The following is a 54,915-nucleotide window of genomic DNA, read 5'->3' as shown; positions in this document are numbered from 1 at the left end:
GATTCTGTCCCTCAGCAAGACAGATCATCGCAGGTCAGGAGCACCTTTCGTCATTCAGACCCCGGTGTCAGAGCCGGTCCGGTGAAAGGCCTGGGGTAGAGCGCCGCCGAGCCCAGCCCGCCGAGGCCGACGACGATCGCGCGGTAGGTCATGTCAGGAGTGTCAGCGGCGCATTCCGTCCACGTCCATCGAAACGTCGAACCTATGATCTTGTACGGTGGGTACATGATCGATCGGCGGTTGCGCGTCCTCGCGGCCATCGCCCGGCACGGCACCGTCACCGCCGCGGCCGAGGTGTGCCGGCTCACCCCGTCGGCGGTCTCGCACCAGATGCAGGCCCTCGCCCGCGAGCTCGACGTCGCGCTGCTCGAGCCCGTCGGGCGCGGGGTGCGCCTCACGCCGGCCGCGCGCACCCTGCTCGAGCACGGCGAGACCCTCGCCGCGCAGTGGGAGCAGGCGAGGGCCGACCTCGCCGCCCACCGCGCCGGCGCCGTGGGCGGGACGCTGCGCTTCGCCGCGTTCTCGTCCGCCGCGGCCGTGGTCGTGCCCAAGGCGCTGGAACACCTGCGGGGCGAGCACCCCCAGATGCGCCTGTACCTGCGCGAGAGCGAGCCCGCCCGCTCGTTCGACCTGCTTGCGGCCGACGACGCCGACCTCGCGGTGGTCGTCGCCACCCCCAGCATCCCGCCGGTGTCCGACCCCGCCTTCGACCAGCACTCGCTGTTCGACGAGCCGCTCGACATCCTCGTCGGCCCCGACCACCCGCTGGTCGGACGCCGCGGCGTCGCCCTGCGCGACCTCGCCGCCGACCCGTGGATCTGCGGCAACGTCGGCCGCGCCTACCACCAGCTCGTCACGCTCGCCTGCACCACCGCGGGCTTCGCGCCGGACATCGCCCACCACGCCGACGAGTGGGACACGGGCGCCGCGCTGGTCGCCCGGGGCTACGGGGTCGCCCTCGTCCCGCGGCTGGCGGATCTGCCCGCCCACCACGACACCCGGCGCCTCCCGATCACGACGCCGCCGGTGCCCACCCGACGGGTCGTCGCCGCCGTCCGCGCCGGCTCGCAGCACCAGCCGGCGATCGCGGCCGGCCTCGACGCGCTGCGCCACGTGGCCGGGACGGCGCTGCCGGCACTCGGCCGGTGAGGTTCGGGCCGGTGAGGTTCGGGCCGGTGAGGTTCGGGCCGGTGAGGTTCGGGCCGGTGAGGTCCCTCCCGGTGAGGTTCCGGACAGTGCGGGCGGTGGGGTGCGCGCAACCGGGTAGGCCCGGCACGTGAGTTCCACCGACGCCTCGGGTGACGCCGCCGCCGCCGACACCTCCCGCGAGGACGCGCCGTCGGGCCGGCACCAGCGCCGGGCCCAGCGGGAGGCGTCCCGCGCCGAGGCGAAGGCCGACGAGGCGGGCCGGGAGGCCGAACGGACCGACGACACGGCCGAGGAGATCGGCAACCGGGCCGAACAGGCCGGGTCGAAGGTCTACAGCGAGCTCGCGGGCCTCGGGACGAGCGGCGAGGGCGAGGCCCCGATCCGCGCCGTCGAGCTGCTCGGCCGGGTCGGGCTGGCCGGCTACGGGCTGGTCCACGTGCTGATCGGGATCATCGCCGGGCACGTCGCGCTGGCCGGCGGGGGTCAGCCCGACCAGCAGGGCGCGCTTCGGGCGCTGGCCGCCGGCACCCCCGGGTTCGTGGGGATCATCGTGGTGGTCGTCGGCCTGGTGGCGTTCGCGGTGTGGCAGGGCGTGGCCGCGGCCACCGGGTTCCGCTGGACCTCGGGGGGCACGCGCTTCCGCAAACGCGTCGGCGCGGGAGCCAAGACCGTCGCCGTGCTGGCCGTCGCCCTCGTCGGGGTCCGGCTGCTCGTGACCGGGTCGTCGGGGTCCTCCAGCTCGGCCGGCTCGGAGAGCCTGACCGCGGGGCTGCTCACGCTGCCCGCGGGCCGGATCCTCGTGGCGGTGCTCGGGGCCGTGGTCGTCGGGATCGCCGTGGCGATGGGCTACACGGGCATCGCGCGGACCTTCTCCGACGATCTCGACTACGACCGCCTGCCCGACCGCCTGCGTCGGCCCGTCGAGGTGCTCGGCGTCGCCGGGCACGTCGCGCGGGCGATCGCCTTCGCCATCGTCGGCGTGCTGTTCGTGGTCGCGGCGTGGCGGGCCGACCCGCGCACGGCGGGTGGGCTCGACCAGGCGCTCACGCTCCTGGCGGGGCAGCCGTTCGGCCCGTTCCTCCTGCTCGTGGTCGGCGTCGGGATCGCGGCGTTCGGTGTCTACTCGTTCGCGGAGTCCTGGACCCGCCGCATCTGAGACGGTATCGGAGACGGCATCTCAGACTGCTCCTGAGACCGCATCGGAGACCGGCCCAGCAGGGCGTCCACCGGCATCAGCAGGGTCCGGGTGATCCGGCCGGACAGGCGCAGCCAGAACCGCAGCGGGCGCGGCACCACGAGGAAGTCCCCGCGACCCGCGGCCCGCAGCACCCGGCGGACCGCGCCGTCGTCCACGGCCGGGTCCTCGTGGCCCTCGGTGGTGACGTGCAGGACCGCGACGCCGTCGCCCTGGTCGTCGCGCTCGACCTCGCCGACGCGCTCGACGAGCCGCCGGATGCCGTGGTTGTCGGTGAGGACCTCGGCGGCGAAGCGCTCGACGCCCTCCTCGGCGGCCCGGCGCGCCAGGTGGTGGGCCAGCTCGGTGCCCAGCCCGCGCTGCTGCCAGTCGTCGGCCACGGTGATCGCCAGCTCGGCGACCACGGGGTCGTCGGCGTCGCGGACCCAGCGGGCCTCGCCGAGCACCGTGCGGTCCCCACCGTCCCCGCCGTCCCCGCCGTCCCCGCCGTCCTCCGGGACGGCGACGAGCGCCTCGTGGTCGCGGTGGTCGACGTCGACCAGCCGGCGCAGCGCCGCCGGCGGGATCGAGGGCTTGCCGGACAGGAAGCGCTGGAAGCGGGAGCTGTCGCCCAGCTCGTCGAACATGCGGCCGAGCCCGGCCTCGTCGTCGGGCTGCAGGCTGCGCACGATCACGGCGTCGCCGGAGCGCAGGCGGACCCGGCGGTGCACCGCCGGCGCGTCGTCGCGTTCTCGGGCCATGCCCCCAGGAAACGGGCAGGGCGCTCGGGGGCCAAGGGGCCGTCGACGAGCCACGGGTTCGTGGTCGGCGGGCGGTCGACAACGGGTACGGCTGCGGGATGACCACCGAGACCCCCGTCGCCGGCGTCCCCGCCGACACCGGCCACCCCCGCGTCGCCGTCGTCACCGGTGCCGACTCCGGCATCGGCCGCGCCACGGCGGTCGCGCTCGCCCGCGACGGCCACGACGTCGGCATCACCCACCGCGACGACGAGAGCGGGGCGCGGGCCACCGCCGCCGAGGTCGAGCGCCTCGGGCGGCGCGCCGCGATCCGGCAGATGGACCTGCGGGAGCTGCCCGCAGCGACCGTCGCCGTCGACGAGCTCGCCGACGAGCTGGGCGGGCTCGGGGTCCTGGTCAACAACGCGGGGACCGGCACCCGCACCCGGGTGGTCGACATGGACTACGACACCTGGCGCGACGTCATCACCATCGACCTGGATGGGGCATTCCTGTGCAGCCGGCTCGCCGCACGGCGGATGGGCGAGGCGAGGCGCGGCGGGCGCATCGTCAACATCACCAGCGTCCACGAGCACGTCCCGCGCGTCGGCGCGGCGCCCTACTGCGCGGCGAAGGCCGGGATCGGGCTGCTCACCAAGGTGCTCGCGCTGGAACTGGGCGAGGACGGGATCACGGTGAACGCGGTGGCGCCCGGCGAGATCGCGACGCCGCTGACCGGGCAGCCCGACCAGGACCCGCGCGAGTCGCCGCGCCCGGGCGCGCCGCTCGGCCGGCCGGGGCACGCCGACGAGGTCGCGGCCGCGGTGGCGTTCCTGGCGAGCCCGGGCGCGGCGTACATCACCGGCACGTCGCAGGTCGTCGACGGCGGCGTGACCCTGATGGGCGCCCAGGCCGGCCTGTCGTTCCCCGACGACTCGTGGCGCCGCCCGTGAGGATGGGACGGTGGGCCGGAGCACCAGCGGAGAGGGATGACGTGGCCGAGGAGCTGCTCCCGATGCTCGCGACCGCGGGGAGCCCGCCGACCGGGCCGGGCTGGGCGGTCGAGTTCAAGTGGGACGGGGTGCGCGCGCTGATCGCGACCGGCCCGGACGGGGTGCGGATCACCAGCCGTAACGGCAACGACGTCACCGCCGGCTACCCGGAGTTCGCGGGGCTCGGCGACGGCCGCGACCTGCTGCTCGACGGCGAGATCGTGGCGATGGACGACCAGGGCCGTCCGAGCTTCGGGCGGCTCCAGCAGCGCATGCACGTCCGGGCGCCGAACGCGCACCTGCTCGCCGCGGTGCCCGTCTCGCTCTACCTGTTCGACCTGCTCCGCTCCGACGGCGAGGACACGCGCGACCGGCCGTGGGACGAGCGCCGCGCGCGGCTCGAGGCGCTGGGCGCCGACACGTGGCCCCGCGTGGCGGTGTCGCCGTCGTTCACCGACGTGGCCCCGGCCAAGGTGCTCGAGGTCGCGAAGGCCCACGGCATCGAGGGGATCGTCGCCAAGCGCCGCAGCGCCCGCTACGAGGCCGGCCGGCGGTCCTCGGCGTGGGTGAAGACCGCGGTGCTGTCCACCCAGGAGGTCGTCCTGGGCGGCTGGACGCCCGGCCGCGGGCGGCGGGGTTCGACGGTCGGCTCCCTGCTGCTCGGCGCGCGGGACGCCGAGGGGCGGCTGCGCTACCTCGGGCACGTGGGCACCGGCTTCACCGAGGCCATGCTGCGCGCGCTGCAGGAGCGGCTGGCACCGCTGCAGCGCAAGGACAGCCCGTTCGACGAGACCGTCCCGCGCGAGCACGCCCGCGACGCCCGCTGGGTCGAACCGCGGCTCGTCGGCGAGGTCGAGTACCGCAACGTGACCCCCGACGGTCGTCTGCGGCACGCGTCGTGGCGGGGTCTGCGCCCGGACCGCGACCCCGAGGAGATCCGCATCGACCTGCCGCTGGCGGCGCCCACGGCGACGCCGTCGACCGGGACCTCGGCGCCCGACCGGCTCGCGACCTACCAGCGCATGCGCGACTTCACGGCGACCCCCGAGCCCGCGGGCGGTGACCCGAGCCCCGGCGAGCCGATCTTCGTGGTGCAGCGGCACCGCGCGCGGCGCCTGCACTACGACTTCCGCCTGGAGATCGACGGGGCCCTGGCCAGCTGGGCCGTGCCCCGCGGCCCGACGCTGGACCCGTCGGCGCGGCACATGGCGGTCCACACCGAGGACCACCCCATGGACTACGCCTGGTTCGAGGGCGTGATCCCCAAGGGCCAGTACGGCGGTGGCGACGTCGTGGTCTGGGACCGCGGGACCTGGACGCCCGCCAAGACCGGCGACCCCGCGGCCGCCGTCGCCGCCGGTGAGCTGCACTTCGACCTGCACGGCGAGAAGCTCGCGGGGCGCTTCGCCCTGGTCCGCCGACGGTCGCGCGACGCCTCGAAGGAGGAGTGGATGCTCGTGCACAAGCACGACGACCACGCCGTCGAGGGCTGGGACCCCGAGGAGCACCCGCGGTCGGTGCTCTCCGGGCGCACCAACGACGAGGTCGCCGCGGCCCCGGCGGCGATGTGGCAGAGCGGCGCCCCCGCCGCGACCGCCGAGGTGCCGCTGGCCGCCGCCGACACCCGCGCCCAGGCGGGGGCCACCGAGGACGAGCTGGCCGCCCTCGACGCCCTCGGCGCCAAGGGCACGTGGACCGTCGGCGGGCGTGAGCTCGCGCTGACCAACCTGGACAAGGTCCTGTTCCCCGGCGACGGGGGAGCGCCCGTGACCAAGCGCGAGCTCGTCCGCTACCACGCGTGCGTCGCCCCCTTCCTGCTGCCGTACCTCGCGGGGCGGCCGGTCAACCTGCACCGCTACCCCGACGGCACGGCCCGCGCCGGGTTCTGGCAGAAGGAGGTGCCCGACCACGCACCGACGTGGCTGCGGCGCTGGCACAACCCCGAGGCGGAGCCCGACGAGACCCAGAACTACTTCGTGCTCGACAGCACCGCGGCGCTGGTGTGGATGGCCAACTACGGGGCGATCGAGCTGCACCCCTGGACCTCGCGGCTGCCCGACGTGCACCAGCCGACCTGGGCTCTCATCGACATCGACCCCGGGCCGGCCGTGGGGTTCGCCGACGTGCTGACCCTCGCCCGGCTCTACCGCGCGGCGCTGGCGCACCTGGACGTCGACGCGGCCCCCAAGGTGACCGGCAAGCGCGGGGTGCAGATCTGGGTGCCGATCGCCGACGGCTACACCTTCGACGACACCCGCGCCTGGGTGGAGAAGCTCTCCCGCGCCGTCGGACAGATCCGACCGGAGCTCGTGTCCTGGGAGTGGCACACCGACCGCCGCCGCGGGCTGGCCCGGCTCGACTACACGCAGAACGCCATCAACAAGACCCTGGTCGCGCCGTTCAGCCCCCGGCCCGCCCCCGGCGCGCCGGTCTCGATGACCCTGGCCTGGGACGAGCTCGACGACCCCGACCTGCGCCCGGACCGCTGGACGATCCGCACCGCGCTCGACCGGCTGCCCGACGTCGGGGACCCGCTGCGCCCCCTCGTCGGCCGCGCCCAGATCCTGCCGGCTCTCTGACCCACGCCGCACACTGACGCGATGGCGCGGTCGAGCTCGGGGGAGTCGGTCCTCGAGCGCGCGGTGCGCATCCTCGAGGCGTTCACCCCGGAGGCCCCCGCGCTGCAGGTCTCCGAGGTCGCGCGGCGTGCGGGGCTCCCGCTGGCCACGGCGTCGCGGATGGTCGCGGAGCTCGTCGAGCACGGCCTGCTGGCTCGCGACGCCGACCGCCGCGTGCGGGTGGGGACGCGGCTCTGGGAGCTGGGCTCGCGGGCGTCGCCGACGCTGTCGCTGCGCGAGACCGCGATGCCGGTGATGGAGCAGCTGCAGCACGCGATCGGCCACCACACCCAGCTCGGGGTGCTCGACGGCGACGAGGTGCTGTTCGTCGAGCGCCTCAGCGCCGAGCAGGCGGTCATCAACTACACCCGCATCGCGGCGCGTCTGCCGCTGCACGCGTCGTCATCGGGGCTGGTGCTGCTGGCGTACGGATCGGCGGTGCTGCAGGAGCGGGTGCTGGCGGCGCCGCGGCACCGCTACACCTCCGCGACCGTGGTCGAGGCCGGGGCGCTGCGGGCGCTGCTCGCCGACGTGCGCAAGCAGGGCTTCGCCTTCTGCCCGGGTCACATCCACCCCGACGCCACCGGGATGGCGGTGCCGGTCCGCGATGCGGCACGTCAGGTCGTCGCCGCCGTCTCGGTGATCGTCCCCAACGACGAGCGTGCCCGCGGTCACCTCCCGTCCCTCACCGCCGCGGCCCGCCGGATCGGCCGGCGTCTCGACGACCGTCCCATTGGGTGAGAACGCCGTTCCGCCCGTGGCCCGGCGCTTCGCATGCTCACCGCGTGACGCGAGCGGGGAGGCGGACGTGGGCGACCAGCTGACGGTGGTGGACAAGGCCGTCGCGGCCGAGGGGGTCGTCACCCTGGCCCTGGCTCGGCCCGACGGCGGGCGCCTGCCCGACTGGGCGCCCGGCGCGCACATCGACGTCACCCTGCCCACGGGCGCGACCCGGCAGTACTCGCTGTGCGGCGACCGCTGGGACGCCCACACCTACCGCATCGGCGTGCTGCGCGAGGTCGACGGCCGCGGCGGCTCGGCGTACGTGCACGACGAGCTCGCCGTGGGCGACGTCGTGGCGTTCGGCGGGCCGCGCAACGACTTCGCGATGGTCCCCTCGACGCGCTACCTGTTCGTCGCCGGCGGCATCGGGATCACGCCGCTGCTGCCGATGGTGCACCAGGCCGACCTGGTCGGTGCCGACTGGGCGCTGCTCTACGGCGGGCGCAGCCGGCGCTCGATGGCGTTCCTCGACGACCTCGCCCACTACGGCGATCGCGTGCACCTGCACCCGCAGGACGAGGCCGGCCTGCTGCCGCTGGCCGCGTGGCTGGGCGGGGCGCGCGACGACACCGTCGTCTACTGCTGCGGACCCGGGCCGCTGCTCGCCGCCGTCGAGGACGCGACGGCGCACCGGCCGCCGCACCGCCTGCGCACCGAGCGCTTCGCCGCCGCCGAGCTCGGCGCCCCGGTGCGCGACGAGCCGTTCGAGGTCGAGCTCGCGCGCACGGGGACCACGGTGACCGTGACCCCGCAGCTCTCCGTGCTCGAGGCCGCGCGGCGCGCCGGGGCGACCACCCTGTCCTCGTGCGAGCAGGGCGTCTGCGGCACGTGCGAGACCACCGTGCTGGCGGGCGTGCCCGACCACCGCGACACGCTGCTCGCCGACCACGAGCGCGCCGCGGGCGACTGCATGTTCCCGTGCGTGTCCCGGTCGTGCACCGACCGCCTCGTGCTCGACCTGTAGAGGAGGAGCGATGACCGCCACCGCGCCGTCGACGATCCCCACCGTCGACGTCGACCCGTTCTCCCACGAGGTCCTCGCCGACCCGCTGCCGATGCAGGGCGCGCTGCGGGACGCGGGCCCGCTGGTGTGGCTGCCGCGCTACGACCTCTACGCCGTGGCCCGCTACGCCGAGGTCCGCGCGGCGCTGGTCGACTGGCAGCGCTTCCCCTCGAGCGCCGGGGTGGGCCTGTCGAACTTCCGCTACTCCGAGCCGTGGCGCCCGCCGTCGCTGCTGCTCGAGGCCGACCCGCCCCACCACGACGCGCCGCGCGCCGTCCTCGCCCCGATCCTGTCGCCGCGGGCGCTGCGCCGGCTGCGCGCACAATGGTTCGCCGACGCCGAGGACCTCGTCGCCGGGCTGCTCGACGGCGCCGGCCGCGTCGTCGAGCTCGACGCGATCGCCGACCTGGCCGAGGCGTTCCCGCTGCGCGTGTTCCCCGACGCCGTCGGCCTGCCCGCCGAGGGCCGCGAGAACCTCCTGCCCTACGGCGACCACGCGTTCAACGCGTTCGGGCCGGCCAACGACCTCGTGGCCAAGGGCGCGCCGCGGGTCGCCGAGCTCTCGGCGTGGGTGGCCGCGCAGTGCGCCCGCGACGTGCTCACCGACGACGGATTCGGCGCGGCGATCTGGGCGGCGTCCGACCGGGGCGACATCACCCCGGCGCAGGCGCCGCTGATCGTGCGCTCGCTGCTGACCGCGGGGGTGGACACCACCGTGCACGGCCTCGGCGCCTGCCTCGCCGCGCTGGCGACCCACCCCGCGCAGTGGGAGCGCCTGCGCGCCCGGCCGGACCGCGCCCGGGTGGCCTTCGACGAGGCGGTGCGCTGGGAGTCGCCGGTGCAGACGTTCTTCCGCACCGCCGACGTCGACGTGCCGATCGGCGGCGCCGTCGTCCCCGAGGGCCACAAGATCCTGATGCTGCTCGGTGCCGCCAACCGGGACCCGCGGCACTGGGACGCCCCGGACGCCTACGACCTCGACCGTGACCCCCCCGGGCACGTCGGCTTCGGGATGGGAATCCACCAGTGCGTCGGCCAGCACGTCGCCCGGCTCGAGGCCGAGGCGCTGTTCGCCGCGCTGACGCGCCGGGTCGAGCGCCTCGAGCCCGCCGGAGAGCCGACGCGCCACCACAACAACACCCTGCGCGCCTGGGAGTCGCTGCCGGTGCGGTTGCACCTGGCTTCCTGATCCCGTCAACCCGCTGAGGGGTGCCTCGAGGCTGACGAGGAAAATGGTGTCCGCGCATTTCGCCGGACATTCAGTGCGCGGAACGACGACCTCGGCGCAGCGTCCCGCGGACCCGGCCGGGAACAACGACGCCCCGGCACCGATCTCGGTGCCGGGGCGTCGTCGTGGCCCACCTCCCCGCCGGGGAGGGCAGCGATCAGAGTCGGCCGTTCCCGCGCGTCGTCGGCGCGGCGCTCGGGGCGTCGGCACCGCCGTAGGGGTCCGCGTAGGGGTCGCCGTACGGGTCGCCCGGCTGGGTGACACGCGTGGTCTGCTCGCTCGGGCCGGCGGCGTGGGCGCCGCCCGGGCCGCCGGACGGCGCGTACTGCTGGGTGTACTGCTGGGCCTCGGCCTGGCCGCGCTCGCGCCCGACCTGCACGTCCTGCCGGACCTGCTCGCGGTTCTGCTGGGCGCGGCGGTAGCCGGAGTTGACCAGGTCGGCGGCGGCGTCGCGGCCGCCGAGCCCGAAGGCCAGCGCGGAGCCGAGCGCGACCGCGCCGATGAGGGCGATGTAGGTGGCGGTGACGATGACCGGGGCGATGCCGAGCTGGTTGAGGATCATGAACACGGCGATGGCCATGACCAGCGTCGGGGCCGCCGAGCGCACGACGCGCCCGGTGGGGGTGTCGCCCATGGTGCGCTGCACCAGCCCGCCGACGGCGGCGGCGACGGCCGCGGCGACCAGGAAGATCAGCAGCGCGGCGAGCACGTTGGGCAGGTAGGACAGGACCAGGGTCACGAACCCGGTGACCGCGGGGATGTTCAGGGTGCCGACCGCGGAGACGATCACGAAGACCATCAGGACGTACTGCACGACCAGCCCGACGAGCTGGGAGGGCTTGCCCTGCGGGGAGAAGCGGGCGACGTATTCGCCGCCCTTGCCGTGGGTGAGCTTGTCGTCGACGCGGACCTTGCGCAGCAGTCGGCTGATACCCGCGCGGATCAACCGGGCGATGAGGTAGCCGATGAGCAGGACCAGCAGGGCGCCGATCACGTTCGGGATGTAGCTCAGGAAGGTGGTGAACGCATTCTGCAGCGACTGCAGGATGTTGAACCCTCCACCGGAGGGTGCGGGTGCGGTGGGCATCTATTCTCCTCGGTCGTTCGGCCGGAACGGGCGTTTCCCGATCGGCGGGTGTTTCGAAACCGCGGAAGAGAAAGGCCACCGGGAATTCACCCGGAGGCCCACGCCACCCGCGGCGTCCGCCGAAGCGGACCTGCCCCGCGGCCGGGGTGGCGTGGGCTCCCGCGGACCGCGTCAGCGGCCGGGTGTGTCCCTCGTACCGCGGTCGGCGGTGACGGTGCTGTCGTCGGCCTCGATCTGCTCCTTGCGGACGTCCTCCGCGACCTGCTCCTCGCCGCGCTCGACGTCCTTGCTCATCCGGACGCGCTCCTTGGGCACGGTCTCCTTGCCGACCACGGGGCGCTCCTCGTGCAGGACGACCTCGTGCTCCTCCTCGGAGATCGCCGGCCCGTCGGTCGCGGCGTCGCGGTTGGACTCGGTGATCGGCTCGCGCTCGACGCGCACCTCCTCCCGCGTGACGGGCACGGTGTGGGTCTCGGTCTCGGTGACCACGTACTTGCGCAGCCGGGCGCGGCCGCGCTCCTCGCTGCGGGTGCCGACCCGCAGCTCCTCCTCGGAGCGGGTCATCGCCTCGTCCGTGGTCGGCCCCGAGGTGTCGTGACCCACGGCGCCCTGCTCGTGCTGGAGCCCGGTCCACGACCCCTGATCGGTGGTGCCGCCGTCCCCGCTGCGCGCGGTGGTGGAGCCGGCGGTGGTGTACGGGATGTCGTAGTGCTCGAACAGCCGCTGCTCGTCCTGCTCGGAGAGCTCGGTGTCCGGGTCGATGTGGGGAGCCTGCTGCGCCTGGTCCTTGTCGACGGCCGCGCGCAGGTCGTCGCCCTCGGCCTGCGCGCCGCGCAGCGGGACGAACGTCTGCTTCGTGCCGAGCAGGCCGGTGTGGACCAGCGCCCACTCGGCCTGCCCGCCCTCGTGGTCGAGGTAGATCTCGACGATGCGGCCGATCTTGCTGCCGTGGGTGTCGTGGAGGGTGCGGCCCCGGTACTCCACCCAGCCCGGTCGTGTCTGCGTCATCGGCGACGCTCCCTTGCGGATCGTGTGCTTCGTCGACCCACGGAGCCCGGACGCCCCGACCACCGTGGTGATCTCGGGGTGCTCCCCGTGCTCGCGACGGGGTCGATTCCCCGCGGATGCGGGGTCCTCCGGCGGCGCCGCGGGCTCGACGCGACCGGATGCGACCGGGGGTGTGCCACCGGAGGACGGACGAAACGCCCACGGCGAGACAGGGTGCGAGCGGCGGTCGCCGGCGGTGACGAACGGGCCAACGGGGTGGCGCCACCGGCCCACGAGCACGCAGCGCGGCCAGGGCCTCCGAGGTAATGGCGCGGCTGCCACGAGCCGTCCTCCACACGCGGACGTGACGCCGTCGATGCGGGGTCGGCCCGGCACGCACGGCACCGTTAGGGTCGCACGTCCAGGCTCCGGGCAGGGGAAGAGTGACGAGCATGGTGTTCGCCGAGGACGGTGCGCGGCTGCGCGAGTTCCTGACCACGGGACGGCGGTTCGCCTCCGCCGAGGACGTCGACGAGGTGCTGCAGCTCATCCTCACCGCCGCCGTGGACACGTCACCGGGCACCGACCTCGCGGGCGTCCTCCTGCTCGAGGGTCGCGGCAGGATCGTCTCGCCGGCCACCACCGACGAGGTGGTCAACGAGCTCGACCAGGTGCAGGCCGAGCACAACGAGGGCCCGTGCGTGGAGTCGATCTACGACGATGAGATGGTGCTCGTCCAGGACTTCTCCGAGCGCCTCGACGACTGGCCCCACTTCGCGAAGCGGGCCCTCGACCTCGACGTCCACGGCTCGCTGTCCTTCCAGCTCTACAGCGAGGGCTCCCGGGCCGGCTCGCTCAACCTCTTCAGCCGCCGCCCCCACGCCTTCGGCGAGGAGGACCGGATCCTCGGTGCCCTCTTCGCGAACCAGGCGGGGCTCGCGCTGCGGGGCGCCCAGCGGGCGGCCCAGCTCGACCGGGCCGTGGCCTCGCGCGACGTCATCGGCACCGCCAAGGGCATCCTCATGGAGCGCTTCGGCGTCGACGACGACGAGGCCTTCCAGCGTCTCGTGCGCAGCTCGCAGGAGACCAACATCAAGCTCGTCGACGTCGCCCGGTGGCTGGTCGGCGAGCAGTCGGGCAAGAGGACCGCGAACGGCTGAGCCGGCGCGGGTTCACGGGCGTCCCCGACCGGGCACGCTGCGTGTCCGGTGGTCGTCGGGTGGCCGGTGCCGGGGTGCGCCCCGAGCGCGCCGAGCTCCGGTTCACCAGCGCAGCCGGGCGGGGCGGCTCCGTCGGTTGTGGGCGTTCCTGCAGCCGCGGGGTCGTCACCGCGTCGTTACCGCGCGATCCGGGCCACACTGGTCACCGTCCCGTGCACCCCCGGAGCGGAACAGGTGGCCATGAGCGAGCTGGAGCAGTTGTCGATGCTGGTCGGCGGCGAGCCGACCGGTGCCCTGTCCGGACGCACCTTCGCGTCCACCAACCCCTACACGGGGCAGGCCTGGGCGAGCATCCCCGACGGCGGCCCCGAGGACATCGACGCCGCCGTGGCCGCCGCCCGCGCCGCGCTCGACGGCGAGTGGGGCCGGATGACGGGGTTCGCCCGCGCCGCCTGCCTGCGCCGGCTGGCCGACCTGATCACCGAGAACGCCGAGCGCCTGGCGCGGCTCGAGGTCAACGACTCGGGAAAGCTCTACCGCGAGATGCTCGGGCAGCTGCAGGGCCTCGGCGGGTGGTACCACTACTACGCCGGGCTGGCCGACAAGATCGAGGGCGCGCAGATCCCCAGCCCCAACCCGAACTACCTCGTCTACACCCGCCGCGAACCGGTCGGCGTCGTCGCCGCGATCACGCCCTGGAACTCGCCGCTGCTGCTGATGAGCTGGAAGGTGGCGCCGGCCCTGGCCGCGGGCTGCACCGTGGTGATCAAGCCGTCCGAGCACGCGCCCGGCTCGACGCTCGGGTTCGCCGAGCTCATCGCGCAGGCCGGGATGCCCGCGGGGGTGGTCAACGTGGTGACCTCGGAGGACGGTGCCGTCGGGGCGCACCTCGCCGCGCACCCGGACGTCGACAAGGTCGCCTTCACCGGCTCGACGGCCACCGGGCGGAAGGTGGCCGCCGCCGCGGCCGAGAACCTCAACCCGGCGACGCTCGAGCTCGGCGGCAAGTCCCCCCAGGTCGTGTTCGCCGACGCCGACCTGCAGGCCGCCGCCAACGGGCTGGTCGCCGGGGTGTTCGCCGCCACCGGGCAGACCTGCATGGCCGGCTCGCGACTGGTGGTGCACGCCGACGTCCACGACGAGCTCGTGCGGCTCGTGGCCGAGCGCGCGTCGCAGATCAAGCTGGGTGACCCGTTCGACCCCGAGACCGAGATGGGCCCCGTGGCCAACGGCCCGCAGTACGAGAAGGTCCTGGGCTACCTCTCCACGGCGCGCGACGAGGGCGCCACCGTCGCGTACGGCGGGTCGTCGGAGGAGTCGCTGGGCGGCTACTTCGTCCAGCCCACGGTGCTCTCGGTCAAGCCCACCGACACCGTCTTCCGCGAGGAGGTGTTCGGCCCCGTGCTCGCCGCGGTGACGTTCACCGACGAGGACGAGGCGGTGAAACTGGCCAACGACACCCCGTACGGGCTCGCCGGCGCGGTGTGGACCAAGGACGTGCACCGCGCCCACCGCGTCGCGGCGCGGATCAAGGCCGGCACGGTGTGGATCAACGCCTACCGCGTCGTCGCGCCCAGCGTTCCCTTCGGCGGCTACAAGGACTCCGGGCTCGGCCGCGAGAACGGCGTCGCCGCGATCGACGCCTACCTGGAGACCAAGGCGGTGTGGGTGGAGCTCACCGGGGGGACACGGGACCCCTTCACCCTGGGCTGACCCCCAGGTGGCGGGCCACCGTGCGGGCCGCGGCCTCGGGGTCGTCGCCGAGGCCCTCGGGGAGCGCGCCGTGGATCCACAGCGTCGCGAACCCGTGCACGAGCGACCACGCGGCGAGCCCGGCCGTCCGGACCTCGTCGGCGCTGCGCCCCGGCCCTCGCTCGCTCGCTCCCCGGTAGAGGACCGCCCCCGCGCGGGTCCGACCCGCGATGACGGCGGGATCGTCGGGGCGGTGGAGCTCCGGGCGATACATGATCTCGAAGTGCGCGCGGTGCTCGACCGCGAACCGCACGTAGGCCACGCCGACCTCGAGGAAGTCACCGCCGCTGCGGCGGTGCGCCTCGTGCAGCCGGTCGGCCAGCAGCTCCTGCCCCTCGGCGGCGATCGCGGTGAGCAGGCCGGCCTTGTCCCCGAAGTGGTGCGCCGGCGCCGCGTGCGAGACCCCGGCCCGGCGGGCGAGGTCGCGCAGGCTGATGGCGGCCGGGCCGGCCTCGGCGATGACGTCGATGGCCGCATCGAGCACGGCGCGACGCAGATCCCCGTGGTGGTACGGACGAGCAGGCGCCATCTCCCGAGCGTAGCGCGCATCTTTCCGTTGACTAGATGCAGGGCGGGAGCACAAACTAGGCACTGACAAGTTCCCGTACGGGAGGAGTGCCCGATGGAACCGCTCATCACCCTGGTCCTGGTCACGGGCGCACTGTGGGCTCTCGGAGCCCTCGGGGTGCGCCCGCTGAGGCCGTGGCCGACGGCCCTGCGGGGTGGACTGGCCGCCATGTTCGTCCTGACCGGCGTGGCTCACTTCGTCGGGAAGCGGGCGGAGCTGATCGCCATGGTGCCGCCGTTCCTGCCGGCGCCGGCGCTGTTGGTCACCGTCACGGGGGTGCTGGAGCTGGCCGGGGCGGCGGGACTGCTCTGGTCGCGCACCGCGCCCTGGGCCGCCGCCGGGCTCAGCGTCCTGCTCGTCGCGATGTTCCCCGCCAACGTCCACAAGGCCCTCACCGTGGTCCCGCTGGGGTTCGACGACCAGCTGGTGCCGCGCACCGCGCTGCAGCTGGTCTTCCTCGCCGCGACCCTGGCCGTCGTCGGCCGGCACGTGCACGAGCTCCGCCGCCACCGTGCGACGGAGCCGTCCGGCGAGCGTGGCGCGATGATTCCGGGCGCGACCGCCCGTCCCACCGGGTGACGGACCGGAGCAGGGAGGGCGATCGTGGGCGATGTCTGGCCGATGGTGCACGCGGAGCGCGTGGCGCTGATCGGCGACCTGGAGAGCGTGGAGGACGAGCGCTTCGCCGAACCCTCCCTCTGCGAGGGGTGGACGGTGCACGACGTCGTCGCCCACCTCGTGGACGGCGCCCGCGCCACCCGCCTCGGGTTCGTGGTGGGCCTGGCGCGGGCGGGGTTCGACTTCGACCGGCTGAACGCCCACGGCGTCGCCCGGGAGCGCGGGGCGGCACCGCGGGAGACCCTGGCGCGCCTCGCCGCGGTGGCGTCCCGCACCTCGACCCCACCCGCGCCCCTCGACACCCGCCTCGTCGAGGAGGTCGTGCACGGCGAGGACGTCCGCCGCCCGCTGGGGATCACGTACCGCTACCCGCCGGAGGCGGTCGTCCGGGCGCTGCGTCTCCAGGTCCGCACGTCGGCGTCGTTCGGCGGCGCGAAGGAGAAGGTCGCGGGTGTGCGGTTGCGGGCGCTCGACGCCGACCTCGCCATCGGTGACGGCCCGGAGGTGCGCGGCAGCGCGCTGGCCCTCCTGCTCGCGGTCTCCGGGCGCCCGGTGGGGCCGGACGAGCTCGGGGGCGCCGGGCTCGGCGCGCTCGCGAGGGGTCGTTGATCGCCCGCGCATCACCACGCGACGCGTCGGGTACCAGCGCTCGTCGCGGTCGACGCCCAGCTGCCGCTCGAGGTCCCGGAGCGAGTGGCGAGGTGGTGCGACGTGCGCGTGCGTGCGGCGGTGCTGGACGAGGCCGGCGGCAGGATGCGGCCGACGGAGCTGGAGCTGGATCCACCCCGGGGGGACGAGGTCCTCGTGCGGATCGCGGCGACGGGCGTGTGCGCGAGCGACGCCCACACGCGGTCGGGGCGGATCCCGTCCCCGCTGCCCGCGGTCCTCGGGCACGAGGGCGCCGGGGTCGTCGCGGCGGTGGGGACGCGGTGACGCACGTGGCGCTCGGTGACCACGTGGCGCTCTCGTGGATGCCGTCGTGCGGCTGGTGCCGGGCGTGCGCGGCCGGGCGCCCGGTGCTCTGCACCCGCAACGCCCCGGCGCTCCTGACCGGCACCCTGCTCGACGGCACGGTGCGCTGGCGGGAGGACGGCCGCGACGTGCACCACTACTCGTTCCTGTCCACGTTCGCCGAGCACACCGTCGTGCCCGCGGCCAGCGCGATCCCGATCCCGGTGGACGTGCCGTTCCCCGTCGTCGCACTCGCGGGCTGCGCCGTCCTCACCGGGTACGGCGCGGTGGTGAACCGCGCCCGACCTGCCCCCGGCGACGGCGTGCTCGTCTACGGCGCGGGCGGCGTCGGGCTCAGCGCGATCATGGCCGCGCACCTCTCCGGCGCCGACCCCGTGATCGTCTGCGAGCCGCGCTCGTCCGCGGCCGAGGCGGCCCTCGCCCTCGGCGCGACCGCCGTCGTCCGGCCCGACGAGGACGTCGTCGCCGCGGTCCGCGACCTCACCGCGGGCGCCGGCGCCGACGTCACGATCGACGCGGTGGGCCGGGAGGGCCTGCTCGAGGAGGCCTTCGACGCCACCGCGCCGGGCGGGACGATCGTGTGCGTCGGGGTGCCGGCACCCGAGGCGCGCGCGAGCGTGCCCGCGGCACGGTTCGTGCGGGAGGAGAAGTACCTGACCGGCAGCCTCTACGGCTCGAGCCGGCCCGCATGCGACATCCCGCACCTGCTGCGGCTCTGGTCCTCGGGCCGGCTGCCGATCGACCGGCTCGTGTCGGCGACCTACGCTCTCGACGAGGTCGGTCAGGCGCTCGACGACCTGGAGGGCGGTCGCGTCCGCCGCGGCGTGGTCGTCGTGGACGACGGGGTCGAGGGGTGGGCCGCATGAGCGGACGGTCGGTGGACGGGCGGCTCAGCCAGGGCTGGGGCGGCACGGCGCCGAACGGCGTGCACGTCAACGTCGTCCTCGCCGAGCGAGCCTCGCCCACCGCGGCCGCGCTCACCACCGCGTTCGCGGCGCCGCGGGCGGGGTTCACGCCGATCCTCGTGAGCCTGGGCCCCGACCAGCCGTCCTACGAGACGCTGCTCCCGCCCACGGTGATGCTGAACAAGGTGCCGGTCGAGGACGAGCGGTTCGGCGGCCTCGTGGCCGGTGCCTGCCAGGTCGGGATCGCGCGGGCGGTGCTCGACACGGTGGCGGCGGGCCTGCTGGAGGCCGACCAGGAGACGGTCGTGTTCGTGTCGCTGTGGCTCGACACCGACGCGCAGGACGAGCAGGCCGTGTGCGCGGCCGCCCGGGAGGCCACCGCGGCGGCCCTGCGGGAGGCCGTGGAGGGCCGTGACCCGGATGCGGCCCGGGCGTTGGTCGATGGCCGGGAGAGCGTGACGCACCCGTTCTACGGGGGCTGAACTCCTCGCCTCGCCCACGCCGAGGAGCGCAGCAGGCGCAGGCCGTTGAGGGCGACGAGGACCGTCGAGCCCTCGTGTCCCGCGACGCCGAGGGGCAGGGGCAGGTGGCCCACGAGGTCCCAGACCACGAGCCCGGTGATGATCGTGCCCGCGAGGACGAGGTTGGCGATCACCACCCGGCGGGCGCGGTGGGCGAGGTCGAGCAGGGCGGGCAGCGTGGTCAGGTCGTCCCGGACCACCACGACGTCGGCGGCGCCGAGGGTGAGGTCGGCGCCGCCCTGACCCATGGCCGCACCGACGTCGGCGGCGGCCAGGGCGGGCGCGTCGTTGACGCCGTCGCCGACGACGAGCACGCGGTCGCCGTTACTGCGGTGGCGCTCGATGGCGGCGACCTTGTCCGCGGGCAGCAGCCCGGCGTGGACGTCGTCGATGCCGACCGCGTCGGCGGTGCGCCACGCGGCGCGTGGGTTGTCGCCGGTCAGCAGCACCGGGGGCGTCGGCGTGCGCGCGGCGAGGGCGGCCACGGTGCCCGCGGCCCCGGGGCGCAGCGCGTCGTGCACCGCGAGCACGGCGACCGGAAAGCCGTCGGCGCGGACCACGACCGCGGTACCGCCGTCGTCCTCGATCTCGCGCACCGGGTCGGGTGGGTGCTCGCCGGGCCGCCCGGCCTCGATCACCCGGCCCCCGACGGTCGCGCGCACGCCGTGCCCGGGTCGCGCGGTGAAGGCGGCCGCCGGCGGGAGGTCGAGACCCCGGTCCCGGGCGGCGGCGACGATCGCGCGGGCCAGGGGGTGCTCGCTGGAGTGCTCGGCGGCCGCGGCCGCCGCGAGCGCCGCGTCGGCGTCCCAGCGCCCGTCGACGACGTGGACCGCGGTCAGCGCGGGGCGGCCGCGGGTGAGGGTGCCGGTCTTGTCGAGGGCGACGGCGGTGATCGTGCCGAGCTGCTCCATGACCTCCGCGGACTTGACCAGCACGCCGTGACGGCCCGCGGTGGCGATCGCGGCCAGCAGCGGCGGCATCGTCGAGAGCACCACCGCGCAGGGCGAGGCGACGATCATGAACGTCATCGCGCGCAGGAGGGCGTCGGCGAGCTCCTCGCCGAGCACCACCGGGACGCCGAACACGGCCAGGGTGGCCACGACGACGCCGGCCGAGTAGCGCTGCTCGATCTTCTCGATCCACCGTTGGGTGCGCGCCTTCGTGGCCGAGGCCTGCTCGACGAGCGTGGCGATGCGCGCGACGACCGAGTCGCCTGCCTCGCGGACGACCCGCACCCGCAGCGCGCCGGTGCCGTTGAGGGTGCCGGCGAACACCTCGTCGCCCGGACCCTTGGCGGCAGGCAGCGGCTCGCCGGTGATCGTGGCCTGGTCGACCTCGCCGGTCCCGGCGACCACGACCGCATCGGCACCGACCATCTCCCCGGGCCGCACCAGCACGAGGTCGCCGGCGGCCAGCTCGCCCGCCGTGACGCTCTCCTCCTCCCCGGTCGCGGGGTCGAGGCGGGTGGCGCGGTCCGGGGCGAGCTCGAGCAGGCCGCGCACCGAGGACTCGGTGCGCGCGGTGGCCCAGGCCTCGAGGGCCCCGGAGGTCGCGAAGATGACGATCAGCAGCCCGCCGTCGAGCACCTGCCCGATCGCCGCGGCGCCGAGGGCGGCCACGATCATCAGCAGGTCGACGTCGAGGGTCCGCTCGCGCAGGGCCTTCAGGCCCGACCACGCGGGCTCCCAGCCGCCGGTGACGTAGCAGCCGACGTAGAGCGGGGCCCACACCCAGCTCGGCGCCCCGAGCAGCTGCACCGGGACCGCCAGCGCGAACAACAGCACCGACGCGCCCGCCCACCGGGCCTCGGGCAGGCGCAGCAGGGCGCTCGCGGCACCGGGCGGTCGGGGGAGGGTCCGGGCCCGTGCCGCGGTCGGCGGGGCGTCGTCGATCGTCTCGGTCGCGTCGTGCACGCATGAACGATGGATCAGACGTTCATGCTCCCACAGCTCAGCAGGCGGTGAGATCGGGCCTGGGTAGGCTCCGGCCATGGGTCACGGGGTCTCGTCCGGGGTGCGCCCGGCGACCGACGGCGAGCTCCAGCGCGTCGCCGAGACCCTTCATGCGCTCAGCACGCCCAGCCGGCTGCGCATCCTGCTGCACCTGGTCGAGGGTCCCTGCGCGGCCGGGGAGCTGGCCGTCGCGGTCGGGATGGAGCAGTCCGCGGTGTCCCACCAGCTGCGCGTCCTGCGCCAGCTCGGGCTCGTCGTCGGCACCCGCAGCGGGCGGTCGGTCAGCTACCGGCTCTACGACGACCACGTCGCCCAGCTCCTCGACGAGGCGCGCTACCACGTCGAGCACCTCCGCCTCCGCACCGCCGATTGACCGCCGGCGGGGTCGCTCAGCGGTGGCCGCGCAGGCCCAGGGTGCTCAGCCAGCCCGCGATGCCGTCCAGGGCCGCCTTGGCGCCGGCCTCGGTCTCCGGGGCCGGGGTGAACGTGCGCGCCTCGCCCTCGCCCGAGACCTTCTGGGCCGCGAAGGGGATGGGGACGGTGGCCGGGACCGGCACCATGCGCAGCGCGAGGAGGACCGGCAGGAGGGCCTCGGTGGCGCGCGCACCGGCGGCCACACCGCCGTAGCCGAGCAGCGCCACCGGCTTTCCGGCCCACTCCTGGTTGAGGTGGTCGAGCGCGTTCTTCAGCGCGGCGTTGTAGCTGTGGTTGTACTCGGGGTGCACGATCGCGAACGCGTCGGCGCGGGCGACCGTGGCGCTGAAGGCCTTCGTCGAGTCCAGCGTGTAGCGCCCGAGGCGGGGGTGCTCCGGCTCGGCGAACATCGGCAGGTCGACGTCGGCGAGGTCGACGATCTCGACCTCGAACGCGTCGTGCTCCCGCGCGTACTCCGCGAACCAGCGCGCGATCGGCTCGCCGACCCGCCCCGGGCGGGTGCTGGCGACGATGATCTGCAACAGCGGGCGGCGATCGGCCTCCGTCATGGAGTCCCTCCGGGTCGCGGGATCGTTGTTCCTACAACCATCCCCCCTCCCGGTCGCGCGCGCACGACGGGGTGGGCTCGCCCCGCGCGCCGTGCCGGTCGAGCTCGGCGCGCAGCCCCTGCCACGGCGTGCGGTCGGGCAGCGCCTCGCGCAGCGCCACGGCCCGCCGGGCGACCTCGGTGTCGCCGTCGGCGAGCAGCGCCTCGAACCGGGCGTCGAGCACCCAGGAGGAGTCGGTCGTGGTGTGCGCGGCGACGGCGTCGAGGAAGACGTCGAGGGCGCGGGCCCGCTGCGCCAGGTGGTCGCCCGGCAGGGACACCCAGTCGAGCTCGCCCTGCCAGAGCCGCCGGCGCACCCCCGGCGCCTCGACGTCCAGCACCGTGCCGAACGGCTCGGGCTCGTCGCCCTCCTGCGGGCGCACGTCGGCGACCTCGTGCGCCAGCCGCAGCACGTTGTCGTCGGTGAGCGAGGCCCCGACGATCAGCAGGTGCCGGGTGAGCATCATCGACTCCAGCACCGACGCCATCGGCCGGGCCAGCGTCTCGTGCCGGACGAAGTCGCGCCGGGCCAGCACGATGCTCTCGGGGTGCCCGACGTCGCCGTTGAGCTTGAGCAGCCAGGGGCGGCCGCCGCGCGGGCGCTGCCACGGCATCACCAGCGGCGGCGAGTCGGCGGCCGCGGCGGCCATCTCGAAGCACTGGTCGTAGTTGGTGGTCGCCGCCTCGCCGCACCCGAGCGAGGCGAGCAGGGCGTGGCCCAGGGCGTGGCGGGACGCGGTGGAGCGCTCGGCGACGATCCGGCCGAAGCGGTCGCCGAGCACGCGGCGCAGCAGCTCCCCCTGGTCCAGAGGGTGCAGGCCGTGGAACGAGTCGTCGGAGAGCTCGGGGCAGGCCTCGAGGCAGGCGCGCAGCAGCTGCGGCCACCCCGGCAGCCCGGCGGGGATGCTCACCCCGGCACCGAAGAACAGCGCCAGCTCGCCGCGCCGTGCCCGCGCGGCCAGCGACTCGGCCCGCACCAGGAGCTCCTCGTGGAGCGGCCAGCGCCGCCGGCGACGTCGCAGGGACTGCACCGCGCCGTGGACCGCCGCGTCCGGGGTCACGAAGGCGATGTCGACGTTGCTCGCGGCGACGACCTCGTCGGCGACGTCGAGCAGCCCGCGGATCACCGCGCCGCGGTCGTCGCCGAAGCCCCCGGCGCCGATCCCGACGACGGGTAGCAGCACCAGCGGCAGCAGCCGCTCCGGGGCGGGCCGCACCGACCCGGCGATGTCGGCGAGCACCGCGCGCACCCCGTCCAGCAGCCAGTCCAGCCGCGCGCCCGGCGGTCGGGACACGTCGAGGAACCACACCCGCTCGCCGCCGCGCCCGTGGCGGACCCCGTCCCGTCCCCAGCCGGCCGGACGGTGCTGCTCGACGTCGCCGCCCAGGACCGCTCGCCACGTGGGGGAGAAGCCGAACTCCGGGCCCGTGGGCACCACGGCCGCCTCGTGGCGCAGCAGCTCGATGCGGCCGTGGACGGCGAAGACGTGGCCGCCGCGACGCGGGTCCGGGAACGGCCCTCGGTGTACGTGATCGCCGGGCTGCACCCGGGCGGGTGCCCGTTCGGCACGGCGGGGAGTCGCGCCACCTACCGCCCGTCCTGCCGGGCGTCCGCCGCGGCCCGGTGCTCCCGCGGCGTCGTCCCGAACGCCCGCCGGAACCGGCGGCTGAAGTGCGCGGCGTCGCGGAAACCCCACTCGTGGGCGATGGTGGCGATCGACTTGTGCCGGGAGCCCGGGCTGCCCAGCTCGTCGTGGGCACCCCCGAGGCGGCGCTCGATGATCGTCTGCTCGAGGCTGGTGCCCGTGCGCGCGAAGAGCTCGAAGAGCTGACGCCGCGAGATGCTGTGCGCTGCGGCGATCTCCTCCGGACCGAGGTCCGGGTGGCGCAGGTGCTGCCGGACGTACTCGTCGACGCGGGCCCGGAGCGTCTCCCGGCGGACCGACCCCGCCACCGGCTCCCCGTCGGCCGTCGAGGCGAGGAGCGCGCGGACGAGGTCGATGCTCGCGGAGCCGACGGCGGCCGCCCGGGAGCTCGCCGCGACACGGTCCGCCTCGCGGAAGAGGTCCACGACGTGGCGGCCGACCAGGCCGGCGAGCGGGCTGGCCGCCAGCCGGGGCGACGCGGCGCGGACGACCTCGGGCGGGAGCGCGAGCGCGTCGAGGGGCACCTGCAGCGCGCGCGACGCTCCTGACGTCGCCCAGGAGAAGGCGAACGGCGCGGTGAGGTCGACCATCATCAGCCGGCCCGGGGCGACGTGCTGGCGGTGCCCGAACTGCTCGTGACGCGCCGTGCTCCGCTCCTGGACCGCGAGCGCGACGATCGGTGTCTCGTCCCGGCGCGCGCGCCGGGCGTCGCGCGACATCGACATCCCCGACGAGGCGCTGCGGAACAGGTGCATCCGACCGAGCTGCCAGAGCTCCATCCGTGCGTGGAGGACGGGGTGCGGGGCGAGGGTGACGGTGGCGTTGCTCGCCTCCGCCATCACCGTCGTCACGAGCTCGGCGCGTTCGGCGTCCGGCGCGTCCCGGGAGTCGAGCAGCAGCACGTCCCACCTCCCTGGAGATGGTCACTCACGGTAGAGGAGCCCCGGGGTGGCGCCAACCGGTCGGCGCAGCTTTCCCGCACCCAGGGACCAGAGCTGCGCATCCTCGGACAACCCGGAAGCCGCCTGCCTACTTATCGTGACGTCTCCGATCCCACGAGGAAGGCCCTGCGCCCATGAGCCCCGCCGGTCCCGCTCCCGACACCATCGTGCTGATCCACGGCTTCTGGGTGACCCCGCGCTCCTGGGAGCGGTGGATCGCCCACTACGAGGCGAAGGGCTACCGGGTGATCGCCCCGGCGTACCCCGGCTTCGAGGTGGAGGTCGACGCGCTGAACGCCGACCCGTCGCCGGTCGAGGCCATCACCGTGCGGGGCATCGTCGAGCACCTCGAGGAGATCGTCCGCGGACTCGCGTCGCCGCCGATCCTGATCGGGCACTCGGCCGGCGGCTGCTTCACCCAGCTCCTGCTCGACCACGGGTTCGGCGCCGCGGGCGCCGCCCTGAACTCCGCCCCCACCGAGGGCGTGCCCGTCGTGCCGCTCTCGCAGGTCAAGGCCACGTTCCCGGTGCTGAGGAACCCGGCCAACCGGCACCGCGCGGTGCGCTACGACTTCGCGCACTGGAACTACGCGTTCACCAACACCTTCGCCGAGCCCGAGGCCCGCGCCCTCTACGAGCGCTACGCCGTGCCCGTCTCGGGCGCCATCCTGTTCGAGAGCGCGCTGGCCAACCTCACCCCCGGCCACCAGGGCACCTGGGTGGACTACCACAACGAGGACCGGGCCCCGCTGCTGTTCGTCGCGGGCACCGAGGACCACATCATGCCGCCGAAGGTGCAGTGGTCCAACGCCGCGCACTACAAGGCCGCGGGCACGATCACCGAGGTCGTCGAGTTCGGCGGCAAGCCGCACCTGCTGCCGGCCGCCCCGGGCTGGGAGGAGATCGCCGACTACGTGCTGGCCTGGGCGGTGCGCCACGCGACGACCCCGCCGCCGGTCGTCGCGCCCGCCGAGCCACCGGCCGAGCCGATCACCGTCTGATCGGGGCCGGTCCTCCCGGGCTTGATAGGCAAGTAGTCGCTTGCCTATCCTCGTGGCGTGGCCGACGTGTTCCGGGCGCTCGACGACGAGACCAGGCGTCTCATCCTCGACGAGCTCGTCGCCCGGAACGGCCAGACGCTGTTCGAGATCTGCGGCGTGCTCGTGTCCCGCCACGGGGTGTCCTCCACCCGCCAGGCGATCTCCCAGCACCTCGCGGTGCTCGAGGAGGCGGGTCTGGTCGTGACCGAGCGACGCGGCCGCTCCAAGTTCCACTACTTCGACGGCGGACCCCTCACCGCGATCACGCGGCGCTGGCCCGCCACCGGGAGGGACCCCTCATGAGGATCCGGCTGACCAGCATCTTCGTCGACGACCAGCGCGCGGCGCTCGACTTCTACACCGACGTGCTCGGGTTCCGCCTGCGTCACGACGTCCCGCTCGGCGACGACTCCTGGCTCACGGTCGTCTCGCCGGAGGAGCCCGACGGGCCGGAGCTGCTGCTGGAGCCCGCCGGCCACCCGGCGGTCAAGCCCTACCGGGACGCCCTGGTGGAGGACGGCATCCCGCTCGTGCAGTTCGCCGTCGACGACGTCGAGGCGGAGTACGCCCGGCTCACCGCCCGGGGCGTCACCTTCACGCAGCCGCCCACCGACGTCGGCCCGGTGATCGTCGCGGTGCTCGACGACACCTGCGGCAACCTCGTCCAGATCCTCTCGGAGAAGCCCGGGCAGCCGGGCGAGGGCTGACGCCGCGGTCCGGGCGCCCGTCACCCGGCGCGCTGCAGCCCCTCCAGCGCCACGCGGCGCTCGCCCTCGATCGGCACCGTCTCCTGCGAGGCGCGGTCGACGAACGCGTGCACGAACGTGCCGGTGAAGAACAGCTCGCCGTCGCCGCGGCACATGCCGACCTCGAACCGGACGCTCGAGGTGCCCAGCTCGCCGACGCGCAGGCCGACCGACACCACGTCGGGGAACCCGGCCTGCGCCTTGTACTCGCAGTGCACCTCGATGACCAGGCCGACGGTGTCGCCCCCGTGCGGGTCGAGGACACCGTTCTCGATCATCCACCGGTTCACCACCGTGTCCATGATCGAGTGATGGACGACGTTGTTGAGGTGCCCGTACTGGTCGTTGTCGTTCCAGCGGGTCGTGACGTCCTGCCAGTGGACGTAGTCATCGGTCACGTCGGCGATGGTCGGCGGTACGCCCCGCGCGCAAACCCCGTCCGCCGGGCACCGCGGCCACGTTGACGGTCGTCGGAGGACCTCCCTAGCGTGTGATCCACACCGCACTCGACGACGACCACGACGGCGTGACCGGCCGCGGCCGGCGGGAGGGACTGCCATGAGCGCGTTCGACCTGACGGGGCGCCGGGTGCTGGTCACCGGCGGGGCCCAGGGCCTCGGCGAGGGCATGGCCCGCGCGCTGGCCGGGGCGGGGGCGGCGGTGATGCTCGCCGACGTGCAGAAGGACGTGGGGGAGCAGGCCGCCTCCGCGCTCTCGTCCGAGGGCCGCACCGCGGGCTTCGTCGCTCTCGACGTCACCGACGACGCGCAGTGGGAGGCGGCGGTCGCGCACACCGTGGGCGAGCTCGGCGGGCTCGACGTGGTGATCAACAACGCGGGGCTGGAGGTCACCCAGCTGCTCGTGGACACCGAGCCCGACGATGTGCGCCGGATGCTCGAGGTCAACCTGCTGGGCACGATGCTGGGCATCAAGCACGCGTTCCGCGCCATGCGCCCGGGTGGGGCCGCCGGGCAGGGCGGCGCGATCGTCAACGTCGCCTCGGTCGCCGCGACCATCGCCTTCCCCTCGATCGGGGCCTACTCGGCCACGAAGTCGGGCGTCGACCGGCTCACGCGCGTCGCGGCGACGGAGTCGGGCAAGCTCGGTTACGGGGTGCGGGTCAACTGCGTCTACCCCGGGCTCGTGCCGACGGCCATGGGGCAGAAGCTGGCCGTCGAGACCGCCGGCCTCGGGCTGTTCCCCAGCCCCGAGGCGGCCGTCGGCGCCGTGGTGGAGCTGACGCCCTCGGGCCGCCTCGGGGAGGTCGCCGACATCGCCGACGCGGTGGTCTTCCTCGCCTCCGACGCCGCCCGCTTCGTCAACGGCGCGGGCCTGCCCGTCGACGGCGGCATGGGGATGTGAGCACCGCGCCCGTCAGCGCGGCTGGATCTCGCCCATCGGCCCGAAGCCGTCGTGCGGCGTGTCGATGTAGATGATCTGCGGTTGCGCCGAGACGACGTCGGGCGCCGCGTCGAAGAACTTCTTCACGTGCGGCTGCGCGACGTGCGCGGCCCCGGCGTCCGCGTCGCGGAAGCCCTCGATGCAGATGTACTCGTTCTCGTCGCTGAGGCTGCGGGCGAACTTGAAGAACAGGCAGCCCTCCTCGGCGTTGACGTCCCGCTCGTAGGACTCGGCGAGCGCGAGCCACTCGTCGGTCTTCTCGGGCCGGATCGGCATGACGATGTTGATCAGGATCACGAGCGCTCCTCGGTCGTCGGGCCCGATCATCGTCGTGAGGGAGACGTCGGGGCGTCAACGGGTCAGGACGCGCGGGCCGTCTCCGCTTCCCCGACGGCGCGCTCGAGCTCGTCGCGGCTCATCTTCGAGCGGCCGGAGATGTCCAGCTCCCGGGCCCGCTGCGACAGCTCGGCCTTGCTGAGAGAGGACAGGTCCTCGCCGGCCGGGCCGTCATCGGTGGAGCCGCCGGCCCCGCTCGGGCCGCCGGCCCCGCCCGAGCTGCTCGCGCCGCTCGAGCCGGCGGCCTCGACGCTGCGGCGCAGGGCCTCGAGGAGGTCGGTGACCTCCGTGCCCTCCTCCGGCGCCTCCGCGGGCACGACCTCGCGGCCCTCCCGCTTGTCGGCGATGAGCTGCTCCACCCGCTCGGTGTAGGTGTCCCGGTACTGGTCGGGCTTCCAGGTCGTCGTCATGGCGCCGACGAGCTGGACCGCGGTCTCCAGCTCCTGGCGGCGCGGCTCGTCGTGCACCGGCAGCGAGTCGAGCTGCTGGGCGGGGTCGCGGACCTCGTCGGCCCAGAACAGCGTCTGCAGCACCAGGACGTCGCCGTCGGCGCGCAGGGCGGTCAGGTGCTCGCGGCCGTGCATGGTCACGGTGGCGATGCCCGCGCGCCCGCTCTGCTCCAGCGCCCGGCACAGCAGGCCGTAGGAGTGCACGTACCGGTCGTCGCTCGGCGCCACGTAGTAGGTGCGGTCGAAGAAGACGGGGTCGATCTCGGCCAGGTCGACGAACTCGACCACGTCGATGGCCTGGGACCGGCCGGGCGCGATCTCGCGCAGCTCGTCGGGCTCCACGACGACGATCTCGCCCTCGACCTCGCGGCCCTTGACGACGTCGGAGTTCGGGACCGGCTCCCCGGTCCGCTCGTTGATGCGCTGGATGCGCACGCGGTCCGAGGTGCCGCGGACGTACTGGTGGAAGTGGATGGTGTGGTCCTCGGTCGCGGTGTAGAGCCCGACCGGGATCGTCACGAGGCCGAAGGTGATCGCCCCGCTCCAGACCGCCCGTGGTGCCATCGCGCTCGCGCCTCCCGTGGTTGCTCGTCCCCGGTGATACCCGGTCGGCCGAGGCGACCCGCGTCGGTGGGGGAACCGGCGTGCGGGGAACCTGTGCCGGTGCAGTCGTTGCGGATCGTCCCGGACCTGCGGAGTTCGGTCGTGGAGGAGAAGCCCGCAAGTCAGGCGCTCCTCTTCACCTCGCAGCGCGACGACGCCGAGGCCGCGTTGCTGGAGGACCCCTCGGTGCGGCCGTTCACGTGGTCGCGCCTCGTCGACGCGGCGCGGGACCCGGACCTGGAGCTCCTCGAGGTCGCCGAGCCGCTGTGGCTGGGGGAGTGGGTGCGGGCGGTCCGGTACGTCCTCCTGGTCAGGGTGCTGCGTGCGCTGCGGCCGGGCCGCGGGCCGGTGACGGTCGCGACCTACGCCATCGAGAACCTCGACGCCCGCGAGCGCCTGAGCTTCCGCGCGCTCGAGACCCGGCCCGTGCTGAGCGCCGTGGCGTCGCGGCTCGCGGTCCTGGGTCTCGGGCTCTCGGTGCTGCTGCTGGACGCGGTCGTGTTCGGGACGACGGGCGCCGCCGAGAACTACCGCCGGTCGTTCGGCTGGGCGCTGCGCAGGACACGGCACACCGTCCTGACGCCGCGGGTCAGCGCCTGCACCGTGTGCGGGCCGACCGTCGTCGAGGGCGCCCGCGACCGCACGGTGCTGTTCCTCGGCGCCCCCAGCGAGCGCAAGGGCTTCCCGGTGCTCATGGAGGCGTGGGAGCGCTCCGGCGCGGCGGTGCGCGGCTGGCAGCTGGTGGTGGCGGACCCGAACGGGCCGGCCGACCGGCCCGTGGCCGCCGGCGTCGCGATCCGGGTGGGCATGCCCCGCAGCGAGGTGCACGGCCTGCTCCGGACCGGCGCGGTGGTCGCCCTGCCGTCGGTCCGGCGCCCGGGCTGGCGCGAGCAGATCGGATTACCGCTGGTCGAGGGCCTGGCGCACGGCTGCCGGGTGGTGACGACCACCGAGACGGGCCTCGCGGACGACCTGCGTGGCCACCCCCTCGTGGTCGTCACGGCTCCGGGGGACCCGGAGAGCCTCGCCGACGGTCTGCGGCGCGCGATGGAGCCCGGCGACGGCGTCGCGGGGCCGGCCGCGGCGGGACCGGGGTGCGAGGGCTCCACCAAGAGGGACGTCGTGGCGTGGTGGCTGTCGGGCGGACCCGGCGGTCCCCGCTCCCGGTGACCCCGGAGCGGCGGGCCGAGGCCCCGGGTCCGGACGGGACGACCGAGGTCGGGTCGCGGGGGCGGATCGCGGCGATCGGCTCGGTCGGTGGCGTCGTGGGCGGCCTCATCGGCGGTGGCAGCGGGGTCCTGTTCGTGCCGGCGCTCGACCGCTTCACGTCGATGACGCGGGCGCGGGTGCACGGCACGTCGACGGTCGCGAACATCGGCGTGTGTGTGGCCGGCGCGGCCGCCTACGCCGTCGGGGACGGCGCGCTCGACCTCCGCGTCGGCGCCGGCATGCTGATCGGGGGGACGGTCGGGGGCCTGCTCGGCCCGTGGCTGCTGGCGCGCGCGTCGGAGACCGCGCTGCGGGTCCTGCTGATCGCGATCCTGGTCCTGACCGCGGCGAAGTTCGCGGTCGACGCGTTCGGGTCCCCCCTGTTCACCCGCGCCGTCGTGCCGCCCGCGGTGCTCGCCGACCCGTGGTTCGTCGTGCCGATGACGCTCGTGGTCGGGCTCGTCGTCGGGGCGTGGGCGGGCGCGATGGGGCTCGGGGGCGGGCTGCTGGCGGTGCCATCGCTGGTACTCCTGTTCGGGGTGGAGCTGCACGTCGCGGCGGGGACGTCGCTGCTGATGTTCATCCCGAACTCGATCGTGGGCTCGGTGGTGCACGCCCGGCAGGGCACGGCGTCGGCCCGGTGGGGGTGGCTGCTCGGGCTGACCGCCGCCCCCGGCGTGGTCGCCGGCGCGGCGCTCGGGCTCGCGCTCGACGCGGAGGTGCTGGGCCTGGTGTTCGGAGCGTTCGCACTGCTGATGGCCGTGCGCGAGGTCGTCGGGCTCGCGAGGAGGGCGACCGGTCGCGGACCGCGCCGTGGGTGACGTCGGCCCGGACGACCGGCGGCGCGGCTCCCGGTGGTGCCACGGGGCGCCGAGCACGCAAGGATGGCGCCATGAGCGAGCCCGAGCGGGTGGGCCGAGGCCCGTTCGACGAGGAGCCCACCGGCACCGTGGCCCTGGAGCAGGTACCGGAGGGCGTGGTGCTCGCGGTGACCGGTGCGCTCGACCTGTCACTGGCGTCGACGTTGCGCCGGACCGTGGAGCGGGCCGCCCGCCTGCGGCCGGCGCGGCTGGTCATCGACCTCACCGGGGTGACGTTCCTGGCCTCGGTCGGGATGGCGGAGCTCGTCCGCGCCAACCGGGAGCTGGGCGACGTCGCGGTGCGCGTCGTGGCGTCGGGGCGGATCGTCCTGCGGCCGCTCGAGCTCACGCGGCTCACCGACGAGCTCACGATCCACGCCACCCTCGCCGACGCCCTGGCCGCGCCGTGACCACCGCCGAGGGCGGCCACGCCGAGGCCGACGCGCTGCTGGACGCCCTGGCCTCGGCGTTCACCGCGCCGGACGGTCGGCCCGTGCCGGTCGACCGGCGGCCGCTCACCCCGGACCGGCTCGCCGGGCTGCACGCCGGCGACGGCACCGGGATCCTGGTCCCCGACGACGCCCAGCTCGCCGAGCTGGCGCCCGGGGCCGCGGCGGCGCTCGTCGTCCTCGACGGCGCGAGCGGGACGGCCCTGGTCGCGCACGATCCGGTGGGCCGGGGGCACCTGGTCGCCGCCGAGGCCGTGGCCGCCGCGACCGGCGGGCTGCGCCGCACCGTGGCCGCCCTGCGCACCGAGGCCGCCGTCATCGACGCCCTGCAGTCGGTGGGCCGCCGCCTGACCGCACAGCTCGACATCGACAGCCTCGTGCAGGACGCGACCGACGCGGCGACCACCGCGGTCGGGGCGGCGTTCGGCGCGTTCTTCTACAACCTGGTCAACCGGTTCGGCGAGTCCTACACCCTCTACACGCTGTCGGGGGTGCCGCGCGAGGCGTTCTCCCGGTTCCCCATGCCGCGCAACACGCTGGTGTTCGCGCCCACCTTCGACGGCGAGGGGACCGTCCGCAGCGACGACATCACGGCCGACCGCCGCTTCGGCCACAACGCGCCGTACCACGGGATGCCCGAGGGCCACCTGCCCGTGCGCAGCTACCTCGCCGTGTCGGTGATCAGCCCGAGCAACGGCGAGGTGCTCGGTGGCTTCTTCTTCGGCCACCCCGAACCCGGCCGCTTCACCGGTCGCCACGAGGTCCTGGCCGAGGGCATCGCCGGCTACTCGGCGATCGCCCTGGACAACGCCCGGCTCTACGAGCGCGAGCGCAACTTCGCCCGCGAGCTGTCGCGCAGCATGCTGCCCGAGGCGCCACCCGTGCCGGGGCTCGAGCTGATCACCCGCTACCTGCCCGCAGCCACCGGCCCGAAGATCGGCGGTGACTGGTTCGACGTCATCTCCCTGGGTACCGGGGCGACCGCCTTCGTCATCGGCGACGTCGTCGGGCACGGCGTGCCCGCCGCCACGGTCATGGGCCAGGTCCGCACCGCGATCCGCTCCTACGCCCTGCTCGGCCTGGCCCCGTCCGAGGTGCTGCGGCACGTCGCGACGCTGCTCGACGGCCTCGCCGAGCCGACCTTCGTCACCTGCTTCTACGCCGTGCACGCCGCGGGGGAGGAGCTGGTGTACGCCAGCGCGGGGCACCTGCCCGCGCTGCTGCGCCACGCCGACGGCACCATCGACCTGCTCGGCGAGGCGGTGGCCCAGCCGCTCGGCGTCGGTCACGAGTTCCCCGAGCGCACCGCGGCGTTCCCCGTCGGCGCCGACCTCCTGCTCTACACCGACGGCCTGGTCGAGAGCCGCACCCGGGACGTCACCCGGGGCATGGAGTGGTTGGTGGCCGCGGTGGCCGGCCTCCCCCGGCCGCTGACCCCGGAGGCCTGCGACGATCTGGTCGAGGCCCTGACCGGCGGCGACAACGACGACGACATCGCCCTGGTCTACGTCCACCACGGCGGCGCGGAGACGACGTGATGCGGGCTCCGGACGGTGCCGACTTCCACGCCTCGGTCTGGGCGACCGCGGAGCGGCTGATCGGGCTGCGTCAGGAGCTGGCGCGGTGGGCCGCCCGCACGCCGCTGCCGGCGGAGCGGCAGGAGGACCTCGTGCTCGCCGCGTACGAGGCGATGGCCAACTCCGCCGAGCACGCCTACCCGGACGGTGGGGGTGGCCCGCTGGAGGTCACGGCGCACTGCGCGGAGGACGAGCTGAGCGTCGTCGTGGCGGACCGGGGACGCTGGAAGGTGCCCGACCCCGGCGAGACGGTGCGCGGGCGCGGTCGGTCGATGATCGGGGTGCTGTCGGACGCCAGCGCCACCGAGCACCGTGACGACGGCACGACCGTCGTCATGCGCTTCCGTTTCGCCCCCGAGCGGAGGAGATGAGCCCCCGCCGCGACGGTCAGGCCGGGCCGCGCGTGACGGCGGTGGGGTGCAGGACGATCCGGCGGAGGTCGGTCGTCGACCACTCGTCGAGCATCGCGCGGTGCTCGGGCGTCGTCGTGTCCCAGTACCGCTCGGCGAGCCGGCCGGCGAGCTCTCGCGCCCCGTCCGACGACACGGACACGTCGGCGGTGACCGACACCCAGCGCTCCTCCTCGTCGGCCGGCGCGACGACGACGAGCGACGCGCGCGGGTCGTCCTCCAGCCGGCGGACCTTCGGCGAGCTCGTGAACGAGAACAGCTGCAGCTCGCCGCCCGGCGTCGTCTCGAACCACACCGGGCGCGGTGCGGGGACGCGGCCCGCGGGCGGGGGCACCGTGAGCAGCCCGAGCAGCGGGCGGTCGAGCAGGGTCCGGTCCTGGTCGGTCAGCATTTGCGTCTCTCCTTGACTGGGTCGATTGACTCAGTCGGCTGAACCAGTCCCGTCGGGCCGGTATTCCCGCGCCGCCGCGACCAGGCCGGCGGCCAGTGCCGCGAAGTCGGTGCCGGCCCAGACGTCGGGTCCGCCCGCCAGGACCCGGATCGCGATGCCGTCCGTCGTGGCCATCACCAGGTCCGCGAGGTGCGCGAGGGGGACGCCGGCGGCGTCGGTCGCGAGCCCCAGGGTCGCCACGAGCGAGCGCGCGAAGAGCGCGTGGCACTGCTCGGCGAGGTGGTGGTGGGTCGGCGTGCGTCGCGCCCAGGCGATCAGCTCGAACTGCGCCGCCTGGAGGCCCGGGTCGGCGACGGCCTCGTCGTGCAGGAACACGAGCAGGTCGCGGACCACCCCGGCGAGGTCGCGGTCCTCCGGCGCCGGGCGTGCCCGGAGGGTCTCGTCGATGCGTCCCACGACGTGCTCGGCGACGGCCGCGAACAGCTCCTCCTTGTTCGCGAACCCGTAGTGCAGGCTCGCCAGGGACGCGTCGGCCTCCTCGGCGATGCGCCGGGTCGTGGCCCGCGCCACCCCCTCGCGCGCGATCACCCGGATCGTCGCGTCGATGAGCTGGGGGCGGCGTTCGTCGAGCGGGACGTGCCGGGCCATGGGCACGCATTCTCTCCTCGCTGTCTCCTCGCTGTCTCCTCACCCCGACGGCGGCGTCCGTCCGGGACGGGCCGCCCTATCGTCGCTCCCGACCAGGGGGAGTGAGGCCGCCATGAGCACGTTGCCGTTCGACGACGAGGGCGCCCGGCGCATCCAGCGCGTCTACTCCACGCCGGACGTGGCGGGGCAGCGGGAGCAGGTCCTCGCGCTGCTCCGGCCGGCCCGCGGTGAGCACGTCCTCGACGTCGGCTCCGGGCCCGGCTTCCTCGCCGCCGCGATCGCCGACGCCGTCGGACCGGACGGCGCGGTGCGGGGCCTGGACCCGAGCCCGGCGATGAACGCGGTCGCGGCGGCGCACTGCGCGGACCGCCCGTGGGTCGCCGTCGAGGAGGGCGGCGCCGAGGCGCTGCCCTACCCGGACGGGCACTTCGACGCCGTCGTGTCGACGCAGGTGTACGAGTACGTGCCCGACGTCCTCGGCGCCCTCGTCGAGGCCCGGCGTGTGCTGCGACCCGGCGGCCGGATCGTGGTCCTGGACACCGACTGGGAGTCGGTCGTGTGGCACGCCGCCGACCGCGACCTGCAGCGGCGCGTCCTGGACGCCTGGGAGGAGCACCTCGTGCACCCCCGTCTGCCCCGCGTGCTGCCCGGGCTGATGGAGCGGGCGGGGTTCGACGTCGTCGAACGCGTGCTGATCCCGCTGTTCAACCCCGTCCACGACGACGACACCTACAGCGTGCGGACGATCGAGGTCATCGGGGACTTCGTCACCGGCCGGCGCGGGCTCACCGAGCACGACGTGGCCCGCTGGGCCGACGACCTGCACTCGCGCGGCACCGACTACCTCTTCAGCGTCAACCGCTACTGCTTCGTCGGGGTGGCGCCCGGCTGACGAGGACCCCGGGACGCGTCCGCCGTTTCACGGCCGTGGCTCGCGGGGGAAGCCGGATCCATGACCATCGCGGGACCGGGAGTCGAGGCGGCGCAGAGGGCCGGGGCGGGAGCACGCCCCCGGGTCGTGATCGTGGGCGGTGGCTTCGCCGGGTACAACGCCGCCAGGTCGGTGGCCCGGCGGATGGGCGACGCGGCGGAGATCGTGCTGGTCAGCCCGACCAACTACTTCCTCTACCTGCCGCTGCTCCCGGAGGTCGCGGGCGGGGTGCTCGAGCCCCGGCGCATCTCGGTGTCGCTGGCCGACACCCTGCCGCCGACGGTGGCGCACGCCCAGGGCGAGGTCGACGACCTCGACCTCGCGCAGCGGACGGTGCGCTGGATGGACCCGGAGGGCCGGCACCACACCACCGGGTACGACCGCCTCGTGCTGGCCGTGGGCAGCGTCCACAAGCTCCTGCCGATCCCCGGGCTGAGCGAGTACGCCCACGGCTTCCGCGGCATCCCCGAGGCGCTCTACGTGCGCGACCACCTGATCCGCCAGATCGACCTCGCGGCCGGCACCGACGACCCCGAGGAGCGCCGCGCCCGCTGCACGTTCGTCGTCGTCGGCGCGGGCTACACCGGCACCGAGGTCGCCGCCCAGGGGCAGCTGTTCACGCGCGAGCTGGCCCGGGCGCGCGGGCTGGGCGAGAACGCCGTGCGCTGGCTGCTGGTGACGCGGGGCGAGGTCCTCGCCGGCCTCGACGAGCACCTCGCCACCACCGCCGACCGGGTCCTGCGCGACCGCGGGGTCGAGGTGCGCACCGGGGAGACCGTCGAGGAGGCGCTGGCGGACGGTGTCCGGCTGCGCAGCGGCGAGCACGTGCCGACCCGCACCCTGCTGTGGTGCGTCGGTGTCCGCCCGGATCCGCTCATCGAGAGCATCGGCCTCGAGCTCGGCGAGGGCCGGCTCGTCGTCGACCGGACCCTGACCGTCCCCGGGCACCCCGAGGTGTTCGCCTGCGGCGACGCGGCGGCCGTCCCCGATCCCGGCAACCCCGGCCGCTTCACCGCCATGACGGCCCAGCACGCCGAGCGTCAGGGCAAGCTCGCCGGCCGCAACGTCGCGGCGTCGCTGGGACGCGGCCGTCGCCGCCCCTACCGACACCGCGACCTCGGCTTCGTCGTCGACCTCGGCAGCACCGACGCCGCCGCCAACCCGCTGCACCTGCGTCTGGCCGGCCTGCCCGCCAGGACGGTCGCCCGCGGCTACCACCTGCTCTCGATGCCCGGCAACCGCCTGCGCACGGCCGCCGACTGGCTCCTCGGCGCCGTCCTCCGGCGCCAGTCGACCCAGCTGGGCCTGGTCCGCTCGCCCTCGGTGCCCCTCGACACGTCCTCACCGGAGGTGCCCCACCACCCGCGGATGTCCTTCCCGCCCGAGCGGTCGGTCGGCGACCGGGAGGCGACGAGCTGAGGTCGCGCCGTTGGACCGAGCCCGGTCGCGCCTCGCCGGACCGACTCGACGACCCGGACGTACCGCAGCGTCCGGATGACGCCGCGGCCACCGACGGAGGAACGAACTCGGCGGAGGTCGGCGCGCCATCGGTAACCCCGGCGCGTCCCCCGGCGACAGGGTGATGATCCCGTTCGCCTCCAGCCCCGGGGGTGGCACCGACGGGGCGGGTGACCGGCCCGCCCACCACCCACGTGAGGTGCCGGTGACGATCAGCCTCGTCGTGACACCGACCGGACTGCGGGTGCAGTTCACGCGCAGCGACCGTGCGGCGGCCTGCCGTCGCGGGTTGCACGTGCCCTACGAGCGGATCGTCGGCTCGCGGGTGATGCCCCGCCGCGCCGCCGTCGCCTCCAGCCCGCGGCTCCCCAGCCCCGGCACCTGGTGGCCGGGCCGGCTCCGCGCCGGGTCCTGGGGGATCGGCGAGCGCCGTCAGCTCTGGGCTGTCCGCGGGGGCACCCACGTCGTGGTCGTCTACCTCTCGGGCCGTCCCTTCCACCGCGTCGTCGTCGACGTCGAGGACCCCCGGCGCACGCACCGCCTCATCGAGGCGGCGCTCCTGCAGAGCAAGCGGACCAGCGCCCGCCTGTCGCTGCGCGGTCTCCTGCACGACGACGAGGCCGGGGACCGGGGTCGCCGGGCGCGTGGGTGATCACGAGCCGCCAGCGCGACTGCCGGGGGAGTGCCCGCAACCGGGCGACACCGCTGCTCTGCCCGCAGCGCGGAGGTGTTCGTCACCGAACGAGGCCGCCCGACGGACGTGGACCCGGGGCCGCGGATGGGCAGTCCTCACCGACCCACCCACAGGACGAGGAGCCCGACATGCCCGACCGCCACGTGCAGCCCGCCGACGGCGAGTGGACCGTCACGGTCCCGGGGGAGGAGCAGGTGACCGCCCGTGCCACCACGGAGGTCGAGGCGGTCGAGCGCGCCGTCACCATCGTGGCCGACCACGGCGGCGGCGAGGTGGTGGTGCACGGCGAGGACGGCGAGGTCCTCGAGACCCGGCACGTCGACGCCGGCGCCGACACCCCCGAGATCAGCCGCACCGCCGCCGAGATCGCGGAGAACACCGGGGTCGAGGGCGCGGTCGAGACCGTCGAGGCTGCGCTCGGCGAGTCCGACGGCGCGAGCGGGACCGACGGGACCGGCGAGGACGGCGCCGCCACCGCCGCCCCCGACCAGACGGGCCACACCCCCGCCGCCGTGCACGCGGTCGGCGGGACCGACGACACCGCCACGTCGGAGAGCGGCGACACCGATCAGGACGGAGTGTCGCCCGCCGCCGAGGAGGTCCGCGCCGCGGTGCAGGACGCGGGCGGGACCGCCGAGGCCGCCGCGTCCGAGGCCACCGACACGGCCGAGGACGTCGCCCAGGAGGCGTCGGGCGCCGCGAAGCAGGTCGCGGGCCACACCCGCGGCGCGGCACGCCGGGCGGGCGCCACCGCCGGCGCCGGCGCGTCCGAGCTGGGCAACCAGGTGGAGGCGGCCCGCGAGAGCGTCGAGGACGCGGCCGCGAACGCGGCGAGCGTCGCGCAGGACACCGCCGGGCAGCTCGCCGACGAGGCCGAGGGCACGGCCCGCGAGGTGGCCGGCGAGACCCGCGCCGCCGGCCGCCGCGCCGCCGCCCGGGTGGACCGGACCGCGCGCGAGGCCGGCGAGGAGGTGGTGGCCGGGGCCGACCGGGCCGCGTCCGTGGGCGCGAGCGTCGGTGACGAGGCCGAGAGCGCCGCCGACCGCGTCGGGCAGCAGATCCACGCCTACACGGAGGCCGCGGCCGTGCCGCTGGACCACCTCGCCCAGACGCTCAACCCCGTCCGCATCACCGGGCGCGTGGTCGGCGTCCTCGTCTCCGGCGGTCTGCACCTGTTCGGCGTCGGCGCCGCCCGGGGCAGCGCCGCGGCGCAGGAGGGTGTGCACCGGGTCGCCGACCGCTGACGCCCCTGCCGCCGGCGCCGACCGTCGGGTGGCGCGAGCCCGTCGCCCGACCGGGGTCACGACCTCGGTGACGAAACCCTGCCGATCTGCGGGGTCTCGTCACCGGGGTCGCGTTCGGGTGCGGCTCGGGGTGCCGGCCAGAACTCGGCCCACACGCACCCGGGCTCCTCGACCTCCCCGATGTGCAGCTCGTAGCCGTGGCGTCCGGCGATGAGGGCGGCCTCCTCGCGGTTGCTGGCCCGGATCGTCAGGCCCACCTTCTGGTCGCGCAGGACACGCGCGGCCAGCTGCTGGTCGAGCCGGCCCATCTCGAACCCCGCCGCCCACCGGTCGTCCGTCGCGACCCCGGTGGGGCCGGTCGTCCCTGTCGCCATCTCCCGCCCTCCGTCCCGCCCCGTGCCCGTTCGGCGGCGCGACGATTCTTGACCCTGCGCGATGCGCGTGTCTACAGTCCTCGACGTCAGATATATCAGTTGGTTGACGTGAGGCTCGCGCATGTCCATCACAGCCACCCCCGCGACCCGCACTCCCGGTGTGCTCGACCGGTCGCTCGCCGCGACGGACCCGGAGGTGTACGCCCAGGTCGAGTGCGAGCTCCGCCGGCAGCACCGGACCCTCGAGATGATCGCGAGCGAGAACTTCGCGCCCGTGGCCGTCATGGAGGCGCAGGGCTCGGTCCTGACCAACAAGTACGCCGAGGGCTACCCGCGCCGCCGGTACTACGGCGGGTGCGAGCACGTCGACGTCGTCGAGCAGCTCGCGATCGACCGGTTGACCGCCCTCTTCGACGCCGGCTACGCCAACGTCCAGCCGCACTCCGGAGCCCAGGCCAACGCCGCCGTGATGGCCGCGCTGCTCGCGCCGGGCGACACGATCCTCGGTCTGGCGCTGGACCACGGGGGCCACCTCACCCACGGGATGCACCTGAACTTCTCGGGGCGCCTCTACGACGTCGCGGCCTACCACGTCCGCGCCGACGACCACCGCGTCGACATGGCCGAGGTGGAGCAGCTGGCCCACGAGCGGCGCCCGAAGCTGATCATCGCCGGCTGGTCGGCCTACCCGCGCCGGCTGGACTTCGCGGAGTTCCGCCGGATCGCCGACGAGGTCGGTGCCTACCTCATGGTCGACATGGCGCACTTCGCCGGCCTCGTGGCCGCGGGGCTGCACCCCTCGCCGGTGCCGCACGCCCACGTCGTCACCTCGACCACGCACAAGACCCTGGGCGGCCCCCGCGGCGGGGTGATCCTCAGCCGCACCCGCGACCTCGCCAAGAAGCTGAACTCCAGCGTCTTCCCCGGCCAGCAGGGTGGGCCCCTCGAGCACGTCATCGCGGCGAAGGCGGTCGCGTTCAAGCTCGCCGGCGAGCCCGCGTTCCGCGAGCGCCAGGAGCGCACCCTCCTCGGAGCCCGCATCCTGGCCGGCCGGCTGCTCGACGAGCCCGGCATCGGGGTCGTCTCCGGTGGCACCGACGTGCACCTGGTGCTCGTCGACCTGCGCGACTCCGAGCTCGACGGCCAGCAGGCCGAGGACCGCCTGCACCGGGTCGGCATCACCGTCAACCGCAACGCCGTCCCGTTCGACCCCCGCCCGCCGATGGTCAGCTCCGGCGTGCGCATCGGCACCGCCGCACTGGCGGCCCGCGGGTTCGAGGCCGACGACTTCCGCGTCGTCGCCGACGTCGTCGCCCGCGCCCTGCGCCCCGAGGTCACCGAGACCGAGCTGGACGCGCTGGCCGGGCGCACCGCCGCCCTCGCCGACCGCCACCCCCTCTACCCGGAGCTGCAGGCATGAGCACCCCGACGGCGTCCGCGGCCCGGCCCCCGGGCGCCGACCTCCCCGAGCACCCCGACCAGCTCTGGCGCGACACCGAGCCGAAGAAGGCCTACGACGTCGTGATCGTCGGCGGCGGCGGTCACGGGCTCGCCACCGCGCACTACCTGGCCAAGCTCGGCATCACGGACGTGGCCGTGCTCGAGAAGGGCTGGCTGGCGGGCGGCAACATGGCCCGCAACACCACGCTGATCCGCTCGAACTACCTCTGGGACGAGTCCGCGGGCATCTACGAGCACGCGCTGAAGCTGTGGGAGGGCCTCGAGGACGACCTCGGCTACCCGATCCTGTTCAGCCAGCGGGGCGTGCTCAACCTGGCCCACACCGAGCAGGACGTCCGCGACTCGGTGCGCCGGGTCGAGGCCAACAGGCTCAACGGGATCGACGCCGAGTGGCTCGGGCCCGACGAGGTGGCGAAGGTCTGCCCGATCGTCAACGTCTCGGACGGCATCCGCTACCCGGTGCAGGGCGCGACGTTCCAGCCGCGGGCGGGGATCGCGAAGCACGACCACGTGGCGTGGGGCTTCGCGCGCCGCGCGGACGAGGCCGGGATCGACATCGTCGAGAACTGCGAGGTCACCGGGTTCGTGACCGACGGGGACCGCGTCACGGGTGCCCGCACGACCCGGGGCGACATCGCCTGCGGCACCGTCGCGCTCTGCGCCGCCGGACACACGTCGGTCCTGCTCGACATGCTCGGCGTGCGCGCCCCGCTGCAGTCGCACCCGCTCCAGGCGCTGGTCTCCGAGCTGCTCGAACCCGTGCACCCGACGATCGTCATGTCGAACGCCGTGCACGTGTACGTCTCCCAGGCCCACAAGGGCGAGCTGGTCATGGGCGCCGGCGTCGACGCGTCCAACGGCTACGGCCAGCGCGGCGCCTTCGGCATCATCGAGCGCCAGATGGCCGCGGCCGTCGAGCTGTTCCCGGTGTTCGCGCGCGCCCACCTGCTGCGCAGCTGGGCCGGCGTCGTCGACGTCACCCCGGACGCGAGCCCGATCGTCGGGCACACGCCCTACGGGAACGTCTTCCTCAACTGCGGCTGGGGCACCGGCGGGTTCAAGGCCACCCCCGGCATCGGCTGGGCGTTCGCCGACACCGTCGCCCACGGCCGCCCGCACCCCCTGGTCGCGCCCTTCGGCCTCGACCGCTTCGTCACCGGCGCCCTCGTCGACGAGCACGGCGCCGCGGCCGTCGCCCACTGAGCCCACGAGGAGTCGTCGTGCACCTCATCGCCTGCCCCTGGTGCGGGCCCCGCGAGGAGACCGAGTTCTCCTACGGCGGCCAGGCCCACGTGCCCTACCCCGAGCACCCGGCGTCGCTGACCGACGAGCAGTGGGCCCACTTCGTGTTCTTCCGGGACAACCCGAAGGGCCCCTTCGCCGAGCGCTGGGTGCACACCGTGGGCTGCCGCCGCTGGTTCACCGCCGTCCGCGACACCCGCACCCACCGCTTCCTGTCCGTCGACCCCCTCGCCGGCACGCCCGGCCCCACCCGAGAGGCGGCCCCGTGAGCAGGATCGACGGCTACGGCCGCGTCGACCGCACCCGCACGGTCACGATCACCGTCGACGGCGTCCCCTACACCGGCCACCCCGGCGACACCGTCGCCTCGGTGCTGCTCGCCCACGACACCCGCCCGCACAACACCAGCGTCAAGTACGGGCGCCCCCGCGGCATCGGGGCCGCGTGGACCGAGGACCCGACGGGCCTGGTCCAGGTCGAGGAGCCGTTCCCGGAGCCGATGCTGCTCGCGGCCACCCTCGAGGCCACCGACGGGCTCGTCGTGCGCGGGGTCAACGGGCAGGGTCGGCTCTCCGAGGTCCCCGACCTCGCGCGCTACGACCGCCGGCACCACCACTGCGACGTGCTGGTCGTCGGCGCCGGGCCGGCCGGCCTCACCGCCGCCCGCGCCGCCGCCCGCGCCGGGCAGGACGTCGTCCTCGTCGACGACCGCCCGAGCGCCGGCGGCACGTTGACCGGCACCGAGACCATCGACGGCCGGCCCTCCCTCGCGTTCGTCGACGACGTCGTCGCCGAGCTGGCCGCCCACCCGCAGGTGACGCACCTGCAGCGCACCACGGCGTTCGGCCACTTCGACGACGGGTTCGTCCTCGCTCTCGAGCGCCGCGCCCGGGGCGCGTCCCGCCAGCGCGTGCACCGCATCCGGGCCGCGCGCGTCGTCGTCGCCGCCGGAGCGATCGAGCGGCCGATCGTCATCGAGGACGGCGACCGGCCGGGGGTCCTGCTCGCGTCCGCGGCGCGCGACCTCCTGCACCGCCACGGGGTCCTGGCCGGCCGCGAGGTCGTCGTGTTCACCAGCGACGACGCGGCCTACGCCGCCGCGGTCGACCTCGCCGACGCCGGCGCGAGCGTTCGTGTCGTCGACGCGCGCGAGCGGGCGCCTCGGGCGGGGCGGCGACGCTGCGAGGAGCGTGGGATCCCGGTCGAGACCGGCACGCTCGTGCACGGCACGCGGGGCGAGGACCACGTGACCGCCGCGCTGGTGGGGGAGGAGCGCCGCGAGGTCCGCTGCGACCTGCTGCTGCTCAGCGGCGGCTGGAACCCCACCGCGCACCTGTTCGGCCACGTCGGCGGCCGCCTGGCCTACGACCCGGCGCTGGGTGCCTTCCGTCCCGCCGCGCCGCTGCCCGGTGTCGACGTCGTCGGGGCCGCCAACGGCACCTTCGCGCTGACCGACGTCCTGCGGGAGGCCGGCGGGGACGACGCGCCCTGGGCGCCTGCCGAGGAGGACCCGGAGCCGACGCTGGTGCTCTGGCGCACGGCGGGCGACCCGTCCCGGCAGTTCGTCGACGTCCAGCGCGACGCCACGGTCGCCGACATCGCGCGGGCCGTGCGGGCGGGGATGCACTCGGTGGAGCACGTCAAGCGCTACACCACCATCGGCACCGCCCACGACCAGGGAAAGACGTCCGGGATCATCGCCTCGGGGATCACCGCCGAGCTGCTCGGCGTGCCGATCGGGGAGCTCGGGACCACGACCTTCCGCCCGCCCTACACCCCGGTCGCCTTCGCCGCCCTGGCCGGCCGCGAGCGCGGCGACCTGTTCGACCCGGTGCGCACCACCCCGCTGCACGCCTGGCACGTGGCCGCGGACGCGGTGTTCGAGGACGTCGGGCAGTGGAAGCGCGCCCGCCACTACCCCCGCGCCGGGGAGGACATGACCGCCGCGGTGCTGCGCGAGTGCGCGGCGGTACGCACGTCCGTCGGCATCATGGACGCCTCCACCCTCGGCAAGATCGACGTGCGCGGCCCCGACGCCGCCGTGTTCCTCGACCGGCTGTACACGAACATGATCAGCAGCCTGAAGGTCGGGCGCGTGCGCTACGGGGTCATGTGCGGCAACGACGGCATGGTCGTCGACGACGGCACGGTGCTGCGCCTCGCCGACGACCGCTTCCTGGTCACGACCACCACCGGCAACGCGGCGGCGGTCCTCGACCGGATGGAGGAGTGGCTCCAGACGGAGTGGACCGACCTGCGCGTCCGGCTGACCTCGGTCACCGACCAGTGGTCGATCCTCGCCGTCGCCGGGCCGCGCTCGCGGGACGTGGTCGGCGCGGTGTTCCCCGACGTGGACACCTCGAACGACTTCGGCTTCATGACCTGGCGGGACACGACCCTCGGCGGGGTGCCCGTGCGCCTCGCGCGGATCTCGTTCTCCGGCGAGCTCGCCTACGAGGTCAGCGTCTCGTCCTGGTACGCCCCCGCGGTGTGGGAACGGCTGCTCGCGGCCGGCGGGCCGCACGGCATCACGCCCTACGGCACCGAGACCATGCACGTCCTGCGCGCCGAGAAGGGCTACCCGATCATCGGGCAGGACACCGACGGCACCGTCTCCCCGCACGACCTCGGCATGGCCTGGGCGGTGTCCTCGACGAAGCCCGACTTCATCGGCCGGCGCTCCTTCGCGCGGGCGGAGAACCGCAACCCGCTGCGCAAGCAGCTCGTGTCGCTGCTGCCCACCGACGCCACCACGAAGCTGCCCGAGGGCTCGCAGATCGTGGGCTTCTGCGACGGCGGCCGGCTGCCCCCGCCGCCGGTCCCGATGCTCGGGCACGTCACGTCCAGCTACCACAGCGCCGAGCTCGCCCGGCCGTTCGCGCTGGCCCTCGTGAAGGGCGGCCGCGACCGCCTCGGCGAGGTCGTGCACGTGCCCGTCGACGGCGAGCTGGTCCCCGCCCGCATCGGCGCGTCGGTGCTCGTCGACCCGGAAGGAGCCCGCCGCGATGGCTGACCGCACCCTCGCCCCCGCCCACCCGCTCGCGAGCCGGCGCACCACGCTCACGGCGCTCTCCGACGAGCTCACGGGCGTGCTGTCCCTCGAGCTCGAGAACCCCGTCGCTGCGGTGGACCTCCGGGTCGACCCCCGGGGCGACGGCCCCGCCGCCGTGGCGGCCGCGGTCGGCGGCCCGCTGCCGGCGCGTCCCGACTCCTGGACCGCACTCCCGGCCGGGGTCGCGCTGCGGCTCGGGCCCGACGAGTGGCTGCTGACCGACGCCGTCGCCCGGGCCGAGGACTGGGAGTTCCACGTCGACGAGGCCGCCGCCGCCCACGGCGGCACGGCCGTCGACGTGTCCGCCCAGCGCACCACCCTGCGGGTGCGCGGCCCGGCCGCCCGGGAGCTGCTGTCCTCCGGCTGCGCGATCGACCTGCGCCCCGCGTCGTTCCCGCACGGCCGCTGCGCCCAGACGCTGCTCGGCCAGGCCGCGGTGCTCCTCGTCGCGCACGAGATCGACGACCTCCAGCTCCTCGTCCGCACCTCCTTCGCCGGCTACGTCGCCGACTGGCTCGTCGATGCCGCCACCGAGTTCCGGCCCGGGTTCCGGCCCGGGTTCCGGCCCGAGCCCCAGCCCCAGCCCGGGCTCCGCCCCCAGCCCTCGAGAGGCACGCCATGAGCACCACCCCCCGCGTCGTCGTCATCGGAGCAGGGATCGTCGGCGCGAACCTCGCCGACGAGCTCACCGAGCGCGGCTGGACCGACGTCACCGTCCTCGACCAGGGCCCGCTGCCCCTCACCGGCGGCTCGACCTCCCACGCTCCCGGCCTCGTCTTCCAGACCAACGCGTCCCGGACGATGAGCGCCTTCGCCTCCTACACCGTCGACAAGCTCCTCTCCCTCGAGGTCGACGGGGCCCCGTGCTTCCACCAGCTCGGCGGCCTCGAGGTCGCCACCACCCCCGAGCGGCTCGCGGATCTGCACCGCAAGCACGGGTGGGCGCTCTCGCGCGGGATCCCCGCCGAGGTCGTCGACGTCGACGAGTGCGTCCGGCTCCACCCGCTGATCGACCCGTCGCAGGTGCTCGGCGGTCTGCACACCCCCACCGACGGGCTGGCGAAGGCCGCGCGGGCGGTCACCGCGCTCATCCGGCGGGCGCAGGCGCGGGGCGCGGTGTTCCGCGGGTCGACGCGGGTCACCGGCGTCGCCCAGCAGGGCGGACGGGTGACCGGCGTGCAGACCGACCGGGGCGAGGTGCCCGCGGACGTCGTCGTCTCCTGCGCCGGGTTCTGGGGGCGGGTGATCGGCGACATGGTCGGGATGCGGGTCCCGCTGCTGCCGCTGGCCCACCAGTACGTGGTCACCGGCCAGGTGCCGCAGCTCGTCGGCCAGGTCGACGAGAACGTCGAGGCGCGCCTGCCGATCCTGCGCCACCAGGATCAGGACCTGTACTTCCGCGAGCACCACGACCGCATCGGCATCGGCTCCTACGCCCACCGCCCCATGCCGGTCTCGCTCGACGAGCTGCCCGAGGTCGACGACCGCGACGTGAGCGCCGCGCGGCAGCCCTCGATGCTGCCGTTCACCGAGGAGGACTTCGCGCCCTCGTGGGAGCAGAGCCGCCTGCTGCTGCCCTCGCTGGACGACACCAAGATCGACACGGGGTTCAACGGCATCTTCTCGTTCACCCCCGACGGCGGCCCCCTGATCGGCGAGTCGGCCGACGTGGCGGGCTTCTGGATCGCCGAGGCCGTGTGGGTCACCCACTCCGCCGGCGTCGCCCGCAGCGTCGCCCAGCTCCTCGTCGACGGACGCAGCGAGACCGACCTGCACGGCTGCTCGGTGCACCGCTTCGAGGAGTTCCAGCTCGCCGACGACTACGTCGCGGAGACCTCGCAGCAGAACTTCGTCGAGATCTACGACGTCGTGCACCCGCGGCAGCCGCGCAGCTCGCCGCGGGACGTGCGCACGAGCCCCTTCCACGCGTGCCAGGTCGAGCTCGGCGCGGTGTTCGGGGAGGCCCACGGCTGGGAGCGGCCGCAGTGGTTCGAGGCCAACGCGCCGCTCGTGGCGGACCTGCCGCCGGCGTGGCGGCCGCCGTCACGGGACCTGTGGGCCGCCCGGTACAGCTCGCCGATCGCCGCGGCGGAGGCGTGGCGGACGCGCACCGCGGTGGCCCTCTACGACATGACGCCGCTGAAGCGGATCGAGGTGTCCGGGCCCGGGGCCGTCGGCCTGCTCGACCGCCTGACCACCGGGAGGATGGACAAGTCGGTCGGGTCGGTGACCTACACGCTCGCTCTCGACGAGGCCGGCGGCATCCGCAGCGACCTGACCGTCGCCCGGCTCGAGCGCGACCTCTTCCAGGTCGGCGCGGGCGGCAACCTCGACCTCGACCTCCTGCGGCGGGCGGCGGCGGGGACGGGGGACGTCGCGGTCCGCGACATCACCGGCGGCACCTGCTGCATCGGGGTGTGGGGGCCGCTCGCGCGGGACCTCGTCGCGCCCCTCACCGGCGCGGACCTCTCCCACGAGGGCCTGAGGTACTTCCGGTGCACCCGCGCGGAGATCGGCGGCATCCCGGTGACGGTGATGCGCCTGTCCTACGTCGGCGAGCTCGGCTGGGAGATCTACACCAGCGCGGAGTACGGGCAGCGGCTCTGGGACGTGCTGTGGCGGGCGGGGCAGCCGCTCGGCGCGGTCGCGGCCGGCCGGGAGGCCTTCAACAGCCTGCGCCTGGAGAAGGGCTACCGCAGCTGGGGCACCGACATGACCAGCGAGCACACCCCGGCGGAGGCCGGCCTGGGCTTCGCGGTCCGGCCGGCGACCAAGGGGGAGTTCGTCGGACGGGCGGCGGTGACCGACGCGGGCGCCCCGACCCGCTCGCTGACCTGCCTGACCGTCGACGACGGGCGCACCGTCCTGCTCGGCGACGAGCCGGTCCTGGTCGACGGCGTCCCCGCCGGCCACGTCACCTCGGCGGCGTTCGGGCACACGATCGGACGGCCGATCGCCTACGCCTGGCTCCCCGCCGGGATGGGGGTCGGGACCGCGGTGGACGTGCAGTACTTCGGGCACCCCGTCCGCGCGACGGTCGCGAGCGAGCCGCTCGTCGACCCCGAGATGGCGCGGATCCGGCGCTGACCGGCGTCCACCGGTGACCCGCCGCGCCCACCCGGAGAGAGGTGCCGCCGTGCGCAGCGAGTCGGTCGAGCAGCTCCTGGAAGCCCTCAGGTCCCCGGACGCCGGGCCGGGCGGCGGGGTCGGTGTCCGGCACGCCGCCCTGCACGCCGGCCTCGGCGCCGCCCTGGTGGCGAGGGTGGCGAGGTCCCGCGACGGGGACGAGCCCGCGCGCGTCGCCGACGAGCTGTGCGCGACCGCGGTGCGGCTCGTGGGCGACGGTGGCGGCCACGGCCCCGACGGCGCGGCGTCGGTGGAGACCGCCCGGGTGGCGGTGCGCGTCCTCGAGGTGGCCGAGCGGGCCCTGCGCCTGCTCGAGACCTTGCGCCCGCTCGCCGACCGGACGGCGGCCCGGGCGGTCCTCCCCGAGGTCGCGGCGGCCGCCGAGGCGTTGCGCGCGGCCGTGGGCACCGCCCGCGTCGACGTCGAGATCGGCCTCGCCGCCGTCACCGACCCCGGGGCCCGCGAGGAGCTCCTCGTGGCGCTCGACCCCGTCGACGACGTCGTCCTGCGCGCCGCCAAGGTCACCGCCGTGGTGCGCGAGCAGGTCCTGCGCTGACGTCCTACGTGCGTGATCTTCTGAGCTATAGCTCAGAAGATCACGCACGTCAGATGACGGCGCGGATCGCCTTCTCGAAGCCCTGGACGTGCTGACGCGCGCGCCGGGCGGCGGCGTCGGCCTCGCCGTCGGCGATCGTCCGCAGCAGCCCCGCGTGCTCCTCGACGTGGGAGACGAAGTCGGTCATCCGGTCGAGGAACAGGCAGAAGATCCGTGTGGCGAGGTTGTCGTAGCGCACGAGGGTGTCCTCGAGGTGCGGGTTGCCGGCCGCGTGGTAGATCGCGCGGTGCACCCGCATGTCCCAGCGCATCAGCTCCTCGCGGCTCAGGCGGGGGACGTCGAGCGACTCGGTGGCGTCGGCCAGCTCGACCAGGTCCTCGCGGACCGCGGGCCCGGCGCCCTCGGCGGCACGACGCGCGGCCAGCGGCTCGAGGTGCACCCGGATGTCGGAGATGTAGGCGAGGTCGGTGATGTCGACGGCCGTGGCGAACGTGCCGCGCCGGGCGTAGGAGACGACCAGCCGGTCGACCTCGAGGCGCTTGAGGGCCTCGCGGACGGGCGTGCGTCCCACCCCGAGCGACTCCACCAGCGCGACCTCGTCGATGGGCGCCATCGGCGGGATCTCCAGCATGATCAGCTTGTCCTGGATCGCCTGGTAGGCGCGCTCGGACAGCGACAGCGGAGGGCCGTCCTGCTGCTCGTCCGGGAGAACCGTCATGATCAGAGCCTACAACAGACAGGACGGGACTTCTCCCATCCCACCACTATTGATATACTAGTACAACATCAACCTTCGCCGACGCGCCCCTGGGGGTGCCCATGGCCATCTCCGTGTTCGACCTGTTCAAGGTCGGGATCGGACCGTCCAGCTCGCACACCGTGGGGCCGATGCGGGCGGCGTTCCTCTTCGTCTCCCGGCTGCACGACACCGCCCGGATCCACCGTGTCGCCTCGGTGCGGTGCGAGTTGTTCGGCTCGCTGGGGGCGACCGGGTACGGGCACGGCAGCGTCGGTGCCGTGGTCCTCGGGCTCTGCGGCGAGGAGCCCCACCTGGTCGATCCGGTCCAGGCCGGGCCGCTGGTGGCGGCGGCCCGCGCCGAGGGGCGGATCGCCCTCGCGGGCAAGCATCCCATCGCCTTCGCCGTCGACGAGGACGTCGTGCTCCACCGGACGAAGCGGCTGCCCTTCCACAGCAACGGGATGGTGTTCACCGCCCGCGACGCCGGCGGCCGGACGGTGGAGCGCCGCGAGTACTACTCGGTCGGCGGCGGGTTCGTCCTCGACGAGGACGAGGCGGGCGGCCCCGTGCTGCGCGAGGACGCGACGCCCGTGCCCCATCCCTTCGGTACCGGCGACGAGCTCGTCGCGATCGCCCGGCGCCACGGGCTGCGCGTCAGCGACGTCGTGCTCGCCAACGAGGCCGCGTGGCGGCCCGAGCGCGAGACCCGCGCAGGCCTGCTGCACCTGTGGTCGGTGATGCGGCAGTGCGTCGCGCGGGGATGTTCCACCGAGGGTGTGCTGCCCGGCGGTCTGCGGGTCCGCCGCCGTGCGCCCGACCTGCGGCGGCGGCTGGACACCGACGCCGGCGCGACCGACATGGACCGGGTGACGCTGGACGCGCTGGCGGTCAACGAGGAGAACGCCGCGGGCGGCCGGGTCGTCACCGCGCCCACCAACGGGGCGGCGGGGATCGTGCCCGCGGTGCTGCACCACGCGGCGCGGTCGCTGCCCGGGTTCGACGACGACGCCGCGGCGCGCTTCCTGCTCACCGCCGGCGCGGTGGGCCTGCTGTTCAAGCGGAACGCGTCGATCTCGGGCGCGGAGGTCGGGTGCCAGGGTGAGGTCGGCTCTGCGTGCTCGATGGCCGCCGCCGGGTTCGCCGAGCTGCTCGGCGGCTCGCCCGAGCAGGTCGAGAACGCCGCCGAGATCGGCATCGAGCACAACCTGGGGCTGACCTGCGACCCCGTGGGCGGGCTCGTGCAGATCCCCTGCATCGAGCGCAACGCGGTGGCGTCGGTCAAGGCGATCACCGCCGCCCGGATGGCGGTGCAGGGCGACGGCACGCACCACGTCTCGCTCGACGCGGCGATCAGGACGATGCGCGAGACGGGGGCCGACATGAAGGTCAAGTACAAGGAGACGGCCCGCGGCGGGCTCGCCCTCACCGTGGTCGAGTGCTGACGGGATCTCACTCCGCCCGGAAGCCGAGCTTGGCCGACAGCTCCGCCGCGCCCTCGCGCAGGTCGCCGACGATGGCCCGGGCGCGGCGGCGGGCGAGCCGGTAGGCGGGGCCCGTGGCCGAGAGCGCGGCGCCGACGGTGCCGTCGGCGGAGAAGACCGGGACGGCGACGGCGTGCATCCCCACCTCGAGCTCCTCGAACGAGCGGGCGTGGCCCTCGTCGAGGACCCGCGCCAGCTCGGCACGCAGCGCGGCGGTCCCGGTGATGGTGTCGTCGGTGTACCGCGTGAGGCGCCGGCGCAGGACCGGTCGGCGCTCGTCCTCGGGCATCCAGGCGAGCAGGACCTTGCCCGCGGAGGTGGCGTGCAGCGGGCTCCGTCGTCCCACCCAGTTCTGGGAGGTGATGGTGGCCGTGCCGTACTCCTGCGCGACCGTGATGCCCACCTCGCCGTCGGTCACGGCGATGTTGACGGTCTCGCCCAGGCTCTCCGCCAGGCGCTGACACACCGGCTGCCCCAGGCGCGCGACGTCGAGGCGGCCCGTCGTCGCCGCGGCGAGGCGGACGATGCCGTAGCTCAGGGCGTACTTCCCGCGCTCACTGCGCTGCTCGAGCAGGTGACGCTGCTGGAGCGCGGCGACGAGGCGTGACGCCGTGGACTTGTGCACGTCGAGCTCGTCGGCGACCTCGGTGATGCCGACCTCGCCGCGGGCGGCCGCGATCTCCAGGATCGTGATCGCGCGATCGACCGACTGGACCGCCGACGTCTTCTCCGCGGCGTCCTTGCCCGACGTGCTCATGGGTGACCTGACGGTGTGGGGGCTCGGGGCGGCCCGCATCCTCGACCATGGCGGGACGGGCGCCCGGAACCGGGGGAGGACCGGCGACCGGTCAGTCGCCGGCGTCCTTCTCGATGGCGCGGGCGAGCTCGGTGAGCAGGGCGGGAAGCCGCCCCGCGCAAGGCGGGCAGACGCAGTCGCTGCCGTGGACCGCCAGTTCGTCGGCCACGGCGAAGGCGTCGCGGTAGCGGGCCGCGGGCGCGTCGGTGCCGGAGGGGTCCCGGTCCTCGGGGGTGATGGACATCGTGCTCTCTCCTGCGTGTTCGTGGGTGGGTGCCGGGAACCGGTCAGTCGATCTTCTGCCGCACCCAGTCGTGGAACTCGGCGATGTGGTGCTCGCTGGGCACGAGGACGCCGCCGCGGGCGTACGAGCGGGAGTCCATCGACACCTGGCAGCGCTCGCAGGCGTCGAAGTCCTGCTGGTTGACGCGGTGGAAGAGCTCCACCGACCGGTCGATGTCCGCACCCCCCGCCACCACCTCGGGCAGGTAGAGCCAGTCGCAGCGCACGAGGGTGCGCCCGGCGGTCAGCGGGAACATGCGGTGGAGGACGACGTGGTCGGGCACCAGGTTGACGAAGACCTGCGGGCGTACCGTGATCGCGTAGTAGCGCCGGTCCTGGCCCTCGGCCACCCCCGGGATGCGCGCGAGGCCCTCGGACCCGTCGACGGTGAACCCGCGGACGTCCTCGCCGAACTCCGCCCCGTGCCCGACGAAGTACTGCGCCGCGAGCCCGTTGGCGAACTCCGGCAGGACCTCGGTCAGCTCCGGGTGGATCGTCGCGCAGTGGTAGCACTCCATGAAGTTCTCGACGATCTGCTTCCAGTTCGCCTTCACGTCGTAGGAGATGCGCCGGCCCAGCTCCAGATCGGCCACCTGGTAGCCGACGATCACGTTCGGTGAGCCCAGGCGGGCGGTGACGTCGGCGATCACCGTGTCCTCGAACGACGGTGGCTCCCCGGCGAGGCAGAGCCACGCGTACCCGAGCCACTCCCGCACGTGCACGCGGTGCAGGCCGAAGGAGGCCTTGTCGACGTCGGGCATCTCGCCGAGGTTCGGGGCGGCGATCAGCGCGCCGTCGAGGCCGTAGGTCCAGGCGTGGTACGGGCACTGGAAGGAACGGCGCACGGCGCCCTTCTCCTCCGTGCAGATCCGGGCACCGCGGTGACGGCACACGTTGAGGTAGGCGTTCACCGCCCCGTCGCGCCCGCGGGCGACGACGACGCTCTCGCGGCCGATCTGCACCGTCTCGAAGTCCCCGGCCCGCGGGATGTCGGCGGTGAGGACCGCGCAGAACCAGCCGGTCTCGAAGATGAGCGCCTGCTCGGCCGCGAAGATCGTGGGATCGGTGTAGTACCGGCCCGGGAGCGTCTCCCGCAGGCTGGTCGGCAGCGGTGGCGTCGCGATGGCCGGTGCGATCTCTCCGGTGGTCATGTCCGGGCTCCTCGACGGGTGCTGCGGTGGGCGCTCGGCGTTGAGTTGCGCAGAGAGAAACACGGTTCGTCATGCGCAACGCCACGGTCCGGCACGACCTGCTCGCGTGTCAAGGGAGCTCGCAGGTCGGACCGTCCGGGCGGTCGACACGGGTCCACGTGGACGGGGCTTGACAAGCGACCGTGTCTCTCGCACCGTCTTGAGTTGCGCATGGCACACCTTGTTGTTCATTGCGCAACGGCGCGCTCCAGCTCGCGGGGCGCCGTCCCACCGGTCCGTCCTCCCGACGCGCGCGACGCCGCGCGCGTCCGACGACCGCGCCGGCACGCAGGCCCTCGAGGAGGCCGCTCTTGAAGACCATCACCATCGTCGGCGCGTCGGTGGCGGGGATCCGGTCCGCCGAGGCCCTGCGCGCCGCCGGCTACGACGGCCGGCTGGTCCTCGTCGGCGACGACGCGCGCCGGCCCTACGACCGCCCGCCGCTGTCGAAGGCATTCCTGGACGGCAGCCTCGACGAGGACGCGATCGCCCTGCTGGACGCCGACGAGGAGGCCGACCTCGAGCTGGACATGCGGCTCGGCGTGACGGCCGCGCGCCTCGACCCGGCGGGTGCGCGCGTGGTGCTCGCCGACGGCTCCGGGGTCGCCACCGACGGTGTCGTCGTCGCGACGGGAGGCCGGGCCCGCCGGCTGCCGGGCAGCGAGGGTGTCGAGGGCGTGCACGTGCTCCGGACCCTCGACGACGCGCTCGCGCTCCGGCGGGCGCTGCGGGACGGCTCGCCGCGGGTCGCCGTCGTCGGCGGGGGGTTCATCGGGGCCGAGGTCGCCTCCACCTGCCGCGCGATGGGGCTCGACGTCACCGTCCTCGACGGCCTGCCGCTGCCGCTGGCGCCCGTCCTGGGTCCCCGCATCGCCCGCAGCTGCGTCGCCCTCCACGCCGAGCACGGGACGGACCTGCGGCCCAGCGTCGCCGTGTCCGGCCTCGCGACCGTCCCGACCGCCGGTGGCCCCCGGCGCGTGGTCGGGGTCGAGCTCGGCGACGGCACCGCGGTCCCGGCGGACGTCGTGGTCGTGGGGATCGGCATCACGCCCAACACCGAGTGGCTCGAGGGCTCCGGACTGGCGCTCGACGACGGGGTCCGCACCGACGCCGGCATGGTGACCGACCTGCCCACCGTCGTCGCGGTCGGCGACGTCGCCCGCTGGACGGGCGCCGTCGGCGCCCGTCGCCACGAGCACTGGACCAGCGCCGGCGAGCAGGCGACCGTCGCGGCGGGCAACCTGCTCGCGGGCGTCTCGGGGGACACCTTCCGGCCCAGCGGCTACGTGTGGTCCGAGCAGTACGGGCGGATGCTGCAGCTCGCCGGGCACCCGTCGGCGCAAGACCGGGTCGACGTGCTCGACGGCGAGCCGGACGGGGGAAGGTTCGTGGCGCGCTACGTCGACCCCGACGGCGTCACGACGGGCGTCTTCGCGATGGCCGATCCCCGCCTGTTCGGCCGTGTGCGGCGCAGCGAGCTCCGGCGTCCGGCGCAGGCGGCCTGAGTCCGCCCGGTCACTCCTCGGGGCGCTCCAGTGGCACCCCGTCGTCGGAGCGGGGCGGCGGGCGGCGGCGCTGGACGTCGGCGGCGCGGCGCCGGCGAGGGCGGCCCGCGGATTCGGTCAGGAAGCCGACACTGACCACACCGATCACGCCGGCGGCGACCAGGGTGGTCCTGCATCGCTCATCGAGCCCGGGCCCTGTGATGGTGCCGAGTCGACCACGGGCCGACCGAAAGGGATGAACCCCTGTTCGCCGTCGTCGGCGGCGAGAAAGCCCTCGTGCACCGAGCAAGAAGGAGCTCGGCCAGCCGCACCGAGGGTTCCTTCGTCCCGCAACGAGGCGAGCGGGTAGCGGCCAGGGTCTCTGGGGCTCGGGTGCGTCGCGGTGCAGCGTCGGACGTCGGGCGGGGCGGGCGCTGCGATCCCGGAGTGGTCAGAACGGTGGAGGGTCGTCGAGATCGGCGGTCGGTGTCGGTGTCGGTGTCGGTGTCGGTGTGACCGTGACGCGTCGGAGTGCGGGCCGGCCGACGGGTTCGGTGACCGCTTCCGGGTCGTCGTCGGGCGGCCGACGGGTTCGGCGACCGCTTCCGGGTCGTCGTCGGGCCGGCCCTCGTCGTCGGGCCAGCTGTCGTCGTCGGGCCGGCCCTCGTCGTCGGGCCAGCTGTCGTCGTCGGGCCAGCTGTCGTCGTCGGGCCAGCCGTCGTGGGGCAGGGGTCGGGGGCGGGGCGCGGGGCGTGGTGATGGGAGGGGTTCGGTGATGCGGCGGGGCTCGACGATGTGGGTGATGCCGGCGCGGGTGCGGATGACGAACCGGCCGGGGGTGGGTTGTCGGATCTGCCAGCCGGCGACGT

The 54,915-nt window shown here is 74.8% G+C and carries 55 protein-coding genes and 1 pseudogene; 37 read left to right on the top strand and 19 right to left on the bottom strand.

From position 1 onward, the window contains the following. The first annotated feature begins 225 nt into the window (after positions 1 to 225). Positions 226 to 1,149 carry a LysR family transcriptional regulator gene (locus C8D89_RS26860; RefSeq protein ID WP_116711209.1) on the top strand — a complete coding sequence of 308 codons (924 nt, stop codon included), beginning with the start codon at positions 226 to 228 and terminating at the stop codon, positions 1,147 to 1,149. 127 nt (positions 1,150 to 1,276) lie between these two features. Next, complete coding sequence (locus C8D89_RS26855) at positions 1,277 to 2,305, top strand: DUF1206 domain-containing protein (protein WP_116711208.1); 1,029 nt, start codon at positions 1,277 to 1,279, stop codon at positions 2,303 to 2,305. On the opposite strand, the gene C8D89_RS26850 is transcribed toward C8D89_RS26855, so the two are convergent. Continuing rightward, positions 2,269 to 3,084 carry a GNAT family N-acetyltransferase gene (locus C8D89_RS26850; RefSeq protein WP_116711207.1) on the bottom strand — a complete coding sequence of 272 codons (816 nt, stop codon included), beginning with the start codon at positions 3,082 to 3,084 and terminating at the stop codon, positions 2,269 to 2,271. The two genes, C8D89_RS26855 and C8D89_RS26850, sit on opposite strands and share 37 nt — an antisense overlap. Before the next feature lie 98 nt (positions 3,085 to 3,182). Between C8D89_RS26850 and C8D89_RS26845 the strand changes: the two genes are divergently transcribed. The 5 genes from C8D89_RS26845 (at position 3,183) to C8D89_RS26820 (ending at position 9,648) form a co-directional block, all read left to right on the top strand. Then, positions 3,183 to 4,016 (top strand): SDR family oxidoreductase, encoded by an 834-nt coding sequence (locus tag C8D89_RS26845; RefSeq protein ID WP_116711206.1) that lies wholly within the window; start codon positions 3,183 to 3,185, stop codon positions 4,014 to 4,016. Between the two features lie 41 nt (positions 4,017 to 4,057). Continuing rightward, positions 4,058 to 6,634, top strand: coding sequence for a non-homologous end-joining DNA ligase (gene ligD, locus C8D89_RS30585; RefSeq protein WP_243418410.1), 2,577 nt, complete (start codon positions 4,058 to 4,060; stop codon positions 6,632 to 6,634). A 21-nt stretch (positions 6,635 to 6,655) separates the two neighbouring features. Then, on the top strand, positions 6,656 to 7,414 hold the full coding sequence (locus C8D89_RS26830; protein WP_116711205.1) for an IclR family transcriptional regulator: 759 nt from the start codon (positions 6,656 to 6,658) through the stop codon (positions 7,412 to 7,414). A 67-nt stretch (positions 7,415 to 7,481) separates the two neighbouring features. Then, positions 7,482 to 8,420 (top strand): PDR/VanB family oxidoreductase, encoded by a 939-nt coding sequence (locus tag C8D89_RS26825; protein ID WP_165825962.1) that lies wholly within the window; start codon positions 7,482 to 7,484, stop codon positions 8,418 to 8,420. Positions 8,421 to 8,430: 10 nt separating this feature from the next. After that, on the top strand, positions 8,431 to 9,648 hold the full coding sequence (locus C8D89_RS26820) for a cytochrome P450 (protein ID WP_116711204.1): 1,218 nt from the start codon (positions 8,431 to 8,433) through the stop codon (positions 9,646 to 9,648). A gap of 196 nt (positions 9,649 to 9,844) precedes the next feature. Here C8D89_RS26820 and C8D89_RS26815 read toward each other — a convergent pair whose 3' ends face one another. Then, positions 9,845 to 10,774: a mechanosensitive ion channel family protein gene (locus C8D89_RS26815; protein ID WP_116711203.1), complete on the bottom strand. Its 930-nt coding sequence runs from the start codon at positions 10,772 to 10,774 to the stop codon at positions 9,845 to 9,847. Positions 10,775 to 10,945: 171 nt separating this feature from the next. Continuing rightward, positions 10,946 to 11,782, bottom strand: a complete 837-nt coding sequence (locus C8D89_RS26810; RefSeq protein WP_116711202.1) for a DUF2382 domain-containing protein — start codon at positions 11,780 to 11,782, stop codon at positions 10,946 to 10,948. A 431-nt stretch (positions 11,783 to 12,213) separates the two neighbouring features. Here C8D89_RS26810 and C8D89_RS26805 point away from each other — a divergent pair, with 431 nt between their 5' ends. Together C8D89_RS26805 and C8D89_RS26800 are read left to right on the top strand one after the other, a co-directional pair. Then, positions 12,214 to 12,921 (top strand): GAF and ANTAR domain-containing protein, encoded by a 708-nt coding sequence (locus tag C8D89_RS26805; protein WP_116711201.1) that lies wholly within the window; start codon positions 12,214 to 12,216, stop codon positions 12,919 to 12,921. Between the two features lie 240 nt (positions 12,922 to 13,161). Continuing rightward, positions 13,162 to 14,634: an aldehyde dehydrogenase gene (locus C8D89_RS26800; RefSeq protein ID WP_116711214.1), complete on the top strand. Its 1,473-nt coding sequence runs from the start codon at positions 13,162 to 13,164 to the stop codon at positions 14,632 to 14,634. On the opposite strand, the gene C8D89_RS26795 is transcribed toward C8D89_RS26800, so the two are convergent. Further along, positions 14,621 to 15,202 carry a TetR/AcrR family transcriptional regulator gene (locus C8D89_RS26795; RefSeq protein WP_116711200.1) on the bottom strand — a complete coding sequence of 194 codons (582 nt, stop codon included), beginning with the start codon at positions 15,200 to 15,202 and terminating at the stop codon, positions 14,621 to 14,623. The genes C8D89_RS26800 and C8D89_RS26795 overlap by 14 nt on opposite strands. Positions 15,203 to 15,295: 93 nt before the next feature. On the opposite strand from C8D89_RS26795, the gene C8D89_RS26790 reads away from it, so the two are divergent. The 5 genes and pseudogenes from C8D89_RS26790 (at position 15,296) to C8D89_RS26775 (ending at position 18,218) form a co-directional block, all read left to right on the top strand. Continuing rightward, entirely contained in the window at positions 15,296 to 15,820 is a 525-nt protein-coding gene (locus C8D89_RS26790) for a DoxX family protein (protein WP_116711199.1), read from the top strand. A gap of 24 nt (positions 15,821 to 15,844) precedes the next feature. Then, complete coding sequence (locus C8D89_RS26785) at positions 15,845 to 16,468, top strand: maleylpyruvate isomerase family mycothiol-dependent enzyme (protein WP_116711198.1); 624 nt, start codon at positions 15,845 to 15,847, stop codon at positions 16,466 to 16,468. A gap of 144 nt (positions 16,469 to 16,612) precedes the next feature. Beyond that, a pseudogene (locus C8D89_RS31255) lies at positions 16,613 to 16,974 on the top strand (alcohol dehydrogenase catalytic domain-containing protein); the annotation flags it as partial. Then, on the top strand, positions 16,960 to 17,697 hold the full coding sequence (locus C8D89_RS26780; RefSeq protein WP_423717292.1) for a zinc-binding dehydrogenase: 738 nt from the start codon (positions 16,960 to 16,962) through the stop codon (positions 17,695 to 17,697). The pseudogene C8D89_RS31255 and the gene C8D89_RS26780, both read left to right, overlap by 15 nt. Continuing rightward, the gene (locus C8D89_RS26775; protein ID WP_133252082.1) at positions 17,694 to 18,218 is read left to right on the top strand and encodes a formaldehyde-activating enzyme; all 525 of its coding nucleotides are present in this window, start codon (positions 17,694 to 17,696) and stop codon (positions 18,216 to 18,218) included. Before C8D89_RS26780 ends, C8D89_RS26775 begins: the two co-directional genes overlap by 4 nt. On the opposite strand, the gene C8D89_RS26770 is transcribed toward C8D89_RS26775, so the two are convergent. Beyond that, on the bottom strand, positions 18,206 to 20,170 hold the full coding sequence (locus C8D89_RS26770) for a heavy metal translocating P-type ATPase (RefSeq protein WP_423717289.1): 1,965 nt from the start codon (positions 20,168 to 20,170) through the stop codon (positions 18,206 to 18,208). The two genes, C8D89_RS26775 and C8D89_RS26770, sit on opposite strands and share 13 nt — an antisense overlap. A 76-nt stretch (positions 20,171 to 20,246) precedes the next feature. Here C8D89_RS26770 and C8D89_RS26765 point away from each other — a divergent pair, with 76 nt between their 5' ends. Further along, positions 20,247 to 20,582, top strand: a complete 336-nt coding sequence (locus C8D89_RS26765; protein ID WP_116711195.1) for an ArsR/SmtB family transcription factor — start codon at positions 20,247 to 20,249, stop codon at positions 20,580 to 20,582. 16 nt (positions 20,583 to 20,598) lie between these two features. On the opposite strand, the gene C8D89_RS26760 is transcribed toward C8D89_RS26765, so the two are convergent. The 3 genes from C8D89_RS26760 to C8D89_RS26750 are packed head-to-tail and all read right to left on the bottom strand — an operon-like array spanning position 20,599 to position 23,778. Then, positions 20,599 to 21,192 (bottom strand): NADPH-dependent FMN reductase, encoded by a 594-nt coding sequence (locus tag C8D89_RS26760; RefSeq protein ID WP_116711194.1) that lies wholly within the window; start codon positions 21,190 to 21,192, stop codon positions 20,599 to 20,601. A gap of 31 nt (positions 21,193 to 21,223) precedes the next feature. Further along, positions 21,224 to 22,777, bottom strand: coding sequence for an SIR2 family NAD-dependent protein deacylase (locus C8D89_RS26755; protein WP_116711193.1), 1,554 nt, complete (start codon positions 22,775 to 22,777; stop codon positions 21,224 to 21,226). 41 nt (positions 22,778 to 22,818) lie between these two features. After that, positions 22,819 to 23,778 carry a helix-turn-helix domain-containing protein gene (locus tag C8D89_RS26750; protein WP_116711192.1) on the bottom strand — a complete coding sequence of 320 codons (960 nt, stop codon included), beginning with the start codon at positions 23,776 to 23,778 and terminating at the stop codon, positions 22,819 to 22,821. Between the two features lie 173 nt (positions 23,779 to 23,951). On the opposite strand from C8D89_RS26750, the gene C8D89_RS26745 reads away from it, so the two are divergent. Genes C8D89_RS26745 through C8D89_RS26735 form a run of 3 tightly spaced genes read left to right on the top strand, consistent with a single transcriptional unit; the run spans position 23,952 to position 25,564 of the window. Next, a complete protein-coding gene (locus C8D89_RS26745) occupies positions 23,952 to 24,818 on the top strand; it encodes an alpha/beta hydrolase (protein ID WP_116711191.1) in 867 nt (288 codons plus the stop codon). A gap of 57 nt (positions 24,819 to 24,875) precedes the next feature. Then, positions 24,876 to 25,160, top strand: a complete 285-nt coding sequence (locus C8D89_RS26740) for an ArsR/SmtB family transcription factor (protein ID WP_116711190.1) — start codon at positions 24,876 to 24,878, stop codon at positions 25,158 to 25,160. Continuing rightward, the gene (locus tag C8D89_RS26735) at positions 25,157 to 25,564 is read left to right on the top strand and encodes a VOC family protein (RefSeq protein WP_116711189.1); all 408 of its coding nucleotides are present in this window, start codon (positions 25,157 to 25,159) and stop codon (positions 25,562 to 25,564) included. Before C8D89_RS26740 ends, C8D89_RS26735 begins: the two co-directional genes overlap by 4 nt. A gap of 20 nt (positions 25,565 to 25,584) precedes the next feature. Here C8D89_RS26735 and C8D89_RS26730 read toward each other — a convergent pair whose 3' ends face one another. Further along, entirely contained in the window at positions 25,585 to 26,001 is a 417-nt protein-coding gene (locus C8D89_RS26730) for an acyl-CoA thioesterase (protein WP_243418407.1), read from the bottom strand. Positions 26,002 to 26,161: 160 nt separating this feature from the next. Here C8D89_RS26730 and C8D89_RS26725 point away from each other — a divergent pair, with 160 nt between their 5' ends. Next, positions 26,162 to 26,965, top strand: coding sequence for an SDR family NAD(P)-dependent oxidoreductase (locus tag C8D89_RS26725; protein WP_116711187.1), 804 nt, complete (start codon positions 26,162 to 26,164; stop codon positions 26,963 to 26,965). A 12-nt stretch (positions 26,966 to 26,977) separates the two neighbouring features. On the opposite strand, the gene C8D89_RS26720 is transcribed toward C8D89_RS26725, so the two are convergent. Continuing rightward, a complete protein-coding gene (locus C8D89_RS26720) occupies positions 26,978 to 27,301 on the bottom strand; it encodes a putative quinol monooxygenase (protein ID WP_116711213.1) in 324 nt (107 codons plus the stop codon). A 62-nt stretch (positions 27,302 to 27,363) separates the two neighbouring features. Then, positions 27,364 to 28,353, bottom strand: a complete 990-nt coding sequence (gene ku, locus C8D89_RS26715) for a non-homologous end joining protein Ku (RefSeq protein ID WP_116711186.1) — start codon at positions 28,351 to 28,353, stop codon at positions 27,364 to 27,366. Positions 28,354 to 28,452: 99 nt separating this feature from the next. Here ku and C8D89_RS26710 point away from each other — a divergent pair, with 99 nt between their 5' ends. The 5 genes from C8D89_RS26710 (at position 28,453) to C8D89_RS26690 (ending at position 32,858) form a co-directional block, all read left to right on the top strand. Further along, positions 28,453 to 29,562, top strand: a complete 1,110-nt coding sequence (locus C8D89_RS26710; RefSeq protein ID WP_165825961.1) for a glycosyltransferase — start codon at positions 28,453 to 28,455, stop codon at positions 29,560 to 29,562. Beyond that, on the top strand, positions 29,559 to 30,422 hold the full coding sequence (locus C8D89_RS26705; protein WP_116711211.1) for a sulfite exporter TauE/SafE family protein: 864 nt from the start codon (positions 29,559 to 29,561) through the stop codon (positions 30,420 to 30,422). The genes C8D89_RS26710 and C8D89_RS26705 overlap by 4 nt, the downstream gene beginning before the upstream one ends. Positions 30,423 to 30,493: 71 nt before the next feature. Continuing rightward, positions 30,494 to 30,871: an STAS domain-containing protein gene (locus C8D89_RS26700; RefSeq protein ID WP_116711185.1), complete on the top strand. Its 378-nt coding sequence runs from the start codon at positions 30,494 to 30,496 to the stop codon at positions 30,869 to 30,871. Continuing rightward, on the top strand, positions 30,868 to 32,448 hold the full coding sequence (locus tag C8D89_RS26695; protein WP_243418406.1) for a PP2C family protein-serine/threonine phosphatase: 1,581 nt from the start codon (positions 30,868 to 30,870) through the stop codon (positions 32,446 to 32,448). The genes C8D89_RS26700 and C8D89_RS26695 overlap by 4 nt, the downstream gene beginning before the upstream one ends. Then, on the top strand, positions 32,448 to 32,858 hold the full coding sequence (locus C8D89_RS26690; RefSeq protein WP_116711184.1) for an ATP-binding protein: 411 nt from the start codon (positions 32,448 to 32,450) through the stop codon (positions 32,856 to 32,858). The genes C8D89_RS26695 and C8D89_RS26690 overlap by 1 nt, the downstream gene beginning before the upstream one ends. A gap of 16 nt (positions 32,859 to 32,874) precedes the next feature. On the opposite strand, the gene C8D89_RS26685 is transcribed toward C8D89_RS26690, so the two are convergent. Both C8D89_RS26685 and C8D89_RS26680 read right to left on the bottom strand, forming a co-directional pair. Beyond that, a complete protein-coding gene (locus C8D89_RS26685) occupies positions 32,875 to 33,288 on the bottom strand; it encodes a pyridoxamine 5'-phosphate oxidase family protein (RefSeq protein ID WP_116711183.1) in 414 nt (137 codons plus the stop codon). A 30-nt stretch (positions 33,289 to 33,318) separates the two neighbouring features. After that, positions 33,319 to 33,936 (bottom strand): TetR/AcrR family transcriptional regulator, encoded by a 618-nt coding sequence (locus C8D89_RS26680; RefSeq protein ID WP_116711182.1) that lies wholly within the window; start codon positions 33,934 to 33,936, stop codon positions 33,319 to 33,321. A gap of 112 nt (positions 33,937 to 34,048) precedes the next feature. Here C8D89_RS26680 and C8D89_RS26675 point away from each other — a divergent pair, with 112 nt between their 5' ends. The 4 genes from C8D89_RS26675 to C8D89_RS26660 all read left to right on the top strand — a co-directional run bounded on the left by C8D89_RS26675 (position 34,049) and on the right by C8D89_RS26660 (position 38,263). Next, positions 34,049 to 34,828 carry a methyltransferase domain-containing protein gene (locus C8D89_RS26675; protein ID WP_116711181.1) on the top strand — a complete coding sequence of 260 codons (780 nt, stop codon included), beginning with the start codon at positions 34,049 to 34,051 and terminating at the stop codon, positions 34,826 to 34,828. Between the two features lie 60 nt (positions 34,829 to 34,888). Continuing rightward, positions 34,889 to 36,286, top strand: a complete 1,398-nt coding sequence (locus C8D89_RS26670) for an NAD(P)/FAD-dependent oxidoreductase (protein ID WP_116711180.1) — start codon at positions 34,889 to 34,891, stop codon at positions 36,284 to 36,286. A gap of 244 nt (positions 36,287 to 36,530) precedes the next feature. Further along, positions 36,531 to 36,977: a hypothetical protein gene (locus tag C8D89_RS26665; protein WP_133252080.1), complete on the top strand. Its 447-nt coding sequence runs from the start codon at positions 36,531 to 36,533 to the stop codon at positions 36,975 to 36,977. Between the two features lie 170 nt (positions 36,978 to 37,147). After that, positions 37,148 to 38,263, top strand: coding sequence for a DUF2188 domain-containing protein (locus tag C8D89_RS26660; RefSeq protein WP_116711178.1), 1,116 nt, complete (start codon positions 37,148 to 37,150; stop codon positions 38,261 to 38,263). Between the two features lie 56 nt (positions 38,264 to 38,319). Here C8D89_RS26660 and C8D89_RS26655 read toward each other — a convergent pair whose 3' ends face one another. Next, positions 38,320 to 38,637 (bottom strand): hypothetical protein, encoded by a 318-nt coding sequence (locus tag C8D89_RS26655; RefSeq protein ID WP_116711177.1) that lies wholly within the window; start codon positions 38,635 to 38,637, stop codon positions 38,320 to 38,322. A gap of 121 nt (positions 38,638 to 38,758) precedes the next feature. Between C8D89_RS26655 and glyA the strand changes: the two genes are divergently transcribed. Genes glyA through C8D89_RS26620 form a run of 7 tightly spaced genes read left to right on the top strand, consistent with a single transcriptional unit; the run spans position 38,759 to position 48,074 of the window. Then, positions 38,759 to 40,057 (top strand): serine hydroxymethyltransferase, encoded by a 1,299-nt coding sequence (glyA, locus tag C8D89_RS26650; RefSeq protein WP_116711176.1) that lies wholly within the window; start codon positions 38,759 to 38,761, stop codon positions 40,055 to 40,057. After that, positions 40,054 to 41,301, top strand: coding sequence for a sarcosine oxidase subunit beta family protein (locus C8D89_RS26645; RefSeq protein ID WP_116711175.1), 1,248 nt, complete (start codon positions 40,054 to 40,056; stop codon positions 41,299 to 41,301). The genes glyA and C8D89_RS26645 overlap by 4 nt, the downstream gene beginning before the upstream one ends. Positions 41,302 to 41,318: 17 nt before the next feature. Next, complete coding sequence (locus C8D89_RS26640) at positions 41,319 to 41,609, top strand: sarcosine oxidase subunit delta (RefSeq protein ID WP_116711174.1); 291 nt, start codon at positions 41,319 to 41,321, stop codon at positions 41,607 to 41,609. Next, a complete protein-coding gene (locus tag C8D89_RS26635; RefSeq protein WP_116711173.1) occupies positions 41,606 to 44,353 on the top strand; it encodes an FAD-dependent oxidoreductase in 2,748 nt (915 codons plus the stop codon). Before C8D89_RS26640 ends, C8D89_RS26635 begins: the two co-directional genes overlap by 4 nt. After that, positions 44,346 to 45,014, top strand: coding sequence for a sarcosine oxidase subunit gamma (locus C8D89_RS26630; protein ID WP_116711172.1), 669 nt, complete (start codon positions 44,346 to 44,348; stop codon positions 45,012 to 45,014). The genes C8D89_RS26635 and C8D89_RS26630 overlap by 8 nt, the downstream gene beginning before the upstream one ends. Then, a complete protein-coding gene (locus C8D89_RS26625) occupies positions 45,011 to 47,479 on the top strand; it encodes a GcvT family protein (RefSeq protein WP_116711171.1) in 2,469 nt (822 codons plus the stop codon). Before C8D89_RS26630 ends, C8D89_RS26625 begins: the two co-directional genes overlap by 4 nt. A gap of 49 nt (positions 47,480 to 47,528) precedes the next feature. Beyond that, entirely contained in the window at positions 47,529 to 48,074 is a 546-nt protein-coding gene (locus C8D89_RS26620) for a cyclodeaminase/cyclohydrolase family protein (RefSeq protein WP_116711170.1), read from the top strand. A gap of 49 nt (positions 48,075 to 48,123) precedes the next feature. Here the strand turns inward: C8D89_RS26620 and C8D89_RS26615 are convergent, their stop codons facing one another. After that, positions 48,124 to 48,792, bottom strand: a complete 669-nt coding sequence (locus C8D89_RS26615; RefSeq protein WP_116711169.1) for a GntR family transcriptional regulator — start codon at positions 48,790 to 48,792, stop codon at positions 48,124 to 48,126. 101 nt (positions 48,793 to 48,893) lie between these two features. Between C8D89_RS26615 and C8D89_RS26610 the strand changes: the two genes are divergently transcribed. Continuing rightward, on the top strand, positions 48,894 to 50,255 hold the full coding sequence (locus tag C8D89_RS26610; RefSeq protein WP_116711168.1) for an L-serine ammonia-lyase: 1,362 nt from the start codon (positions 48,894 to 48,896) through the stop codon (positions 50,253 to 50,255). A 7-nt stretch (positions 50,256 to 50,262) separates the two neighbouring features. Here C8D89_RS26610 and C8D89_RS26605 read toward each other — a convergent pair whose 3' ends face one another. The 3 genes from C8D89_RS26605 to C8D89_RS26595 form a co-directional block, all read right to left on the bottom strand. Then, a complete protein-coding gene (locus C8D89_RS26605; protein ID WP_116711167.1) occupies positions 50,263 to 51,051 on the bottom strand; it encodes an IclR family transcriptional regulator in 789 nt (262 codons plus the stop codon). A gap of 91 nt (positions 51,052 to 51,142) precedes the next feature. After that, positions 51,143 to 51,334 carry a hypothetical protein gene (locus C8D89_RS26600; RefSeq protein WP_116711166.1) on the bottom strand — a complete coding sequence of 64 codons (192 nt, stop codon included), beginning with the start codon at positions 51,332 to 51,334 and terminating at the stop codon, positions 51,143 to 51,145. A 43-nt stretch (positions 51,335 to 51,377) separates the two neighbouring features. Then, positions 51,378 to 52,523, bottom strand: coding sequence for an aromatic ring-hydroxylating oxygenase subunit alpha (locus tag C8D89_RS26595; RefSeq protein WP_116711165.1), 1,146 nt, complete (start codon positions 52,521 to 52,523; stop codon positions 51,378 to 51,380). Between the two features lie 350 nt (positions 52,524 to 52,873). On the opposite strand from C8D89_RS26595, the gene C8D89_RS26590 reads away from it, so the two are divergent. Beyond that, entirely contained in the window at positions 52,874 to 54,067 is a 1,194-nt protein-coding gene (locus tag C8D89_RS26590) for an NAD(P)/FAD-dependent oxidoreductase (RefSeq protein WP_116711164.1), read from the top strand. A 10-nt stretch (positions 54,068 to 54,077) separates the two neighbouring features. Here the strand turns inward: C8D89_RS26590 and C8D89_RS29590 are convergent, their stop codons facing one another. After that, positions 54,078 to 54,215, bottom strand: a complete 138-nt coding sequence (locus tag C8D89_RS29590; RefSeq protein WP_165825960.1) for a hypothetical protein — start codon at positions 54,213 to 54,215, stop codon at positions 54,078 to 54,080. Between the last annotated feature and the right edge of the window lie 700 nt (positions 54,216 to 54,915).

This window comes from Actinomycetospora cinnamomea, from assembly GCF_003096675.1.
GTDB lineage: Bacteria > Actinomycetota > Actinomycetes > Mycobacteriales > Pseudonocardiaceae > Actinomycetospora > Actinomycetospora cinnamomea.
Note: the sequence above shows the minus strand (reverse complement) of the source record. Positions and strands in the feature narration are given on the sequence as shown.

Excerpts from the sequence above, each read along its gene's own strand:
- C8D89_RS26820 (WP_116711204.1), top strand. The coding sequence starts at position 8,431 with ATGACCGCCACCGCGCCGTCGACGATCCCCACCGTCGACGTCGACCCG.
- C8D89_RS26660 (WP_116711178.1), top strand. The coding sequence starts at position 37,148 with ATGCCCGACCGCCACGTGCAGCCCGCCGACGGCGAGTGGACCGTCACG.
- C8D89_RS26735 (WP_116711189.1), top strand. The coding sequence starts at position 25,157 with ATGAGGATCCGGCTGACCAGCATCTTCGTCGACGACCAGCGCGCGGCG.
- C8D89_RS26725 (WP_116711187.1), top strand. The coding sequence starts at position 26,162 with ATGAGCGCGTTCGACCTGACGGGGCGCCGGGTGCTGGTCACCGGCGGG.
- glyA (WP_116711176.1), top strand. The coding sequence starts at position 38,759 with ATGTCCATCACAGCCACCCCCGCGACCCGCACTCCCGGTGTGCTCGAC.
- C8D89_RS26605 (WP_116711167.1), bottom strand. The coding sequence starts at position 51,051 with ATGAGCACGTCGGGCAAGGACGCCGCGGAGAAGACGTCGGCGGTCCAG.
- C8D89_RS26830 (WP_116711205.1), top strand. The coding sequence starts at position 6,656 with ATGGCGCGGTCGAGCTCGGGGGAGTCGGTCCTCGAGCGCGCGGTGCGC.
- C8D89_RS26600 (WP_116711166.1), bottom strand. The coding sequence starts at position 51,334 with ATGTCCATCACCCCCGAGGACCGGGACCCCTCCGGCACCGACGCGCCC.
- C8D89_RS26850 (WP_116711207.1), bottom strand. The coding sequence starts at position 3,084 with ATGGCCCGAGAACGCGACGACGCGCCGGCGGTGCACCGCCGGGTCCGC.
- C8D89_RS26685 (WP_116711183.1), bottom strand. The coding sequence starts at position 33,288 with ATGCTGACCGACCAGGACCGGACCCTGCTCGACCGCCCGCTGCTCGGG.
- C8D89_RS26670 (WP_116711180.1), top strand. The coding sequence starts at position 34,889 with ATGACCATCGCGGGACCGGGAGTCGAGGCGGCGCAGAGGGCCGGGGCG.
- C8D89_RS26805 (WP_116711201.1), top strand. The coding sequence starts at position 12,214 with ATGGTGTTCGCCGAGGACGGTGCGCGGCTGCGCGAGTTCCTGACCACG.
- C8D89_RS26760 (WP_116711194.1), bottom strand. The coding sequence starts at position 21,192 with ATGACGGAGGCCGATCGCCGCCCGCTGTTGCAGATCATCGTCGCCAGC.
- C8D89_RS26625 (WP_116711171.1), top strand. The coding sequence starts at position 45,011 with ATGAGCACCACCCCCCGCGTCGTCGTCATCGGAGCAGGGATCGTCGGC.
- C8D89_RS26775 (WP_133252082.1), top strand. The coding sequence starts at position 17,694 with ATGAGCGGACGGTCGGTGGACGGGCGGCTCAGCCAGGGCTGGGGCGGC.
- C8D89_RS26630 (WP_116711172.1), top strand. The coding sequence starts at position 44,346 with ATGGCTGACCGCACCCTCGCCCCCGCCCACCCGCTCGCGAGCCGGCGC.
- C8D89_RS26795 (WP_116711200.1), bottom strand. The coding sequence starts at position 15,202 with ATGGCGCCTGCTCGTCCGTACCACCACGGGGATCTGCGTCGCGCCGTG.
- C8D89_RS26700 (WP_116711185.1), top strand. The coding sequence starts at position 30,494 with ATGAGCGAGCCCGAGCGGGTGGGCCGAGGCCCGTTCGACGAGGAGCCC.
- C8D89_RS26690 (WP_116711184.1), top strand. The coding sequence starts at position 32,448 with ATGCGGGCTCCGGACGGTGCCGACTTCCACGCCTCGGTCTGGGCGACC.
- C8D89_RS26860 (WP_116711209.1), top strand. The coding sequence starts at position 226 with ATGATCGATCGGCGGTTGCGCGTCCTCGCGGCCATCGCCCGGCACGGC.
- C8D89_RS26745 (WP_116711191.1), top strand. The coding sequence starts at position 23,952 with ATGAGCCCCGCCGGTCCCGCTCCCGACACCATCGTGCTGATCCACGGC.
- C8D89_RS26790 (WP_116711199.1), top strand. The coding sequence starts at position 15,296 with ATGGAACCGCTCATCACCCTGGTCCTGGTCACGGGCGCACTGTGGGCT.
- C8D89_RS26595 (WP_116711165.1), bottom strand. The coding sequence starts at position 52,523 with ATGACCACCGGAGAGATCGCACCGGCCATCGCGACGCCACCGCTGCCG.
- C8D89_RS26810 (WP_116711202.1), bottom strand. The coding sequence starts at position 11,782 with ATGACGCAGACACGACCGGGCTGGGTGGAGTACCGGGGCCGCACCCTC.
- C8D89_RS26615 (WP_116711169.1), bottom strand. The coding sequence starts at position 48,792 with ATGACGGTTCTCCCGGACGAGCAGCAGGACGGCCCTCCGCTGTCGCTG.
- C8D89_RS26675 (WP_116711181.1), top strand. The coding sequence starts at position 34,049 with ATGAGCACGTTGCCGTTCGACGACGAGGGCGCCCGGCGCATCCAGCGC.
- C8D89_RS26765 (WP_116711195.1), top strand. The coding sequence starts at position 20,247 with ATGGGTCACGGGGTCTCGTCCGGGGTGCGCCCGGCGACCGACGGCGAG.
- C8D89_RS26680 (WP_116711182.1), bottom strand. The coding sequence starts at position 33,936 with ATGGCCCGGCACGTCCCGCTCGACGAACGCCGCCCCCAGCTCATCGAC.
- ku (WP_116711186.1), bottom strand. The coding sequence starts at position 28,353 with ATGGCACCACGGGCGGTCTGGAGCGGGGCGATCACCTTCGGCCTCGTG.
- C8D89_RS26655 (WP_116711177.1), bottom strand. The coding sequence starts at position 38,637 with ATGGCGACAGGGACGACCGGCCCCACCGGGGTCGCGACGGACGACCGG.
- C8D89_RS26610 (WP_116711168.1), top strand. The coding sequence starts at position 48,894 with ATGGCCATCTCCGTGTTCGACCTGTTCAAGGTCGGGATCGGACCGTCC.
- C8D89_RS26845 (WP_116711206.1), top strand. The coding sequence starts at position 3,183 with ATGACCACCGAGACCCCCGTCGCCGGCGTCCCCGCCGACACCGGCCAC.
- C8D89_RS26645 (WP_116711175.1), top strand. The coding sequence starts at position 40,054 with ATGAGCACCCCGACGGCGTCCGCGGCCCGGCCCCCGGGCGCCGACCTC.
- C8D89_RS26800 (WP_116711214.1), top strand. The coding sequence starts at position 13,162 with ATGAGCGAGCTGGAGCAGTTGTCGATGCTGGTCGGCGGCGAGCCGACC.
- C8D89_RS26815 (WP_116711203.1), bottom strand. The coding sequence starts at position 10,774 with ATGCCCACCGCACCCGCACCCTCCGGTGGAGGGTTCAACATCCTGCAG.